This is a genomic window from Streptomyces sp. NPDC107546, from assembly GCF_055639175.1.
Map to the genome: position 1 here is coordinate 57,315 of NZ_JBVKBA010000024.1, position 54,390 is coordinate 111,704.

General features: G+C 70.4%; 44 protein-coding genes and 2 pseudogenes (1 of these 46 cut by a window edge). 19 read left to right on the top strand and 27 right to left on the bottom strand.

Going from position 1 to position 54,390, the window contains the following annotated elements; translation table 11 throughout:
* The 5 genes from ACZ7L1_RS28815 to ACZ7L1_RS28835 form a co-directional block, all read left to right on the top strand.
* Positions 1 to 588, top strand: the end of a protein-coding gene (locus ACZ7L1_RS28815) for a glycoside hydrolase family 127 protein (protein WP_471441048.1). 1,362 nt of this gene lie to the left of the window's left edge; only the last 588 of its 1,950 coding nucleotides appear in the window; its start codon lies beyond the left edge, outside the window; its stop codon occupies positions 586 to 588.
* Between the two features lie 54 nt (positions 589 to 642).
* Positions 643 to 1,896 carry a sugar ABC transporter substrate-binding protein gene (locus tag ACZ7L1_RS28820; RefSeq protein ID WP_471441050.1) on the top strand — a complete coding sequence of 418 codons (1,254 nt, stop codon included), beginning with the start codon at positions 643 to 645 and terminating at the stop codon, positions 1,894 to 1,896.
* 48 nt (positions 1,897 to 1,944) lie between these two features.
* The gene (locus ACZ7L1_RS28825; RefSeq protein WP_471441052.1) at positions 1,945 to 2,928 is read left to right on the top strand and encodes a carbohydrate ABC transporter permease; all 984 of its coding nucleotides are present in this window, start codon (positions 1,945 to 1,947) and stop codon (positions 2,926 to 2,928) included.
* A complete protein-coding gene (locus ACZ7L1_RS28830) occupies positions 2,925 to 3,758 on the top strand; it encodes a carbohydrate ABC transporter permease (RefSeq protein WP_471441054.1) in 834 nt (277 codons plus the stop codon). Before ACZ7L1_RS28825 ends, ACZ7L1_RS28830 begins: the two co-directional genes overlap by 4 nt.
* Before the next feature lie 61 nt (positions 3,759 to 3,819).
* Positions 3,820 to 5,562: an RICIN domain-containing protein gene (locus ACZ7L1_RS28835; RefSeq protein ID WP_471441056.1), complete on the top strand. Its 1,743-nt coding sequence runs from the start codon at positions 3,820 to 3,822 to the stop codon at positions 5,560 to 5,562.
* 60 nt (positions 5,563 to 5,622) lie between these two features.
* Here the strand turns inward: ACZ7L1_RS28835 and ACZ7L1_RS28840 are convergent, their stop codons facing one another.
* A complete protein-coding gene (locus tag ACZ7L1_RS28840; protein ID WP_471441058.1) occupies positions 5,623 to 7,980 on the bottom strand; it encodes a glycoside hydrolase family 65 protein in 2,358 nt (785 codons plus the stop codon).
* Positions 7,977 to 8,714, bottom strand: a complete 738-nt coding sequence (locus ACZ7L1_RS28845) for a beta-phosphoglucomutase family hydrolase (protein ID WP_471441060.1) — start codon at positions 8,712 to 8,714, stop codon at positions 7,977 to 7,979. Before ACZ7L1_RS28845 ends, ACZ7L1_RS28840 begins: the two co-directional genes overlap by 4 nt.
* 345 nt (positions 8,715 to 9,059) lie before the next feature.
* Here ACZ7L1_RS28845 and ACZ7L1_RS28850 point away from each other — a divergent pair, with 345 nt between their 5' ends.
* Positions 9,060 to 9,764, top strand: a complete 705-nt coding sequence (locus tag ACZ7L1_RS28850) for a nucleoside/nucleotide kinase family protein (RefSeq protein ID WP_471441062.1) — start codon at positions 9,060 to 9,062, stop codon at positions 9,762 to 9,764.
* A gap of 22 nt (positions 9,765 to 9,786) precedes the next feature.
* Here ACZ7L1_RS28850 and ACZ7L1_RS28855 read toward each other — a convergent pair whose 3' ends face one another.
* From ACZ7L1_RS28855 to ACZ7L1_RS28870, 4 genes are all read right to left on the bottom strand, one after another.
* A complete protein-coding gene (locus ACZ7L1_RS28855; RefSeq protein WP_471441129.1) occupies positions 9,787 to 11,541 on the bottom strand; it encodes a hypothetical protein in 1,755 nt (584 codons plus the stop codon).
* Positions 11,542 to 11,549: 8 nt separating this feature from the next.
* The gene (locus ACZ7L1_RS28860) at positions 11,550 to 12,446 is read right to left on the bottom strand and encodes a carbohydrate ABC transporter permease (RefSeq protein WP_471441064.1); all 897 of its coding nucleotides are present in this window, start codon (positions 12,444 to 12,446) and stop codon (positions 11,550 to 11,552) included.
* Positions 12,443 to 13,354, bottom strand: coding sequence for a carbohydrate ABC transporter permease (locus tag ACZ7L1_RS28865; RefSeq protein ID WP_471441066.1), 912 nt, complete (start codon positions 13,352 to 13,354; stop codon positions 12,443 to 12,445). The genes ACZ7L1_RS28860 and ACZ7L1_RS28865 overlap by 4 nt, the downstream gene beginning before the upstream one ends.
* Positions 13,355 to 13,473: 119 nt before the next feature.
* Positions 13,474 to 14,802: an extracellular solute-binding protein gene (locus ACZ7L1_RS28870; protein WP_471441068.1), complete on the bottom strand. Its 1,329-nt coding sequence runs from the start codon at positions 14,800 to 14,802 to the stop codon at positions 13,474 to 13,476.
* A 241-nt stretch (positions 14,803 to 15,043) separates the two neighbouring features.
* On the opposite strand from ACZ7L1_RS28870, the gene ACZ7L1_RS28875 reads away from it, so the two are divergent.
* The 3 genes from ACZ7L1_RS28875 to ACZ7L1_RS28885 all read left to right on the top strand — a co-directional run bounded on the left by ACZ7L1_RS28875 (position 15,044) and on the right by ACZ7L1_RS28885 (position 19,699).
* The gene (locus tag ACZ7L1_RS28875; RefSeq protein WP_471441070.1) at positions 15,044 to 16,222 is read left to right on the top strand and encodes an ROK family protein; all 1,179 of its coding nucleotides are present in this window, start codon (positions 15,044 to 15,046) and stop codon (positions 16,220 to 16,222) included.
* A gap of 247 nt (positions 16,223 to 16,469) precedes the next feature.
* Positions 16,470 to 17,579 (top strand): Gfo/Idh/MocA family protein, encoded by a 1,110-nt coding sequence (locus ACZ7L1_RS28880; RefSeq protein WP_471441072.1) that lies wholly within the window; start codon positions 16,470 to 16,472, stop codon positions 17,577 to 17,579.
* 197 nt (positions 17,580 to 17,776) lie between these two features.
* Positions 17,777 to 19,699 carry a phosphatase PAP2 family protein gene (locus tag ACZ7L1_RS28885; protein ID WP_471441074.1) on the top strand — a complete coding sequence of 641 codons (1,923 nt, stop codon included), beginning with the start codon at positions 17,777 to 17,779 and terminating at the stop codon, positions 19,697 to 19,699.
* Between the two features lie 137 nt (positions 19,700 to 19,836).
* On the opposite strand, the gene ACZ7L1_RS28890 is transcribed toward ACZ7L1_RS28885, so the two are convergent.
* Positions 19,837 to 20,502 carry a peptidoglycan-binding domain-containing protein gene (locus ACZ7L1_RS28890; RefSeq protein ID WP_471441076.1) on the bottom strand — a complete coding sequence of 222 codons (666 nt, stop codon included), beginning with the start codon at positions 20,500 to 20,502 and terminating at the stop codon, positions 19,837 to 19,839.
* Positions 20,503 to 20,702: 200 nt separating this feature from the next.
* Here ACZ7L1_RS28890 and ACZ7L1_RS28895 point away from each other — a divergent pair, with 200 nt between their 5' ends.
* Together ACZ7L1_RS28895 and ACZ7L1_RS28900 are read left to right on the top strand one after the other, a co-directional pair.
* The gene (locus tag ACZ7L1_RS28895) at positions 20,703 to 21,881 is read left to right on the top strand and encodes a permease (RefSeq protein WP_471441078.1); all 1,179 of its coding nucleotides are present in this window, start codon (positions 20,703 to 20,705) and stop codon (positions 21,879 to 21,881) included.
* Positions 21,882 to 21,914: 33 nt separating this feature from the next.
* Positions 21,915 to 22,211 (top strand): annotated as a pseudogene (locus ACZ7L1_RS28900) (AbfB domain-containing protein); the annotation flags it as partial.
* Between the two features lie 14 nt (positions 22,212 to 22,225).
* Here ACZ7L1_RS28900 and ACZ7L1_RS28905 read toward each other — a convergent pair.
* From ACZ7L1_RS28905 to ACZ7L1_RS28925, 5 genes are all read right to left on the bottom strand, one after another.
* Entirely contained in the window at positions 22,226 to 23,398 is a 1,173-nt protein-coding gene (locus ACZ7L1_RS28905) for a GDSL-type esterase/lipase family protein (RefSeq protein ID WP_471441080.1), read from the bottom strand.
* A 16-nt stretch (positions 23,399 to 23,414) separates the two neighbouring features.
* The gene (locus ACZ7L1_RS28910) at positions 23,415 to 24,002 is read right to left on the bottom strand and encodes a TetR/AcrR family transcriptional regulator (RefSeq protein ID WP_471441082.1); all 588 of its coding nucleotides are present in this window, start codon (positions 24,000 to 24,002) and stop codon (positions 23,415 to 23,417) included.
* 88 nt (positions 24,003 to 24,090) lie between these two features.
* The gene (locus ACZ7L1_RS28915) at positions 24,091 to 25,422 is read right to left on the bottom strand and encodes an enolase C-terminal domain-like protein (protein WP_471441084.1); all 1,332 of its coding nucleotides are present in this window, start codon (positions 25,420 to 25,422) and stop codon (positions 24,091 to 24,093) included.
* Positions 25,423 to 25,475: 53 nt separating this feature from the next.
* A complete protein-coding gene (locus tag ACZ7L1_RS28920; protein ID WP_471441086.1) occupies positions 25,476 to 26,813 on the bottom strand; it encodes a gluconate:H+ symporter in 1,338 nt (445 codons plus the stop codon).
* A gap of 153 nt (positions 26,814 to 26,966) precedes the next feature.
* A complete protein-coding gene (locus tag ACZ7L1_RS28925) occupies positions 26,967 to 27,737 on the bottom strand; it encodes a sulfite exporter TauE/SafE family protein (RefSeq protein WP_471441088.1) in 771 nt (256 codons plus the stop codon).
* Between the two features lie 228 nt (positions 27,738 to 27,965).
* Between ACZ7L1_RS28925 and ACZ7L1_RS28930 the strand changes: the two genes are divergently transcribed.
* Entirely contained in the window at positions 27,966 to 28,640 is a 675-nt protein-coding gene (locus ACZ7L1_RS28930) for a hypothetical protein (RefSeq protein ID WP_471441090.1), read from the top strand.
* On the opposite strand, the gene ACZ7L1_RS28935 is transcribed toward ACZ7L1_RS28930, so the two are convergent.
* Positions 28,631 to 29,017, bottom strand: a complete 387-nt coding sequence (locus ACZ7L1_RS28935; protein WP_471441092.1) for a PPOX class F420-dependent oxidoreductase — start codon at positions 29,015 to 29,017, stop codon at positions 28,631 to 28,633. The two genes, ACZ7L1_RS28930 and ACZ7L1_RS28935, sit on opposite strands and share 10 nt — an antisense overlap.
* 76 nt (positions 29,018 to 29,093) lie before the next feature.
* Entirely contained in the window at positions 29,094 to 29,735 is a 642-nt protein-coding gene (locus ACZ7L1_RS28940) for an HAD family acid phosphatase (RefSeq protein ID WP_471441094.1), read from the bottom strand.
* Positions 29,736 to 30,463: 728 nt separating this feature from the next.
* Between ACZ7L1_RS28940 and ACZ7L1_RS28945 the strand changes: the two genes are divergently transcribed.
* Positions 30,464 to 31,861: a S1 family peptidase gene (locus ACZ7L1_RS28945; protein WP_471441096.1), complete on the top strand. Its 1,398-nt coding sequence runs from the start codon at positions 30,464 to 30,466 to the stop codon at positions 31,859 to 31,861.
* Positions 31,862 to 32,003: 142 nt separating this feature from the next.
* Here ACZ7L1_RS28945 and ACZ7L1_RS28950 read toward each other — a convergent pair whose 3' ends face one another.
* Both ACZ7L1_RS28950 and ACZ7L1_RS28955 read right to left on the bottom strand, forming a co-directional pair.
* Positions 32,004 to 32,192 (bottom strand): hypothetical protein, encoded by a 189-nt coding sequence (locus tag ACZ7L1_RS28950; protein ID WP_471441098.1) that lies wholly within the window; start codon positions 32,190 to 32,192, stop codon positions 32,004 to 32,006.
* Positions 32,193 to 32,282: 90 nt separating this feature from the next.
* Positions 32,283 to 33,443 carry an ROK family transcriptional regulator gene (locus ACZ7L1_RS28955; RefSeq protein WP_471441099.1) on the bottom strand — a complete coding sequence of 387 codons (1,161 nt, stop codon included), beginning with the start codon at positions 33,441 to 33,443 and terminating at the stop codon, positions 32,283 to 32,285.
* 166 nt (positions 33,444 to 33,609) lie between these two features.
* Here ACZ7L1_RS28955 and ACZ7L1_RS28960 point away from each other — a divergent pair, with 166 nt between their 5' ends.
* The 4 genes from ACZ7L1_RS28960 to ACZ7L1_RS28975 are packed head-to-tail and all read left to right on the top strand — an operon-like array spanning position 33,610 to position 38,080.
* Positions 33,610 to 34,575 carry a carbohydrate ABC transporter permease gene (locus tag ACZ7L1_RS28960; protein WP_471441101.1) on the top strand — a complete coding sequence of 322 codons (966 nt, stop codon included), beginning with the start codon at positions 33,610 to 33,612 and terminating at the stop codon, positions 34,573 to 34,575.
* Between the two features lie 19 nt (positions 34,576 to 34,594).
* Entirely contained in the window at positions 34,595 to 35,512 is a 918-nt protein-coding gene (locus ACZ7L1_RS28965) for a carbohydrate ABC transporter permease (RefSeq protein WP_471441103.1), read from the top strand.
* A 10-nt stretch (positions 35,513 to 35,522) separates the two neighbouring features.
* Positions 35,523 to 36,863 carry an ABC transporter substrate-binding protein gene (locus tag ACZ7L1_RS28970; RefSeq protein ID WP_471441105.1) on the top strand — a complete coding sequence of 447 codons (1,341 nt, stop codon included), beginning with the start codon at positions 35,523 to 35,525 and terminating at the stop codon, positions 36,861 to 36,863.
* 14 nt (positions 36,864 to 36,877) lie between these two features.
* The gene (locus tag ACZ7L1_RS28975) at positions 36,878 to 38,080 is read left to right on the top strand and encodes a Gfo/Idh/MocA family protein (protein ID WP_471441131.1); all 1,203 of its coding nucleotides are present in this window, start codon (positions 36,878 to 36,880) and stop codon (positions 38,078 to 38,080) included.
* Positions 38,081 to 38,111: 31 nt separating this feature from the next.
* Here ACZ7L1_RS28975 and ACZ7L1_RS28980 read toward each other — a convergent pair whose 3' ends face one another.
* The 6 genes from ACZ7L1_RS28980 to ACZ7L1_RS29005 form a co-directional block, all read right to left on the bottom strand.
* On the bottom strand, positions 38,112 to 38,807 hold the full coding sequence (locus ACZ7L1_RS28980) for a L,D-transpeptidase (RefSeq protein WP_471441107.1): 696 nt from the start codon (positions 38,805 to 38,807) through the stop codon (positions 38,112 to 38,114).
* Positions 38,808 to 39,031: 224 nt separating this feature from the next.
* Positions 39,032 to 39,901, bottom strand: a complete 870-nt coding sequence (locus ACZ7L1_RS28985) for a HAMP domain-containing sensor histidine kinase (RefSeq protein ID WP_471441109.1) — start codon at positions 39,899 to 39,901, stop codon at positions 39,032 to 39,034.
* A gap of 166 nt (positions 39,902 to 40,067) precedes the next feature.
* On the bottom strand, positions 40,068 to 40,745 hold the full coding sequence (locus tag ACZ7L1_RS28990) for a response regulator transcription factor (RefSeq protein ID WP_471441111.1): 678 nt from the start codon (positions 40,743 to 40,745) through the stop codon (positions 40,068 to 40,070).
* Positions 40,746 to 40,813: 68 nt separating this feature from the next.
* A complete protein-coding gene (locus ACZ7L1_RS28995; RefSeq protein ID WP_471441113.1) occupies positions 40,814 to 41,803 on the bottom strand; it encodes a glycosyltransferase family protein in 990 nt (329 codons plus the stop codon).
* The gene (locus tag ACZ7L1_RS29000; RefSeq protein ID WP_471441115.1) at positions 41,800 to 44,688 is read right to left on the bottom strand and encodes a bifunctional glycosyltransferase/CDP-glycerol:glycerophosphate glycerophosphotransferase; all 2,889 of its coding nucleotides are present in this window, start codon (positions 44,686 to 44,688) and stop codon (positions 41,800 to 41,802) included. The genes ACZ7L1_RS28995 and ACZ7L1_RS29000 overlap by 4 nt, the downstream gene beginning before the upstream one ends.
* Positions 44,689 to 44,915: 227 nt before the next feature.
* Positions 44,916 to 46,583: an NAD-dependent malic enzyme gene (locus ACZ7L1_RS29005; protein ID WP_471441133.1), complete on the bottom strand. Its 1,668-nt coding sequence runs from the start codon at positions 46,581 to 46,583 to the stop codon at positions 44,916 to 44,918.
* 136 nt (positions 46,584 to 46,719) lie between these two features.
* Here ACZ7L1_RS29005 and ACZ7L1_RS29010 point away from each other — a divergent pair, with 136 nt between their 5' ends.
* Together ACZ7L1_RS29010 and ACZ7L1_RS29015 are read left to right on the top strand one after the other, a co-directional pair.
* Complete coding sequence (locus tag ACZ7L1_RS29010) at positions 46,720 to 47,391, top strand: maltokinase N-terminal cap-like domain-containing protein (RefSeq protein ID WP_471441116.1); 672 nt, start codon at positions 46,720 to 46,722, stop codon at positions 47,389 to 47,391.
* Between the two features lie 427 nt (positions 47,392 to 47,818).
* Positions 47,819 to 49,798 carry an ArnT family glycosyltransferase gene (locus tag ACZ7L1_RS29015; RefSeq protein ID WP_471441118.1) on the top strand — a complete coding sequence of 660 codons (1,980 nt, stop codon included), beginning with the start codon at positions 47,819 to 47,821 and terminating at the stop codon, positions 49,796 to 49,798.
* A gap of 178 nt (positions 49,799 to 49,976) precedes the next feature.
* On the opposite strand, the gene ACZ7L1_RS29020 is transcribed toward ACZ7L1_RS29015, so the two are convergent.
* The 5 genes and pseudogenes from ACZ7L1_RS29020 to ACZ7L1_RS29040 all read right to left on the bottom strand — a co-directional run bounded on the left by ACZ7L1_RS29020 (position 49,977) and on the right by ACZ7L1_RS29040 (position 53,965).
* Complete coding sequence (locus tag ACZ7L1_RS29020; protein ID WP_471441135.1) at positions 49,977 to 50,687, bottom strand: DUF4232 domain-containing protein; 711 nt, start codon at positions 50,685 to 50,687, stop codon at positions 49,977 to 49,979.
* A gap of 81 nt (positions 50,688 to 50,768) precedes the next feature.
* The gene (locus ACZ7L1_RS29025) at positions 50,769 to 51,737 is read right to left on the bottom strand and encodes an aldo/keto reductase (protein WP_471441120.1); all 969 of its coding nucleotides are present in this window, start codon (positions 51,735 to 51,737) and stop codon (positions 50,769 to 50,771) included.
* Between the two features lie 154 nt (positions 51,738 to 51,891).
* Positions 51,892 to 52,161, bottom strand: a pseudogene (locus ACZ7L1_RS29030) (short-chain dehydrogenase); the annotation flags it as partial.
* A gap of 86 nt (positions 52,162 to 52,247) precedes the next feature.
* On the bottom strand, positions 52,248 to 52,877 hold the full coding sequence (locus tag ACZ7L1_RS29035; RefSeq protein ID WP_471441122.1) for an MBL fold metallo-hydrolase: 630 nt from the start codon (positions 52,875 to 52,877) through the stop codon (positions 52,248 to 52,250).
* Positions 52,877 to 53,965: an S-(hydroxymethyl)mycothiol dehydrogenase gene (locus ACZ7L1_RS29040; protein WP_471441124.1), complete on the bottom strand. Its 1,089-nt coding sequence runs from the start codon at positions 53,963 to 53,965 to the stop codon at positions 52,877 to 52,879. Before ACZ7L1_RS29040 ends, ACZ7L1_RS29035 begins: the two co-directional genes overlap by 1 nt.
* Positions 53,966 to 54,390: the final 425 nt, after the last annotated feature.

Sequence of the window (54,390 nt, forward strand, 5' to 3'; positions counted from 1 at the left end):
GACTATCCCTGGCACGGCGCGATCGCCCTCACCGTCGAGGAGTGCCCCGAGGAGCGGCCCTGGACACTGTCCCTGCGCGTCCCGCAGTGGTGCCGCGAGTACCGGGTCCGGGTCGGGGACACGGCGTACGAACAGACCGACGCGCCCGTCCACGACGGCTGGTTGAGGCTGGAGCGCACCTGGGCACCCGGAGACCAGGTCGTCCTCGAACTCGCCCTCGAACCCCGCCTCACCGCGGCCGACCCGCGCGTGGACGCCGTACGCGGCTGTGTGGCGATCGAACGCGGACCGCTCGTGTACTGCCTGGAGCAGATCGACCACCCCGGCGGCGGTCTGGATGACGTCGTCATCGACACCACCCGCCCGCTCGCCGTGAAGCACCGCCCGGACCTGCTCGGCGGTGTCACCACCGTCGTGGCCGCCGGGCACCGCCGGCACCTCCCCGACGCCGGCTGGTGGCCGTACCGGGCCGCGGAGGGCGCCGCGGACCCCTCGGCCGGCGAGCCCCTGGAACTGACCGCGATCCCCTACTACGCCTGGGCCAACCGCCAGGACGGCAGCATGCGCGTCTGGCTGCCGACCTCCTGAGCGCGCTCCTCCTCTCCCCCAGCCCCGCCACGCCCCAAGACATCGAGGTCACCCGTGAGACACACCCGCCGCACCCTGCTCGCCGCCGTCGCCGTCATCGGCACCCTTGCCTCCGCCACCGCCTGCGGCGGCGGTTCGGGCTCCCCCTCGTCCTCGTCCGGCAAATCGGGCGCGACCTACACCTTCTGGGACCCGTACCCGCAGTTCGACGCCTCCTCGGCGTGGGGCAAGCTCGTCACCAAGTGCGGTACCGACGCCGGGGTCAAGGTCAAGCGCACCGGCATGGACACCACGGACCTCGGCAACAAGGCGCTGCTGGCCGCGCAGCAGGGCAACGCCCCCGACGTGATGCTCGTGGACAACCCGGTCGTCTCCACGCTGGTGGAGGCGGGCATCCTCAACAAGACGAGCGACCTCGGCCTGGACACCTCCGCGATCCAGAAGAACATCATCGGCGCGGGCACCATCGACGGCTCTCCCTACGGGGTCCCGATCGGTGCCAACACGCTCGCCCTCTACTACAACAAGAAGGTCCTGTCCGCCGCCCAGGTCGACCCCGCCTCCATCAAGGACTGGGCCTCCCTGTCGGCGGCCCTGAAGAAGGTCAAGGCGGCCGGCAAGAAAGGCATCACGTTCTCCGCGATCAACACGGAAGAGGGCAGCTTCCAGTTCCTGCCGTGGTTCTGGGGCGCCGGCGGTGACCTGACCAAGCTGAACTCGGCGCAGGGCGCGGCCGCCCTGACACTCTGGAAGCAGTGGGGCGACGAGGGCTACGCGCCCAAGGACGTCCTGCAGAACACCCAGACCACCAGCTGGCAGGAGTTCGCCACGGGTGACTACGCGTTCGGCGAGAACGGCACCTGGCAGCTCGACAACGCGGCGAAGGCCGGGTTCCCGTACGGGGTCATCAGCATTCCGGGGCAGAACGGCGGTTCGGCTCCTGTTCCGACCGGCGGCGAGTTCGTCACCGTCCCGGTGCAGAAGGACAGCTCCCGCTACGAGGCCAGCAAGAAGATCGTCACGTGTCTGACCAGCTCCGCCAATCTGCTGTCGACCGACAACACCCTGATGTACGTCGCCCCCACCCAGGAGGTGCAGGCCCAGCAGGTGAAGGCGCACCCGGAGCTGAAGCCGTGGGTGGCCGCGGTGGCCGCGGCGCGCGGTCGCACCAGCGGCGGTCTGGGCACCAAGTACCCGACGATCTCCCAGCCGATGTGGACCGCCGTGCAGTCCGCGCTGTCCGGCAGCAAGAGCCCGCAGGACGCGCTCGACACCGCGCAGACGGCCGCCGCCAAGGGCAAGAGCTGACACCACCGCACCCCGCCCCGGACACGCCACCCGCATCCAGGAGTTCGCATGACCATCGCCCGCGTCGACCGCCGCTCCCAGCGGTCCCCGGCCAGGTCCGGGGCGACCGGTGCCACACACGGGAAGGACTCGTCGGCACTGCGGCGCCGTCAGCGCCGCAGGAGCCGGCTCACCGCGCTGGCCTTCCTCGCTCCGCTGGTCGTCTACCTCGCCGCCTTCTACCTCTACCCGCTCTACCGCAACCTGGACCTGAGCCTGCGCAACTACACCGTCCGGTCGTTCGTGGCGGGCGACGCGCCGTTCTCCGGGCTGGACAACTTCAGAACCGTCCTCGACGATCCGACGTTCGGCCCGGCGATGCGCCACACCATGATCTTCACCTTCGTGTCGATCGCCTTCCAGTACGTGGCCGGGCTCGCCCTCGCGGTCTTCTTCAACCGGCACTTCCGGCTGGCCGGCACGCTCCGGGCCCTGTTCCTGATCCCGTGGCTGCTGCCGCTGATCGTGTCGGCGTCGACCTGGTCGTGGATGTTCAACAGCGAGTCCGGCGTCATCAACTACGCCCTGCATCTCGTCGGTGTGTCACCGGTCGACTGGCTCAACTCTCCCGACTGGGCGCTGACGTCGGTCATCATCGCCAACATCTGGATCGGCATCCCGTTCAACCTGGTCATCCTCTACAGCGGGCTGCAGAACATCCCCGCAGAGCTGTACGAGGCGGCGTCCCTGGACGGGGCGAGTGCCTGGCAGCAGTTCCGGCACGTCACCTTCCCGCTGCTGCGCCCGGTCTCGGCGATCACCCTGCTGCTCGGTCTGGTCTACACCCTCAAGGTGTTCGACCTGATCTGGATCATGACCAAGGGTGGTCCCGGTGACGCCTCGTCCACCCTGGCGACGTGGTCCTACCAGCTCGGTTTCGGCACGCTGCTGCCGAAGTTCGGCCCCGGGGCCGCGGTCGGCAACATCCTCATCCTCATCGCCCTGGTCTTCGGGCTGCTGTACATCCGCGTCCAGAGGAGGCAGGAAGCATGACCGCCCATCGCGGCTCCGCCCGGCGCTCGCGCCTCCACACCGTCATCGGCTTTCTGCTCACCGCCGTGATGCTGTTCCCGGTGTACTGGATGCTGAACGTGTCCCTCACCCCGCAGCAGGACATGCGCAAGAGCCCGCCCGACCTCCTTCCGCTGCACCCCACCTTCGAGGGCTACCGGGCCGTTCTCAACGACCAGATGCCGTATCTCGGCACCAGCCTGCTGATCGGCCTGGGCACGGTCGTCCTCACGCTGGTCCTCGCCGCCCCGGCCGGCTTCGCGCTGGCCAAGCTGCGGCCCTGGGGCGGCGGCTTTCTCGGTCTCGCCCTGCTGGTGGCCCAGATGATCCCGGGCATCGTGATGGCGATGGGCTTCTACGGGATCTTCCTCGATCTCGGGCTGCTCAACTCCTGGTGGGGGCTGATCATCGCGGACTCAACCATCGCGGTGCCCTTCGGCGTCATGATCTTCACAGCGTTCATGTCGGGCATCCCCGGTGAGCTCATCGCCGCGGCCCGCATCGACGGCGCCGGAACCTGGCGTACCTTCCGGTCCGTCGTGTTGCCGGTGAGCCGCAACGCCGTGGTCACCGTCTCGCTCTTCAGCTTCCTGTGGGCCTGGTCCGACTTCGTCTTCGCCAACACCCTCGACGGCGGCGGCGACATGCGCCCGATCACCCTCGGCATCTACCACTACATCGGCAACAACAACCAGGAATGGAACGCGATCATGGCCACCGCCGTCGTCGCGTCGATCCCCGCAGCCGTCCTGCTGGTCCTCGCACAACGCTACGTGGCCGCGGGTGTGACCGCGGGCGCGGTGAAGGACTGAGTCCGTCCAGGACGGGCCAGGACGCACATCCCCCCATCCCCTCTCCTCAGGAGAACCCTTCATGAGCCGCACTCGCAGACGCGTCGGCCTGACCGCCGCCGTCGGCACAGCCGTCCTCGCCGCCGGCCTCGCCACCGCCGCCCCCGTCCAGGCGTCCCCGACGTCCTCGACCACCCTGGTGGTGAACGCCAACCAGGTCCTCCGCCCGGTCACCCACGTCGCCACCGGCAGCCTTTACGGCCTCGCCGACGACACCACCCCAGCCGACAGCCTGGTCACCGCGTTGAAGCCGAACACCTTCGTCCAGATGGCCCCGGGCGGCTCCCAGCTTCCCAACGGCGAGCCCAAGCCCGCCGGGGACGCGCTGGTCGTGGCGCCCAAGGCCGCCCGGGCCGGCGCCAAGGTCGTCGTCCGCATGCCGGACTGGTACCCCAACTTTCCTTACAAGTGGGTCGGTTGGAGCGACTGGCTGTCCGCCGTGGACAAGCAGGTCGCGTCCGTGCAGGCGTCGGGCGCCACCGACGTCGCCGCGTACGAGCTGTGGAACGAGCCCGACTGGACGTGGGACACCACCAACGCGGGTGCGTTCGACGCCGGCTGGGCGCGCACGTACAAGGAGGTCCGCAGCAAGGACACCAAGTCCCCGATCCAGGGCCCGAGTTACTCGAATTGGAACCAGAGCTCGATGAGCCAGTTCCTCACCGACGCCAAGGCCTCCGGCACCGTGCCCGACATCATCTCCTGGCACGAGCTGGGAGGATCGGCCAACATCGCCGCGCATGTGTCGGCGTACCGCGCCCTCGAGTCCAGCCTCGGTATCAGCCCGCGCCCGATCGCCATCGAGGAGTACGGCACCACGAGCGAGGTGGGTGTGCCCGGGCCGCTGATCGGGTACGTCGCCAAGTTCGAGCGGGCCGGGGTGCACGACGCCGAGCTGGCCTTCTGGAACCACTACGGCACCCTCGGTGACACCCTCACCGACACCGGCGGCTCACCCAACGGCGCGTACTGGGCGTACAAGTGGTACGGCGACATGTCCGGGAACATGCTCGTCACCACGCCCCCGACCCAGACGGGCATCGACGGCATCGCCTCCCTCAACGGCTCCGGCAACCAGATCAGCGTCGTCGCCGGCGGCTGCACCGGCTCCTGCGCGGTGACGATCAACGGCCTGAACTCTCTGTCGGCCTTCGGCAGCACGGTGCACGTGAAGCTGGAGTACACGCCGTCGAAGGGCCGCACGACCGCGGTGTCAGGCCCGATCACCATCTCCGACACCGACTACGCGGTGTCGAACGGCTCGATCACGGTGCCGGTGACCATGAACGCCGCCGACGGCTACCACATCGTCGTCACGCCCACCGGCACCTCCACCTCGCTGGCCGGGCGCTACCAGATCACCAACAGGAACAGCGGCCTGGCTCTGGACACCCAGGGCGCGGGCACCGCGCAGGGCACGTCCGTCGTCCAGGCGACCTCCACCACCGGCACCGACCAGAACTGGACCCTGGTGTCCGTGGGCCGTGGCCTCTACAAGATCGTCCAGCAGTCCAGCGGTCTGCTGCTCGGCATCCAGAGCATGAGCACCACCAACGGCGGCACGGCCCTGATCTGGGGCGACAACGGCACGGACGACCACCTCTGGCAGCTCATCCCGTCCGGGGACGGCTACTACAAGATCGCCAACTACAACAGCGGCCTCCTGCTCGGCGTGAGCAATATGAGCACCTCCTCCGGCGCGCAGGTTCTGCAGTGGTCCGACAACGGCACCGCCGACCACTTGTGGAAGCTGACCTCGCGCTGAGGTCTGGGCAGTCGCTGCTCACCGTGCCGGACGGCATGGTGAGCAGCGGCGCGTGCGGCCTCAGCCCGCGTCGGGGTCTGGATGGTTCGGGCGCCGGTGGGGTGGCTGGTCCGGTGCCGGGCGGGGCTTGAGCGGCGGGATGTCCATGGTCTGCGGCTTGTCCGCCTCGATGGTGAGCGGCTCGCCGTGGTGGTGGATGGTCAGCGGGTCGCCGTTCTGCAGCGTGTAGGTGGCCGCGCTGCGGCCGATCTCCACCCGCAGTCGGCGGCCCCGCAGTTGCAGCGTGAAGGCGAGGCGGCCGAACCTCTCCGGCAGGCGCGGGGCGAAATCCATCCGCTGCCCGTGGTGGCGCATACCGCCGAAGCCCGCGACGAGCGCCATCCAGGTGCCCGCGAGGGACGCGATGTGCAGGCCGTCGCGCGTGTTGTGCTCCAGGTCGTGCAGGTCCATCAGCGCGGCCTCGTGCAGATAGTCGTAGGCGAGCCGCATATGGCCCGTCTCTGCGGCCATGACCGCCTGGCAGCAGGCGGACAGCGACGAGTCGCGGACGGTGAGGGGTTCGTAGTAGGCGAAGTTGCGCGCCTTGTGCTCCGCGTCGAAGAAGGAGCTGCACGTGTACATCGCCAGCACCAGGTCCGCCTGCTTGATGACCTGCTTGCGGTACAGGTCGAAGTACGGGAAGTGTAGCATCAGCGGATACTGGTCGGCGCCGGTGGAGGCGAAGTCCCAGCGCTGGTAGCGGGTGAACCCGGCGTGCTGCTCGTGGACGTCGAGCTCCTGGTTGTACGGGATGTGCATGGCCTCGGCGGCGTCCCGCCAGGCCGCGGCCTCCTCGTCGTCGACGCCCAGTTCCTCGGCGCGGCGCGGATGGCGCTCGACCACCTCGGCGGCGGCCAGCAGGTTCGCGCGGGCCATCAGGTTGGTGTACGTGTTGTCGTCGGCGATGGCGCTGTACTCGTCGGGGCCGGTGACCCCGTCGATGTGGAAGGTGCCGTGGTGGTCGTGGTGGCCCAGCGAGCGCCACAGCCGGGCCGTCTCCACCAGGAGTTCCACTCCGGTGTCGCGTTCGAAGCGTTCGTCGCCGGTGGCGGCGACGTAGCGGACGGCGGCGTCGGCGATGTCGGCGTTGACGTGGAACGCGGCGGTACCGGCCGGCCAGTACGCCGAGCCCTCCGAGCCGTCTATGGTCCGCCATGGGAACGCCGCGCCTCGCAGGCCCAGTTGGACGGCGCGCTCGCGGGCGGCGGGCAGGGTGTTCTGCCGCCAGCGCAGCGCTTCGGCGACGGCTCCGGGTGAGGTGTAGGTGAGCGGGGGCAGCACGAACATCTCGGTGTCCCAGAAGGCGTGCCCGTCGTACCCGGAGCCGGTCAGTCCCTTGGCCGGGATCGCGCGCTGCTCGGCACGGGCCCCGGCCTGCAGGACGTGGAAGAGGGCGAAGCGGACCGCTTGCTGGATCTGCTCGTCCCCGTCGATCTCGACGTCCGAGCGCGCCCAGAACTCGTCCAGGTACTCCCGCTGTTCGGCGACGAGCCCCGACCAGCCGACGCTGGTGGCGGCGGCGAGCGCCGCGTCCACCTGGTCGCTGATCGCGGGCAGGGACCGGGTGCCGGACCAGCCGTAGGAGACGAACTTCTCCACCCGCAGCGTCTGGCCCGGGGCGAGCGCGGAGGCGACGGTGAGGCGGGCGAGGTCGTCGGTCGCCTCGCTCTCGGTCGTGGTGGGGTCGGGGCCGGAGACGACGTGGTCGGCGGCGGCGCCGACCCTCAGGCCGCTGCGCCGGGTGCGGTGCACCAGCCGCAGCCTGGTGCTCTTCGCGAAGTTCTCCTCGGCCTCCAGCGGCGACTCGAGCACGATCGCGGCACGTGGGTCGCGGTCCCGGCCGGGCAGTTGTTCGTTGGCGACCAGTTCGGACTGGACGACGATCCGGGCGGGTTTGCCGACCGGTTCCACCTCGTAGGCGACGGCGGCTATGGCGCGCTGGGTGAAGGAGACGAGGCGGGTGGAGCGCACGCGGACCGTGGAGCCGGCCGGTGAGGTCCACTCGCAGGTCCGGGTGAGCAGTCCGGTGCGCAGGTCGAGGACGCGTTCGTGAGACCGTAGCCGGCCGTAGCGCAGGTCGAAGGGCTCGTCGTCCACGAGCAGCCGAATGATCTTGCCGTTGGTGACGTTGATGACGGTCTGCCCGGACTCGGGATAGCCGTATCCCGCCTCGGCGTAGGGCAGCGGGTGGGTCTCGTGGACGCCGTTGAGATAGGTGCCCGGCAGTCCGTGCGGTTCACCCTCGTCGAGATTGCCGCGCCAGCCGACATGCCCGTTGGACAGCGCGAACACCGATTCGCTCTGTGGCAGGACGTCCAGGTTCAGACCGCGTTCACGCAGGGTCCAGGGCTCGACGGTGTACGAGTTGTGCGTGATCACGACCACTCCCCCAGGTTCACCAGGTCCGGTACGACGACGTCGGCGCCGTGGGCGCGCAGCGCGTCCGCCTGGCCGACGCGGTCCAGGCCGACGACGTATCCGAAGTGGCCGGAGCGCCCGGCGTCCATGCCGGCGAGCGCGTCCTCGAAGACGGCGGCGGCCTTGGGTTCCACGCCGAGGTCGTGTGCGGCGGCGAGGAAGGTGTCCGGGCGCGGTTTGCCGGGCAGGTGCCGTTCGGCGGCGACGACCCCGTCGATGCGTACGTCGAAGAGGTGCTCGGCGTTGATCGACCGCAGCACATCACGGCAGTTGGCGCTGGAGGACACGACGGCCGTGCGCAGGCCCTCGGCCCGTGCGGCGCCGATGTAGCGGATCGTGCCGTCGTATGCCTCGACGCCGCGGGTGCGGATCAGCTCCAGCAGCAGCTCGTTCTTGCGGTTGCCCAGGCCGTGCACGCTCTGCCGGTCGGGCGGGTCGTCAGGGGCGCCCTCCGGGAGTTGGATGCCGCGGGAGGCGAGGAAGGAGCGGACGCCGTCGGCGCGGGGGCGTCCGTCGACGTACTCGTCGTAGTCGGTGTCGTCGAAGGGGCGGAAGTCCGCATCGTCCCGCGCACGCAGGAAGTCATCGAACGTCTGTTTCCACGCGGCCGCGTGGACGACGGCGGTCTTGGTGATGACCCCGTCGAGGTCGAAGAGGCAGGCCTGGATACCGTCCGGAAGACCGAGCTTCGTCATAGGAGCCACCTTCCCTCATGAACGCCGGACAGAGGGTGGCGAGTGCCACATTGCGCCCTGTCGACACTCCGTCGGCGGGCGGGCGGCGGGGCGTCGTCGCCGGACTCCGCGTCAGGACCGGGTGAACGGCCCGCCGGTGTGGGCGCGGCCGAGCACGTGCAGGTGCTCCGCCCGGCGGTGGTCCCTCTCCCCTGGCCTCGTGGGGCACGGCCCTGAGCGGGCGCGCCGTGTGCGCGCCGTCCCCGCAGTGATTCACGTGCACCGGTGACCGACGGCCGGTCGGCTCCCCGTGACCGGTACGCCGGTCTCGCGATTCTGCGCGACCTCTGGTGCAATGACGGGACGATGACCTTCGACGACCTCCTGAAGCGGGCCGCGGCCCTGACCCGCCCCGGCCACCGAGCTGTCCTCGGCATCTCCGGCAGCCCGGGGGCCGGCAAGTCGACGCTCGCCGAGCACCTGGTCCGTGAGCTGAACGGGGACGGGCCGCCGTGGGTGGCGCACGTCCCCATGGACGGCTTCCACCTGGCCGACGTGGAACTCGACCGGCTGGGCCGCCGCGACCGCAAGGGCGCGCCCGACACGTTCGACGCGGCCGGGTACGCGGCGTTGCTGCGACGCCTGCACGAGGAGCGGGAGGACGACATCGTGTACGCGCCGGGCTTCGAGCGCGTGCTGGAGCAGCCCATCGCGGGGGCGATCCCCGTGCCGCCGTCGGCGCGGCTGGTCGTGACCGAGGGCAACTACCTGCTGCTGGGTACGGGGGCGTGGGCACGCGTACGGGCGTACCTGGACGAGGTGTGGTTCTGCGAGATCGACGAGCAGGAGCGCATCCGGCGGCTGGTGGCCCGCCACGAGGAGTTCGGCAAGGAGCACGACGCGGCGGTGGCCTGGGTGTTGGGCACCGACCAGCACAACGCGGCCCTGATCGCGGCGACCCGGGACCGCGCCGACCTGATCGTGCCCGCGACGGCCCTGCCGGCACCGTACGGCCCGCCCCCGGCCGGGGCCGGGCCGGGAGCCGTCGCCCCGCCCGTGACGCAAGCGTGAGTGCCCCGGCCCTCCGGGTGGGTCAGCCGTGCGGCGCCGGCCCGCCCGTGGACCGGCTCGGAGGTTGCGCGGCAGGTGCGGGGCGGCGAGCACGCAGTGCGACGCTCAGTGTGTGCGGGCCGTGTCCACCGACGTAGACACGTTCCCCGGTCGTCGCATCGGTTCCGCCCAGCAAGGTGTAGTCCTGACCTGGGTCGTACCGCAGAACATCGGTCTGGTCCGGCTCTGCGAGCGGCTCCCCTGCGTGGACGCCGACCTCGACGCGGATCTCACCGTCGCCCGCCCGGTAGGTCATCGGCCCGGTCCCCAGACACCACTGTCCGTCGCCGATCGGTACGGCACCGCGCAGTACGCCTCCCGGTCGGAAGGTCAGTTCGAGTGCCCACGGCACCCTTGGTCCGCTCATGTCGATCCGTAGGTCGGCACCGTCGTCCCGAAGGTCCACCTCGATGCCGGTCGTCAGCGCGACCTCGTCCCGCGGCCGGTCCGGGAAAGCCATCGCGGCCGAGAAGCGTCCCTCGTCCGTCATCCGGTAGGCGCCGTCGGATCGCCGCTCGGGCGGCGGAATCGGCTGGTAGTAGGCGGCCGTCAGGATTTCGGAGAGCCGGTACCGACCGTCGGCGAGGCGTTGCATGCCCATGGCGCGGAACGGACCCATGTCGAAGAATCCCTGCGAGAGCCGGACCGCGTCGAGGATCGCCTCGCCCGCGAACAGCCGCAGGAACGTCGGGTCGTTGGCGAGGCCCGAGCGAATGCGCCGGTGCTCGGGGACGTCCGAGCCGCCGTACACAACGGTGTGCGCGGCCGCGGAGGCGCGTGAGGCAAGACGCGCGGTGGTGATGTACCGCTCGCGGGGAAGGGTTTCCGGCGTCGGCGTCGGCAGCGCGCGGCTCAGGTCCGGGGTCAGTATGGTCTCGGCGAGCAGGTTGGGGTCGTCGATGCCGCAGGCTGCTGCCAGCCGCGCCGCTCGGCTGAAGTCGCCCCGGCCGGTACGGATCGCGAGCAGCCGGTAGTGCGGCAGGTAGGGCGCCAAGGAGAACGTATGGTTCTGGTCCTGCCGCCGCGAGTGGACGGTTTCCACCGTGCCGTCCGGTCTGATGAGGTCCAGGGTCGTGCTGAGATTGCGCTCGACAGCGTCCTGCAGGTCGGTGCGGCCGAGGGTGTCGGCCAGCAGCAGCAGTGACGGGTTGGACACGTGGGCCGCGTAGTTGGCGCTCCGCTCCGAGTACAGGCCCTCCGCATCGATGTCGACGCCCTCGGCGAGCCACGCCTCGATGCGGTCGAGCAGCCGGCCGTCCGGGAACGACCGGTGCAGTCGGGCCAACGCCGCGCACAGCTCCCATCGGTGGTTCGGGGTGTGCACGCCGCCCGTACGGAGGCTCTCGGAAGCCGCGCAGGCGATCTCGGCGAGTGCGGCGGCGACCTCGCGCAGTTCCGGCCCCGCGCCCGTGGCAAGGATGTGCGCGTCGCACACGTCGTTGATGGTGAACGCGGAGTCCGGCGGTGACTGCACGTTGTCTCCGCCGGCGAAGAGGCCGGAGGGGGTCTGCACGGCCCGGAGAGCGGCGAGGTGGGTCATCGCGGCGGCGACCGCCCCCTCGCTGCCGTGCAGCGCCGAGTCCTGCGACCGGTATGCCGCGAGCAGTGTCTTCACCCTGTGCGCCAGACCGCGATGGGGCACACGGGCCGGTTCTTCGTCCGCGTGGGCCGCCAGCGGGACGGCCAGCCGGTCGGCCGCCCCGGCCACCGCGCGGACGAACTCGCGGTCGAGTGTCATCTGCACGGTCAGTCCTTCAGTCCGGCGTTGATGTCGGCGTTCATGACATAACGCTGGAACACCAGGAAGATGGCGATCAGCGGGATCATCGAGATGACCGATGCGCCGAGCAGCACCGACCAGTTGATGTTCTGTGCCCCGACGATGCTCTGGATGCCGATCTGCACGGTGAACTTGTCGGGGTCGTTGAGCATCAGCAGCGGCCAGATGTAGTCGTTCCACCGCCACTGGAAGGACAGGATGGCGAGGGTCAGCATGATGGGCCGGGAGAGCGGCACCATGATCCGTGCGAAGATCGCCAGTTCACGGGCGCCGTCGATGCGGGCGGCTTCCACGAGTTCGTCGGGCACCGTCAGGAAGAACTGGCGGAACATGAAGCATCCGGTCGCGGTGAGCACGGCCGGGAGGATGATCCCGGCGAACGAGTTGTAGAGGCCGAGGTTGCGGACCACCAGGAACTCCGGGGCGAGCATGACCTCAGACGGCAGCATCGTGGTGGCCAGGATGCAGACGAAGAAGACCTTGAGCCATTTGTTGTCGTACTTGGCCAGCGCGTACCCGGTGCAGCAGCTGACACCCACCGTGAGGATCGTCGTGATCACGCACACGATGGCCGTGTTGACGAAGTACTGGGAGAAGTTGGCACTGCGCCACGCCGTCAGGTAACCCGACAGGGTGGGGTGGTGCGGGACCAGCGTCAGCGGATAGGAGAACAGGTCACTGGCCGGCTTGAGGGAGCTGAGGATGAACCACAGCACCGGCAGCCCGTACAGGCACGCCAGGATCCACAGCAGTGTCGTCGCGGGCACCGCCCGCCGGAGCCCACCGCCGGCCGCGTTGCGGGGGCGCTTCTTGGATACGGCTTGTTCGGCGTCGAGCGGGCGTGGCGTGTCTGTGGTTGTCATCGGTTCTCCACCCGCCGGTTGACGATCAGCTGGATGATCGCGACGGCCATCAGGATGAGCATGAGCACGAATGACGCGGCGCTCGCGTAGCCGATCTGGCCCCGTTTGAAGCCGGTCTCATAAATGTACTGAACAAGCAGGTTGTTCGACGATCCGGGTCCGCCGTTGTTGAGGGCGACGAACACCGGGTATTCCTTCATCGCGTTGATCGTGTTGAGCAGGATGACGATGAACGAGGTGGGCGCGATGCTCGGCAGCGTGATGCTGATGAACTGGCGCCACGGACCGGCGCCGTCGAGCGAGGCCGCCTCGTAGTACGACACCGGTACGTTCTTGATCGCTGCGATGAACAGCAGCATCGTGAAACCCGTCCACATCCAGGATGCCGCCATCACCACCACCAGCAGCGACAGGTCCGCGTTCGACTGCCACGGAACGGCACCTCCGCCGAGCTTCTCGATGACGTAGTTGACCAGTCCGAAGTTCTCACCGAACAGCCACCGCCACAGGACGCCCACGACGATGGGCGACAGCAGCCACGGAATGAAGAAGATGACGCGGGCGACCGACGCGCCCTTGGCGTGCTTGCTCACCACCAGGTTGGCGGCGAGCAGCGAGAGCGCGAAGTTCAGCGGGACGAAGAGGACGGTGTACAGCAGCGTCCGGGTCAACGCGTCGTAGAACGTGGAGTCCCCGAACAGGTTGTGGTAGTTGTCCATTCCGACGAACTGGAACGCCCCCACACCCGTGTAGTTCGTGAAGGAGTAGACGAGCCCGATCACCGCGGGCCAGACGAAGAACAGCGCGAAGAGCACGACATTGGCCGCGACGAGGACGAGCGGCGCGACGGTGTAGCTACTGCGTCTCCTGGGCGGGCTCGCGGACACGTCCGAGGCGCGTTTTGTCATCTTCCTGACTCCGTGCTGGTGGAAGGGATTGCGGTGGGCTCACGCCATGAGCGCGGCATCACGGGGGCGTCCAGGGCCGGGCGGCGGTGTCTCACCCCCTGCCGCCCGGGCCCCGCGGCCTACGATCCGCCGCCAACCTGCTGGTTGTAGCCGGCCACGATGTTGTCCAGGGCCTTGTCGGACGGCTGCTGGCCGTTGATCGCCTTCCCGAGCTCCGTCTTGGTCGGGTCCTCGGTGAGGCTCTTGCCCTTCAGCACCCACTGCGTCTGCGCGTTGTTGAAGTAGCCGGAGATCGGGGCGTAGAGCGGGATCTCCTCGTTGTACAGCTTGAACGCCGCCTGCGCCGCCTCGGAGGTGAAGGGGTACTCCGGGTTCAGACCGTTCTCGACCGGCAGGAATCCGGAGGCCTCGCACAGCTCGCGGTAGTGGTCCGGCTCGTAGATCCAAGACAGGAACTTCTGTGCGGCGGTGGCCGCGGCACCGTTGTTGTTGAAGCCGACCATCATGCCGCCGCTGTTGACGTCGCTGGCCTGCACCGGCTGGGCGGGAGTCGGGACGCTGGCCCAGTCGAACTTCTTGATGCTCTCGGAGAAGGCGGCGACCTGCCACACGCCGGACCAGTAGGCGACCACGTCACCGCTCTGGAACATGGCGGACGGGTCGGCGCCGCTGGTCCACACCGACTTCGGCATGGTCTTGTCGTCGTTCAGTCCGACGAAGTACTTCACGGCCTTCCTGGTCGCGTCGTCCACCGAGAACTTGCCTGAGGAGTCCGCGTGGACGTACTTCCCGCCCATCTCGTACACCATGGCGCGGAGCCGGGACGGCGACTGGTCGAAGGTCAGGGAGTACTTGGCGCCGGTCTTCTCGCGGACCTTGTTCGCCGCGGCGATGAAGTCGGTCCAGGTCCAGGTCTTCCGGGGCGAGGTCGGGAAGGAGACGCCGGCCTTCTTGAACAGCGTCTTGTTGATGAACAGGCCGGACGCGGTGACGTCCGAAGGGATGGACAGCACCTTCCCGGACGAGTCCTTGGCGAGGAAGTTGGCGTTGATGTTGTAGCCCTTGTTGTCGGCAATGGACTTGAGGTCGATCAGCTTGCTCGACCAGATCGGGTCCAGCGCCGGCACGGCCGCCACGTCGGGCAGGGAGTTCGCCTGCGCGGCGTTGTGCAGCTTCGTCGTGTAGCCGTCGTAGGGGATGTTGACGAGCTTGACGTCGACGCCGGCTTCCTTCTTGTACTGCGCCACCAGCTTCTTCCAGCCCGCGTCCTGCCCCGGGACCGTGGAGATCCAGAACGTCAGCGACTTGGAGTTCCCGCCCGAGCCGGACCCGGACCCGCAGGCGGAGAGCAGTAGGGCACCCGCCGTGGCCACGGCAGCGAGGGGAATCACTCGGCGTATGCCGCCGCGGCCGAGTCTGCGGGAGCGCCGCACACCCACACTGGTCATCTTGGATCCCTTTCCGTCGTAGCGGACGGAGCACGGCGCCGGCCGCTAGTAGCAGGTCCCCGTTTCCTATCACTGTGATTGAATACCTACAAGGGTTCTCGACATCTCTTTTCCGCACCTGAGGCCCTTGTTGGCGCGCCTGAGGCCCTTGGCACGCAGCAGAGGGCTGGTACTCTCCAGGTCAGCCAGGGAAGCGAGCGGACGAGACTTATCCTCAGTCCGATGGCTATTGGGGAGGGTTGTGAACCGACGGGCGCCGCGCACCGCGACAACACGGCACGTCACCGAGATCAACCGGACCGCGATCCTAGACGTCCTGCGCGAGCACGGACCACTGTCTCGGCGTGACATCCAGGAGCGCACCGGACTCGGCTCGGCCACCATCGAACGGCTGTGTTCGGCGCTCATAGAGGAAGGTGCGGTCGAGCTCGCGGGCCAGGTGCGCCCCTCGGTCGGCCGACCCTCGACGCTGCTGCGTTTCGCGTCGTCGGCCCGCGCCATCGTCGCTGTCGATGTCACCGAGTACACGGCACGAGGACGCGTGGTGAACCTGGGCGGAACCACGCTGTACGAGGAGAGCCAGACCTTCGATCTCGACGGTGGAGACGCAGGTTCGGTCCGTTTGAACGGGTTGCTCCACCTTGTCGACCGGCTGACCTCCCCGCAGACGGGGGTGACAGCGCCGATCGTCGCCATCGGCATCACGGTTCCCGGCATCGTGCACTCAGGGGTGGTGTCGAAGGCGGTGGAACTCGACTGGCGGGAAGTGCCGCTCGCCGACATCGTCTCGGCTCGGTGCGGTCTGCCGATCCATGTCGAGAACGACGCCAACGCGACGGCCTACGGCGAGTGGACGAGCGGTGCCCTCGCGGGCGCACACAGTGCCGTCGCCCTCGTGCTCGGCGCCAGACTCAGCGCGGGGATCATCAACGAGGGACACCTCTACCGGGGGCACCGGTCGGCCGCGGGGGAGATCGGATTCCTGCTGAACTCCACCGCGTCGTTCACCCGTTACTTCCCGGATCAGGGCGATGTCGAGTCGAGTCTGGCGGCACAGGTGCTTCCGTTCGCCGCGCGGGAGGGCCTGCACGGCAAGCGCATCGGTCCCGCGTTCCGCGCGATGATGGCCTGCTGCCGGGCGGGCGACAGCGAGGCCGCACGGGCCCGCGACGAGTTCTTCGACTCGATCGCCCTCGCCCTCGTCGCTCTCTCGGTCGTGCTCTCGCCCCAGGTCATCGTTCTCGCCGGCGCGTTCGCACAGTACAGCGAGGAGTCCGCCGAGCAACTGACAAGGCGCCTCGTCGGCCGGATCCCCTGGGTACCGCGGATCGCGGTGAGCGAGCTCGGCTTCGACGCGGCGATCACCGGCGTGAGCGCACTGACGATCGAACACGCCCGTTCCGCGACCTACCTCGCATGATGCGCCGGCGTGAAGCGCCTAGGGCCTGTTGCGAAAGTCCCGTCGTCCGCCCGAAGGGCGGCCCCGGCGGCGTCCGGTGCGTGCTCCGGGGGTCCCCCTGCTCGAAGAGCTTTGGGGAGCGTGCCGGGCGTCGCCGGGCAGGCGGGACTCTCGCAACAGGCCCTGGACGCCACCGGGCAGGGGCGCCGCCGGCAGCGCGACATGCCTGCCTTCCCACCACCAGCCGAACCAGGATGGAGCGTGAGCCATGGACGAAGTGATACGAATAGCGGTCGTCGGCACCGGCGACGTCGCCATGGACCACGCGGCCACGCTCACGGCTCCGGGCCCCGTCGCCGCGAAGATCGTGGCAGCGGCGGACACCGACCGGACTCGGCTGAACGCCTTCCTGACCGAGCACGGGACATCGGCCGGCTACGACGACCTCGACGAGTTGCTGGCCCGGTCCCGGCCCGACCTGGTGTACCTGTGCACTCCACCCGGCCTCCACCGCGACCAGGCCCTGGCCTGCCTGCGGTCCGGGGCCAGCGTGCTGGTGGAGAAGCCACCCGCGCTGTCGTTGCGGGAGTTCGACGAGATCGCCGCCGCCGTGAGCGGCCCGCCGTGGTTCGCAACGGTGTTCCAGCACCGGTTCGGTCAGGGCCAGGCCAAGCTCAAGGCCCTGGCCGGCTCGGGAGTGCTGGGCCGCCCGCTGCTGGCGGTCTGCCACACCACCTGGTTTCGTGACCAGGCGTACTTCGACGTGCCCTGGCGCGGTCGGTGGGACACCGAGGGCGGCGGGCCGACGATGGGGCTCGGCATCCACCAGATGGACATGATGCTGGACCTGCTCGGCGACTGGACGGAGGTGCGTGCCGTCACCAGGACGCAGGCTCGCCGTACGGAAACCGAGGACGTCTCGCTGGCACATGCGACGTTCGCCGGCGGCGCGGTGGCCTCCGTGGTGAACAGCGCCCTCTCCCCGCGACAGGAGTCGTACCTGCGTTACGACTTCGAGTACGCCACCGTCGAGGTGTCGCACCTGTACGGATACCGGGACGAGGACTGGCGTGTGACACCGGTACCCGGGCATGACGAGGTGCTCGCCGCATGGAAGGCCGGCATGACCGGCGGCGGGCAGGACCCGGCCGCGCAGAACTCCCGTAGCGGGCACTGGGCCCAGTTCGCGCGGGTGCTGTCCAGCCTGCGCGACGGCACCCCGCCGCCCGTGCCGCTCGCCGAGTCCCGGAGAACTCTCTCGCTGGTGGCCGCCATCTACGCATCCGCCGCGACCGACCGCCCGGTGAAACCTTCGGACCTCTCTCCCGGTACGCCCTTCTACCACAGCATGGCCGGTCACCGTGGCGGCTCGGCCTGACCGACCGACCCCCTTCACGTGCAGGACACGTCCCGGTCGCCGAACTCCCACCGACGGGACACCACCCGGCCGTAGATCTTCGCTCGTACGCATCAGTTGACCTGGATGCCTCCACGAGCCGTCCACGAGTCGCACGCGATCGCACGCCACCTCCCACCACGGCCGCACGGCCGGAGAACTGAAGAGAGGCCCAACGCATGCCGTCACTCCCCGGGCACCGCAGCACCTCGACCGTCAACCGCCGAGGCTTCCTCAAGACCTCGCTGGGTGCCTCGGCGGGGCTGCTGGCCGCGCCCACCTTCGCCACGTGGCTGACCGCCGCGGACGCGAAGGCCGCGACCGGCCCCGCCGCGTTCGTCGACGACTACAGAACGAACGTCCCGACGAACCTCACCCCCGAGACCAACGCGGTCGTCCGGATCCTGGGCGGCATGGCCGAGACGTGGAAGACGGGCGGTGCCTGGAACACCGGCACGCCGCTGATGCCCGAAGTGCTGCGGGCCAACATGCGCTACTGCGCCCGCATCACCTCCACCCGCACCGACGCGCAGGCCAAGGAGGCCTTCCTCTACGACCGGCAGCACCAGAGCTACGCGATGATCGCCGGCCTGGGCCCGCTGGCCGACCTCTACAAGGCGGGCGCCAAGGCGGTCACGTCGATCACGAGCGCGCCGGACGGCACGCCGCCGACCAAGATCGACGACGCGGTGCCCGCCGACGCCCCTGCGGGCTCCGCGCTCGGCGCCGGCTCCCACGACTCCGCGCTCGGCAAGGTGGCCGAACTGGTCGACACCGTGCGTGGCCCGTACGCCTCCGGCAACCCGGCCAAGTACGCCTACCGGTACCCGCGTCCGTGGCGCATGAACGAGGACAGCGAGGTCATCGACACGGGCAGGACCGATGCGCTCGGCTACCCGGTCTACGAGTCCGACGTCGTCGTCGCCCCGCAGCTGCTGCGCCAGCGCAGCACCTCCCCGACCGACGACGGCGGGTTCCCCAGCGGCCACACCAACGCCTTCCACCTGGCCGGGCTGGCCTACGCGTACGCGGTCCCGGAGCGCTTCCAGGAACTGGTGACCCGCGCCCTGGAGCTGAGCCACACCCGGATCATGGCCGGCATGCACTCCACCGTCGACGTGATCGGCGGGCGCATCATGGCCACCGCCCTGGCCGCCGCCGCGCTCGCCGACCCCGCCAACGCCGGTCTCAAGGCCGCGGCACGCGCCCAAGCTCTCGCCTACTTCCGGGAGAAGACCGGCGCGACGGCCGACACGCTCTACGCCTACGCGCACTCGGCGGCCACGGACACCGACCCGTACGCCGACCGGAACGCCAACGCCCGAGCCGTCAGGCCCCGGTTGACCTATGTGCTGACCCGCCACGGGCGCCACACCGACCTGACCGTGCCCAAGGGTGCCGAGGTGCTGCTGGAGACGCGACTGCCGTACCTGGACGCGGCACAGCGCCGTGAGGTGCTGCGCACGACCGCGCTGCCCTCCGGCTATGTGCTGCTGGACGGCTTCGAGCAGTGGGGACGGCTCAACCTGTTCGCGGCGGCGGACGGTTACGGCTCCTTCGACTCGGACGTGCGCGTGACGATGAACGCGGCCGAGGGTGGTTTCGCCGCGCACGACGGCTGGCGCAACGACATCGACGGCTGTGGCGGCCTGACCAAGCGCGGCACCGGGACCCTGGCCCTGACCGGGAACAACCGCTACACGGGCGGCACCGTGGTCGAGGACGGCACCCTGGTCGCCGCCTCGCGGAGCGCGCTGGGTCACGGTGATGTGCGGGTGACGGGCGGAACGCTGGAGGTGGCCGGCGCCGTACGGGTGCGCGGCTCCTACGCGCAGGCGGCCGCAGCGGCCCTGGACGTCACGCTCCGGGCGGGGCACAAGGCGGCGCTGACGGTCGAGCGGCGCGCGGTGCTCGACCGCGACAGCGTGCTGACGCTGCACCTGGACGAGGACCGGCCGCCGGCGGCGGGCACCATCGTGCCGGTGCTTGAAACGCACGCGCTGCGCGGGCAGTTCGGGCTCGTCACCGTGGCGTCGGACGCCTACCGGGCGGTGCCGGTGTACACGGCGGACGGGCTGTCGGTACGGCTGCTGCAGCGGTAGCCGTTGGCCGAACGGTGACGGGCGTGTCGCGCCAGGGGAATGCGCGACACGCCCGTACCGCTGGGGCGGGCACGGGAGCGTACGGATCGAGGGTGAGCGGCCGCCGTACGCGGACCCGTGCCCGCTGCCGCACCTCGCTAGAGCGTGGTGCGGGACTCGAGGTCGCGGCGGGTGTCGTTGCCGTAGACGCCGGTCTCGTCGCCGCGGATGCCGTACCAGAGCTGGAAGCGGGCCACGGCGGCGGCGAGCGTGGCGTCGTAGCGGCCGTCGGTGGAGCCGTGCTCGTAGACGTCGGGGATGCGCAGCAGGCGTCTTTGCAGTTCGGTCACCTGCGGGCCGCTGTCGCCCTCGCGCAGGGTTCCGGGCCCGTCGGGGTCGGTGCCGATCCGCTGGGCGGGGGCGCTGGTGGCGGGTGACCGGTGCGGCGGGGCCGCCGCGTGTTGCTCGGTGCCGTCGCCCTGCGCGCCGGGTAGGAGGAGTGCGGCGCCGAAGCCGATGAGGGCGGCCGCGGTCACCCCGACCGTGATCGCCGCGCGGCGCAGGGTGAGTCCGTCGTCGACGGGCCGCTCGCGCCGGCCCCGGGCGGACGGTACGGGAGGCAGTTCCTCCGTCGCGTCCTCGGCGGCCGCCGGCGCCACGTGGACGACGATCGGCTCGTGGACGGGTTGGGGCGGGTGCCCCTCCCCCTCTTGCAGCTCTCTGACCAGTTCGGCCAGGGCCTCGGTGCGGCGGCGGCGCACGACGTAGGTGGGTTCCAGCACCCGGCGCCGCAGCGGCTGACCCTGCCCGGTCGGTGTCGACACACTGCTCTCCTTCCGTGCCCTCGGTCTCCCGCCGTCCCCGCGAAGAGATACGTGCGGGCATCCCGACCGGTTCACCGGCAACCGACAGTCACCGCGCCGACGGTGCCTCCGTCCGACGCCCGGCGACGAGCACAGCTCTCGCGCGATATACCCCCAGGGGGTACAGTCCAGTGTCGGACCTTCAGGGAGGAGGGCACCTCATGTGGGACGCGATCGTCCACGCGCTGGCCATCACCGGGTCGATGACCTGGGAGATCACCTGGGCGTTGATTCTCGGCTTCACCCTGTCCGCCGTGGTGCAGGCGGTGGTGCGCCGGTCGACCGTCGTGCGGCTGCTGGGTGACGACCGGCCGCGCACGTTGGCCCTGGCATCCGGACTCGGCGCGGCCTCCTCCTCGTGCTCGTACGCCGCCGTCGCGCTCGCCCGCTCGCTGTTCCGCAAGGGCGCGAACTTCACGGCGGCGATGGCGTTCGAGATCGCCTCGACCAACCTCGTCATCGAACTCGGGGTGATCCTCGCCCTGTTGATGGGATGGCAGTTCACCGTCGCGGAGTTCGTGGGCGGGCCGGTGATGATCGTGGTACTCGCCGTGCTGTTCCGCGTCCTGCTGCGCGAGCGGCTGCTGCGCTCGGCCCGCGCACAGGCCGAGCGGGGGCTGGCCGGGTCGATGGAGGGGCACGCGGCGATGGACATGTCGGTGGCCGGCCGGGGTGGCTTCCTGCGCCGGCTGCTGTCGCGGGCGGGTTTCACATCCGTGTCGCACATCTTCGTCATGGAGTGGGCGGCGATCCTGCGCGACCTGGTGGCCGGTCTGCTGATCGCGGGCGCGATCGCCGCATGGGTGCCGGAGGAGTTCTGGCGCACGTTCTTCCTGGCCGGCCATCCGGAGGCGGCCAGGGTCGTCGGGCCGCTGGTCGGGCCGCTGGTGGCGATCGCGACGTTCGTGTGCTCGATCGGGAACGTGCCGCTGGCGGTGGTGCTGTGGAAGGGCGGCATCAGCTTCGGCGGCGTGATCGCCTTCATCTACGCCGACCTGCTGATCCTGCCCATCCTGAACATCTACCGGAAGTACTACGGCGCGCGCACCGCCGCGTTCCTCCTCGCCACCTTCTACGCGGCGATGGTGGTCGCCGGATACGTCGTCGAGTTCCTCTTCGGCGGCCTCGGCCTGGTCCCGGACCAGGCCCGCGCACGGATGCCCGAGGAGGGCGTCAGCTGGAACCACACGACGTGGCTCAACATCGCCTTCCTGTTGCTGGCCGCGATCCTGCTCGTCCGTTTCCTGCGCACGGGCGGCCCGGCCATGCTGCGGATGATGGGCGGGGCTCCCGGGCACGAGCAGCACGCCGCGGCACACGAGGGTCACCACTCCCACTGAGCGCCGCTGTTCACCGAGTGCCCCCGGCCGGGCGTGAGACCGGGGACGGATGCCGACCACGGCACGCGGGGACGCCGCCCTGAGGGGCCATTGCCCCACAGGAATCGGCAAGCATCGTTCGTCCGCCACTCCGACTGCGTCGGCCGTATCGACGAGTACCCCTTGACCCTTCGCCCCGTACACGGACGCGCAGCGGAGGCTCGTGCTGGTCTCGCCGACAGCTCGGGAGTGTCCTTCCAGTCGGCCGGCCAGCCGACCCGCTATCCGCGGCACTACGACTACCAGCTCCGGCTGGACGTGAACGACGGTACGCCGACGTTCGCACAGGACGCCACGTTCGTCGGCTACCGGACCCGGAAGGGGCCGTCGGCCGTGAAGGCCAGCTCGGCGAATCGTTCGCCGATGCGACGGTGCGTGGCGGCGCCCGGGTGGAGTTCGTCGGGCAGCGGCAGCTCGGCGGCGTCGGTCTCGCCGTAGAGGTCACGGCCGTCGAGATGGTGCAGGTGCGGGTCGTCGGCCGCCCGCTGCCGCACGATCCGGGCCAGCTCGTCGCGGATGACGGCGAGGGTCAGCTTGCCCTGCGCCACCTCCGCCGGATCCCCGGCGGCCCGGAAGCGGAGTCGCCCTGTGGCGAGGGCGGTGAAGTCCGGGGCACTGGGGCCGGGGGTGTCCTCGTGGATGGGGCACAGCAGGGGGGAGACGACCAGCAGCGGTGTGGTGGGGTGGCCTTCGCGGATGGTGTCGAGGAAGCCGTGCACGGCGGGGGTGAAGGCGCGCAGACGCATCAGATCGGTGTTGACCAGATTGATCCCGATCTTGATGCTGATCAGGTCGGCGGGGGTGTCGCGCAGGACGCGGGCGGTGAACGGGTCGAGCAGGGCACTGCCGCCCAGACCCAGGTTGATCAGTTCGACGCCGGCGGAGGCGGCCGCGAGGGCGGGCCAGGTGGTGGTGGGGCTCGCGGCGTCGGACCCGTGACTGATCGAACTGCCGTGGTGCAGCCACACCTTGCGGCCCCGGTCCGGTACGGGCTCCACGGGCGCGTCGGTGCGCAGGGCGACCAGTTCGGTGGTCTCGTTGTGCGGCAGCCAGATCTCCACATCCTTGAGCCGGTCGGGCAGGTCGGTGAAGCGGAGGGTGCCGACCTGTCCGGGCCGGTGGTCGACGGCTCCGGTGGCCATGTCGATGGTGAGGGTGTGACCGCCCGGCACGACGGCCCGGCCCGCCAGGTGACCGTCGACGAGCAGGTCGTAGACGCCGTCCGGGCGGGGCGGGGCGCCCACGTAGACCCGTTTGGTCGGCAGCGCGTCCAGTTCGAGGGCCGTGGCCCGGGTGCGGAAGGCCAGCCGGACACCGGAGGGCTGGGACTCGGCCAGGGCGAGTTGCGGGTCGGCGCACTGGGCGCGGGCCCGGGCCGGCAGCCGGTGCGGCAGGACGCCGTGCGCGGTGCGCTCCAGGTCGAGTGCGCCGCGCAGGAGCTCCGCGGTGACGGGTGTGGTGATCCAGTGGGTGTTCATCGCTTCAACCTGTTGATCAAGACGTCTGAGTGTCCGCGTTCGCGGGCCAGTTGCGCAGCAGGGCGTCGAGGCGGTCCAGGCTCCATGTCCAGGACTCCTGCGAGTCGGGAGCGCTGTGGCTGAAGCCGCCGGCCGCCTCCAGGCTGACGTAGCCGTGGAAGGCACTGCCCAGCAGCCGGACCGCGTGCGTCTGGTCCGGTTCCGTCAGGTCGTAGCCGCGCAGGATCGCGCGCGTCATCTGTGCGTGCCTGCCCCCGGCGCTGACGGCCGCCGTCTCCGGGTCGAGACGGAACCGCGCCGCCTCGTAGCGGCCGGGGTGCTCGCGGGCGTAGTCACGGTAGACGTTCGCGAAGGCCATCAGGGCGTCCCTGCCGGCCCGCCCGGCCAGCGCCTCGGCGGCCCGGTCGGCGAGTTCCTCCAGGGCCAGCAGGGCGATCCGGGTCTTGAGGTCATGGGAGCTCTTCAGATGCGAGTACAGACTCGCGACCTTGACATCGAACCGCCTGGCGAGCGCGGAGACGGTGACCTGGTCGAAGCCGACCTCGTCGGCCAGTTCCGCCCCCGCCCGTACCAGGCGTTCGGTGGTCAGCCCTGCGCGCGCCATCGCCTTCCCTTCGTGAACCTGAAGCGATTATGCACTTTCCTAAAACTATTAGGCAAGCGCCATACGCGTAGGGGCGGTGCTCGGCGCGTCAGTCGCGCACCGTGCAGGGCCGCTTGGCGTCGAACGTCCAGTCCTCGACCAGGTACCGCATGCCGGCGGCGTCGTCGCGGTCCGCCGGGGCCTTGCTCAGGTACAGCTCGTGGGCGGCGAGGAGCCGGTCGCGGTCGAGCCGGATGCCGAGGCCGGGGGTGTCCGGTACGGCGATCTCCCCGCCGGTGATCCGCGGCGGCTCGACGGTCAGGCGCTCCAGTCCCTCCTGCCAGATCCAGTGGGTGTCGAGCGCGTTGTACTCGCCGGGGGCGGCGGCTCCGCAGTGGGCCATCATCGCCAGGGAGATGTCGAAGTGGTTGTTGGAGTGGCAACCCCAGGTCAGCCCCATGGCGTGGCACAACTGGGCGACACGGACCGACCCCTGCATGGTCCAGAAGTGCGGGTCGGCGAGCGGGATGGAGACGGACTGCAGCGCCAGCGCGTGGGTGAGCTGGCGCCAGTCGGTGGCGATCATGTTGGTGGCGGTGGGCAGCCCGGTGGCCCGGCGGAACTCGGCGAGGATCTCCCGCCCGGAGTAGCCGCCCTCGGCTCCGCAGGGGTCCTCGGCGTAGGCGAGGGTGCCGACGAGGGGCCGGCACAGTTCGACGGCTTCGCGCAGCGACCAGCAGCCGTTCGGGTCGAGCGTGATACGGGCGTCCGGGAAACGCTCCTTCAGGGCGCGCACCGCCGCGACCTCCTCGGGTCCCGGCAGCACACCGCCCTTGAGCTTGAAGTCGCGGAAGCCGTAGAGCTCGTGCGTGGCCTCGGCCTGCCGGACGATCGCCTCGGGGGTGAGGGCCTCCTCGTGGCGGATGCGGTACCAGTCGGACCTCGCGCCGGGTTCGCGGACGTAGTCCAGGTCGGTTTTGTCGGGGTCGCCGACGTAGAAGAGGTAGCCGAGGAAGCGGACGGAGTCGCGCTGTTTGCCGTCGCCCAGCAGGGCGGCGACGGGCACCTCGAGATGCTGCCCGAGCAGGTCGAGGAGCGCGGATTCGACGGCGGTGACCGCGTGCACGGTGGTGCGCAGGTCGAAGGTCTGCTCGCCGCGTCCGCCCGCGTCCCGGTCCGCGAACCGGTCGCCCATGGCGCGCAGGACGCGCTTGTAGTCGCCGACGCGGGCGCCGACCACGAGCGGCTCGGCCTCGCGCAGGGTCCGTGTGATCCGCTCCCCGCCGGGCACCTCACCGAGCCCGGTTCGCCCCTCGGAGTCCTCGATGACGACCACGTTGCGGGTGAAGCAGGGGCCGTGTGCGCCGGAGAGGTTGAGCGCCATGGAGTCCCGGCCGGCGACCGGGTACACGGAATAGGAGGTGACGGTGGGCTGGCCCATGACAGGACTCCTCGGAGAGGTGCGGAGGTGGTGGGGCGGGACGGGGACGCCGGTCACACGCCGATGGCGTCCAGGATCGACTCCATGGCCAGGGCGCCGCCGAGGCCGAGGATCGCGAGGACGGTCGTGTAGGTGGTGCGTGCCTTGATCGCGTCGAGGACGGAGAGGTTGAAGTACTCCTTGAACATCCAGAAGCCCGGGTCGTTCACATGGGAGAACGCGATCGAGCCGCAGGAGACGGCGAGGACCATGATCTCCGGGTGCACGCCGCTGCCCGCCAGCAGCGGGAGGGCCACGCCCGACGCGGTGACGACGGCGACGGTCGCCGAGCCGAGGGCCACGCGGAGGATGGCCGCGATGAGCCAGGCGAGGATGATCGGCGACAGGGACCAGCCGTCGGTGGCGTTCTTGATGTAGTCGGAGATCCCGCCGTCGACGAGGACCTGCTTGAACGCCCCGCCAGCGCCGATCACCAGCAGGATCATCGCCATCGCCTGGGCGGCCGACCGGCACGAGGCGCCGACCTCCTCCAGGCTGCGGCCGATCCGCGGGCCGAACGCCCAGATCGCGACGCACAGGGTGAGCAGCAGGGCGATGGGCGCGGAGCCGATGAAGGCCACGAAGTGCAGAACGGGGCCGGAGGTGGAGGTCGCCAGGTCGGTCACCGCCGCGCCGGCGATCAGCACCACGGGCAGGAGGGCGACCGACAGCGACCAGCCCATGCCGGGCATCTCCTCCTCGGTGAACACACGGTCGCTGACCAGGCCGGTGGGTATGGACGGGTTCATCCTCCGGACGAACGGAAGGCGCGGCCACACCAGGGCGATCAGGGCACCGACCGGGACGGCGATGAACAGGCCGTAGAACAGGGTCAGTCCGACCGAGGCGTGGAAGGTCGCGGCGACGGCGGTGGGGCCGGGGTGCGGCGGCAGGAAGCTGTGCATGGTGGACAGGGCGATCGACATCGGCAGGCCGACCCACAGCAGGTTCGCCCTCGTGACCCGTACCAGCGTGAACGCGATGGGCACGATGATGACGAACGCGACCTCGTAGAACATGGTGACACCGATCAGCATGGCGGTCAGCACCATGGCGACCTGGACCCAGCGGGGGCCACAGACGTCGAGCAGCTTTGCGGCGATCCGCTGGGCGGCGCCGGAGTCCCCCATCACCCGGCCGACCATGGCGCCGAGCCCGATGGTGAGCATGGTGTCGCCGATCTGCCCTCCGATGCCGTCCGAGAGGACGTCGGGGATCTTCTCCAGCGGGATGCCCCGGACGAGGGCGACACCCACGGCCACCAGCAACAGGGCGGCGAAGCCGTTGAGTCTGAGCTTCGTCATCAAGAAGAGCAGGATCAGCACGCTGATCGCTACGACAACAAGTGGCATGAGTCAGTTCCCCTTTGAACCGCGTGGTCGCCTACTTGAACGGCGTCCGCATACAAGGACGCCATCTACACATGAGGATGGAGGCTAGGGTTGTGGACGCCGCAGGTCAATGGGTAGGCAGAGGTGGAATCTGATGAGGCGACGGAATCCGACTCACCTTCCGCTCGCCCGGCACCAGAGGGAGAAGGCCAGGCCGAGGCCCGCCACGGCGATGGCGATCCGCAGCGGAGTCTCGGGCAGGCGCCGTACGATCACCGGGCCCATCCGGCTGCCGACGAGGCAGCCGAGGCCGAGCGCGGTCGCGGCCGTCCAGTCGACCGGGGCCAGGAAGGCGTAGGCGACGGCCGCGGTGACGTTGGCGGCGCCCGTGGCGATGTTCTTCACGGCATTGGTCACGGGCAGGGGCTCGCTCGCGGACAGCGACAGCACGGCCAGCATCAGCACACCCGCCGCGGCGCCGAAGTAGCCGCCGTAGAGCCCCACCACCAGGACCGCGCAGGCCAGCGGCAGCTCGGTGCGGGCACCGTCGCCCTTCGACGGGTGTTTCGCCACCAGCCGGCGCAACGGCTCGCGCGCCAGGATGAGTACGGACCCCAGGGCGATCAGCCACGGCACGACATGCTCGAACGCCGAGGACGGGGTGCCCAGAAGCAGGGCCGCACCGGCCGAGCCTCCCGCGGCCGCGAGCAGGGCGAGCCGCACGAGACGTCGGCGCTGGCCGCGCAGTTCCTCCCGGGAGCCGACGGCGGTGCCCACCGTGTTGGAGAACAGCGCCACGGTGTTGGTCACATTGGCGGCCACCGGCGGGAGCCCGGCGGCCAGCAGCGCGGGATAGCTGAACAGAGAGGCCAGCCCGGCGATCGAACCGGCGAGCCCGGAGGCGACCCCCGCCCCCGTGAGCAGCACAACGGCGCCGACGTCCACACGGCCTCCCTCTCGAAAGCGACGCGGCCCATACTCCCGTCACCCCGTCTCACATCCAAGACGATGTCTACATAGGGAGACGGCGTGATGTGACGGCAGACCTTGACGCTCCGTTTGTGAGGACTGAGCCGTTCACCCGGTGTATGCCGCTTGGGGCGATAGCGTGCCCAGGTCACTGTTCAGGTGAGTGTGCACCGTGTGCACAGGGGGGTCCCATCCATGCGAAGCATGCTTCGAATACCGGCGCGCCTGGCCGTCGCCCTGCTCACGGGCGCGTTACTCGTGCTGGCCGGGCCGGGTGCGGCCCATGCCACGACCACCGCGGAGATTCCCGCGTCAGCCGAGGGCGGGATCTCTGCGACCGTGACGTTCGGCGACGCCAAGGTGCCCCAGCCCTACAACCCGGACCCCACCGCGTACTTCGGGGACCGCAAGTGCCTGCTGATCTACCACAACTACGGTCCGACACCGGGCTGCGGCGGTTTCAAACTGAACGTCACCCTGCACGACGTGCGCAGCCGACCGGGGTACCAGGCGGGACTGAGCAGCAGCGACCCCTTGTTCCGGGCGTACGCCGACACGGCTCGCACCTTCGGCTGCCTGCGGGCCGACGGCACGTTCGACCACGGCACGAGTGTTGTCGTCCGCACCGAGCAGCAACAACTGTCCGGCGTCTACTACGAGGACCAGGCCGGCTGGATCCTCTCCCAGCTCCGCGCGTACCCCGACAGGGACACCGGTCCCTCCTTCTTCGTGAACTTCCCGGCGGTCCAGGTGAACTGCCCCGACGGAATGACCCCGACGCAGTACGGCCTCAAGGTCACCGACGTCACCATCAGGATCCACGACACGAACGTCTTCGGCGACACGACGTGGAGCACGCCGGGGCCGTTCTACGCCTGAGCCGGCGTCACCCGGATGCCGACCGTGCCCTTCTCGCCGCGCCGCAGCCGGCTGCCGAGAAGGGTGAGGCGGCCGACGAGGCCGTACTTGCGCGCGATCAGCTGCCGGTAGCGGGCGGTGGTGGCCGCGTCGCAGGTCTCGGCGGTGGCGGGGATCTGCTCGCCGGTCGGGTTGCCGCGCAGGTCGCAGGGGCCGACGAGGATGTCGGAGCGGGCCCGGATCCGTTTCACCTTCCAGGAGTCCGCGGTGGTCCACACACCGAGCGCATCACCGTCCCGCACCACCCATACCGGGGTGGCGACGGGGGTGCCGTTCTTGCGGTAGCTGGTGACCAACAGGTACTTGCCCGTTCCGAGCTGATCCAGGAGCGCGTGCATGAGCGCAGTGTAGGTGCCTCACACGAGAGGGCGCCGGTACGGCCGTACCGGCGCCCTCTCGCGCGGAAAAGGACCGTCAGGACAACGTGCCGTCGTAGTCGGGCAGCTTGAACGTGCGCTCGGCGTGGCCGCCGACCAGGTCGGAGGCGTTGTTGCCGACGTTGGCGATGATCGTGTAGCCCTGCGCCTCGATCTCCGCGCGCTTGCCCGTCTTGTACGCGCTCACCTCGTCGAACAGGTCCGGCAGATCCCGCACGGAGAGGCCGTCGACGGGGTAGCCCACCGTCTTGAGGTTCCACTTGGTCTCGGCCTCGAGGATGCCGGGGCGCGCGGTGACGAAGAAGACGGAGACCCCCCGGGACTTGGCGTACTTCGCGAGCTCCAGGGACGGCTGGACCGCCGGGGTGGGCAGCTGGTACCAGGGGTGGAAGTACGTCTCGAGCGTGGTGTTGTCGATGTCGAAGACGATCGCGAGCCTCTGCCCGGTCGCTGCCGCCGTGCGCTGCCGGACGTACGGCAGCGCCTGGTCGACGACCGCCTTCACATCCGCCTGCCAGGTGGCGTAGTCGACTCCGGAGGCCTGCGCCGCCGCCACGCTCACGGTGGTTGCCGCGGGAGCCGCGGAGGCGGTCCCCGCAGCGGTCACCGTGCCGCCGATGCCCAGCGCCACGACCGCCGACACCGCGCCGATGCGGTGCACCGCACCACGTCTTGTCATGCCCGTCCCTTCCCTCGCGTCCACATCGCGTCCGTGCGGCGGTGGCGTCTCGGCCCCGGCCGCGCCCGACATGTTCACGTCCAATGATGGACGCCGGACCACGCAAGAGTTACTGACGCGTAGACAGTTACTTGCGAGTAGCCAGGGGTTGGCGGGAGTTCGCCTGCGGCGTGGGGCGGTTCGCCGTGCGCCGTGTGCGGGATGATCCTCATGCGGTACGAGGGCGGGGGGCGAGACGGTGAGGCGGCATCGTGAGAGTACGGTCCGAGCAACGGGCACCCGGAGGCTCCCGTCGACTCCTTCTTCCGCGCCGTCGAGGACCTGCTCCGGGCCTGTCCGCGGGGCGACGCGGGCGAGACCCTCGCGCTGCTGGCCGGGGCGCGGGAGAGGGCACGGGCATACCGGGCGCGGATCGCCGAGGGGCCTGCGGTCGTACCGGCGCTGGCCGCTCTGCTGCGCACGTACGTGGACGGGGACTCCTTGTGGGGGGACGAGCTCAGCGGCGTCTCGCTGCGGCGCTCCTAGCGCTGTGGCCGGAAAGGTTCACCGGCCACAGCACTAGATCCCCTCGTCCACTCGCGCCTGCCCAGCGACGTCCGGCGGCGGCGTGACTTCCGCGGCGCCGCCGGTGAACGCCCGAGCACGTGCGCACGTATGGGGTGAGGGCGCGCGACGACCGGAGTGCCCCGCGGTGGTGACGCCGTGCTGTTCGGGTTCGGGAGCCATGGATGAGGCATGCACGACGACGGATCGTCCGGCGGGGGGCGCGCATCGCGGCCGCCGGCGGACTGCTCCTGGGTGGTCTGATGGTCACCCAGGCCCTGGCGAGCGAACCGTCCGGCGCGCAGACCCCCCTCGGTACGGGCACGTCCGCCATGACCGCCTCAGAGACGGGCTCTCAACTGGCGTCCCGGCTCGGCACCTCCCGGACGGCGGGCAGCTGGGTCGCCTCCGACGGGAAGCCCGTGGTCGCCGTGACGGACAGGGCCGCGGCGGACGCGGTGACGGCGGCCGGGGCCCGGGCCAAGATGGTGCGGCACAGCATGGACCAGCTGAAGTCGGCCACGAAGACGCTGAGTTCCGCCCCCAGGGTGACGGGCACAGCCTGGTCCGTGGACTACCGGACCAACCAGGTCGTGGTGCAGGCCGACCGCACGGTCTCCGCGTCCGACTGGACCCGTATGACGAAACTCGCCCGCGGCATCGGGGACTTCGTCCGGATGGAGCGCACCCATGGACGGTTCACGACCCGTGTGGCCGGCGCCCAGCCGATCTTCTCGACCAGCGGCCGCTGTTCCGCGGGTTTCAACGTGACCAACGGGCAGGGCGAGTTCATCCTCACCGCCGGGCACTGCGGCCCGGGCGGCACGCTCTGGTTCTCCGACAACACGGGCCGGACCCAACTGGGCCGGACCGTCACCTCGCAGTTCCCCGGGGACGGCGACTTCTCCCTCATCCGGTACGAGAACGGGCAGGCGACGCCCGGGGAGAACATCGTGGCCATCGGGGGCGGGCGCGGGGTGCGCATCACGGCGGCCGGGGACCCGGTGGTGGGTGAGAAGGTGTTCCGCAGCGGCAGCACCAGCGGTCTGCACGACGGCGAGGTCACCGCGCTGAACGCGACGGTGAACTACCCGGAGGGCTCGGTCACCGGTCTCATCCAGACCACGGTGTGCGCCGAACCGGGCGACAGCGGCGGCCCGTTGTTCTCCGAGGGCATCGCGCTCGGGGTGACCTCGGGCGGCAGCGGGGACTGCCAGGCGGGCGGTACGACGTTCTTCCAGCCGGTGACGAGGGCGATGGCCGCGCTCGGGGTCCAGCTGACGGGGCAGGGGCAGGCGACCGGCGGTGCGGGCGCCGGGGCCTCCGCCGCTCCCGCGCCATCCGTCTCGGCGTCCCAGGGTGCGGCGATCGCCCCCGGGTCGGCGGCACCGGGCACGGTCCAGGAAGTCGGTGCCACCGGGACGGCGGACGGATTCCTGTCGCGGCTCACCGACCCGCGGAACGTCGGGCCCGGTCTGCTGGTCATCGCGGGCAGCCTGGTCGCGCTGGTGGCCACGCGCTACATCCGGTCGGAACAGGAACGGAACGCCTATCGCCGGGCCTACTCGGGGACCTGGGGCTAAGAGCCCCGAACACAATGGACGCCCGGCTCGCGGACCCCTCGGGGGTTGCTGCGGGTGCCGGAGACAACCGGGCGTTCCGCCGGCATGCCGAGCCGGCCGCCTTCGGCGGTGGTCACAACGCGGGAGGTGGCCGGGCGGGCGGTCAGGCCGCCTTCGTCGAGCGCGGCGAGGAGGCCGCCGCCCATTCCAGGACGAGCCGCTGGTACTCCCGCCGCTCCTCGAGGCTCAGGATCCCGCCGCTGCGGAACCACAGTGCCCGGATCTCCTCGTTGACCTCGTCGGCGGAACGCTCCGCTACGGGTTCAGGAGTGGTGGACATGCCGTGAAGCATACGGGCCCCGACGTGAAGGTGATGTGAGAAATCAGGCGTCTCCCGGCATTCCGGACCGTGAAGCTGATCACGTCCGGGCGGCCGGACGCCTCATCCGCCCACGACACCCAGCACGAGCACCTGGATCGCCAGCACCGCCGCTCCGCGCGCCCAGTCGTGGAAGTCGGAGACCTTGGTCTCCAGGCCGACCGGAGCGGCCAGCGGGTGACGCTGGGCGCGGATGGCCTCCTCCACCGTCTTCCCGGCGACGTCCATCAGCCCCACCCCCTCCCCCGCCAGCAGGATCTTCTGCGGCATCGCGAAGTTGGAGATCTGGGCGACCAGCGTGCCGAGGGCCCGAGCGGCCTCGTCGACGACGCGGGAACACATCGGCTCGCCGGCGGCGGCGAGCCCGAGGATCTCCTCGTACGTCATGTCGCTGCCGGTGGCGGCCCGGATCTGGTAACGGATGCTGGGGATGGTCAGCAGCGAGACCGCGCTGCCGCGCTCGCCGGACGGGGTGAGCGGCCCGTTGGGGTTGATGATCCAGTGCCGCCCGAAGCCGCGGTCCTCCTCGGCGTAGGGCACCCGCTTGCCGCCCAGGACGAGGCCGTAACCGATGCCGGCGCCGATGGTGAGGACGGCGAAGCGCTCCAGACCGCGGCCGGCCCCGAACCAGCTCTCGGCCTCGACGAGGGCGGCCACGTCGTTCTCGACGACCACCGGAAGCCCGGTGCGCTCCTCCACCAGCCGGGCCAGCGGTACCTCGCGCCAGTGCAGGAAGGCGGACTCGCCGACCACGGCGCGGTCCTGGACAAGTCCGCCGACCCCGATGCCGATGCCCGCCGCCGTCGGGAACTCGGCGGTGAGCGCGCCGGTCATCTCCGCCAGCAGCGCGGCCACATGTACGGGGTCGTGGCTGGTGAGCGGGCGGTCCAGGCGGGCGATGATGTCGCTTCTGAGCGTGGTGACCACGCCGTAGACCATCTCTTCGGTGATCTTGAATCCGAGGAACGTCCGGGACTCGGCGACGACGTCGAGGGGCTGTGAGGGGCGCCCCTGGCGGCCCTCGGCCGGACCGCCCCCGTCGGCGACCTCGATCAGCAGACCCGACTCGATGAGCGGCTTGGTGAGCCGGGTGAGGCTGCCGGCCGAGAGGTCGAGCCGTCGCGCGAGGTCTGCGCGCGAGAGCGGCCCGTGGACGAGCACCTCGATCGCCACGGCACGCTCGCCGGGACTCAGCGGCAGCCAGCTGGCGGCGCGTGCGGTCATGCGAACCAGACTCCCACAAGATTTCTTTTGCGACGGAACTAACCGAAGGCACTCTACGCTGCAGAACGGCATCCCAAAAGAACTGCGCACAACTCTTGACGCGATGATTCTTTCACAACAAAAGTAAATGCCATCGAGGACGAGCCGCCAACGAGGAGGGTCACCAATGACCGTCGCCTCCAGCAGCCCTCCCTCGCGACTGCCGCTGCGCGGCGCCGCGGGGAGGGGGACCGCCACAGGGGTCCGTACCGCCCGAGCACGCGAGGGCAGTGGCGACGGGCCGCTCGCCGCCCTCTTCCTGGCCCCGGCCATGCTGGGGTTCCTGGTTTTCCTGCTGTGGCCCACGCTGCGGGGGATCTATCTCAGCTTCACCCGCTTCAATCTGCTCACCCCGGCCGAGTGGGTCGGCCTGGACAACTACGTCCGCATGGTGCACGACCCGATCTTCTGGGGCTCGCTGAAGGTCACCGTCGAGTACGTGGTGATCAACATCGGGGTGCAGACCGTCTCCGCGCTCGCCATCGCCGTGCTGCTGCAACGGCTGTCGCAGTCGGCGCTGCTGCGCGGGATCGTGCTGACGCCGTATCTGATGTCCAACGTCGTCGCCGGCGTCGTCTGGCTGTGGGTCCTCGACACCCAGCTCGGCATCGGCAACCAGATCATCGGGGCGCTCGGCTTCGACCACATCCCGTTCCTCGCCGACAAGTCGTGGGCCATCCCCACGATCGCGCTGATCAACGTGTGGCGGCACGTCGGCTACACGGCACTGCTGCTGTTCGCGGGCCTGCAGGCGATTCCCGGCGACATGTACGAGGCGGCCAGGGTGGACGGCGCCGGCGAGTGGCGGATGTTCTGGCGGATCACGCTGCCGCTGCTGCGACCGGTACTGGCGGTCGTCCTGATCATGACGGTGATCGGCTCGTTCCAGGTCTTCGACACGGTCGCCGTGACCACACAGGGCGGCCCGGCGAACGCCACCAACGTGCTCCAGTACTACATCTACGGCGCCGCCTTCGGCCGCTTCCAGTTCGGTTACGCGTCCGCGATGTCGGTGGCCCTGCTCGTCGTGCTGACCGCGATCACGTTCGTCCAGTACCGGCTCACCCGGGCCGGCCAGACCGACCTCGGCTGACTTCAAGGGAGTGACCGACATGGCTGCCGTGGCCACCACGACGACCGCGATACCCGCGAGGCGCCGGCTCTCCCCCGGCCGGATCGCCGCCTGGGCGGTCATGGGCGCGATCGTGCTCGTGACGCTGCTGCCGTTCTACTGGATCCTCAGGACGGCCCTGTCCACCAACACCGCACTCGCCGCGCACCCCGGCGACCCCCTGCCCACCGGCCTGACGACCGGCGGCTTCGAGCGGGCCCTGGGTCTGCAGTCGGCCAAGGAGGCCATCGCCCAGGGCGGCGCTGGCGGCGGGCTGAAGTTCTGGCGCTATCTGCTCAACTCGGTGATCCTCTCCACCCTGATCACCGTCTGCCAGGTGTTCTTCTCCGCCATGGCCGCCTACGCCTTCGCACGGCTGAGGTGGCGCGGCCGGGACAAGGTGTTCGGGTTGTTCCTGGCGGGGCTGATGGTGCCGGCCATTTTCACGCTGCTGCCGAACTTCGTGCTCATCAAGCAAATCCACCTGGTCGACACCCTGTTGGGCATCGCGCTGCCGACGATGTTCATGACGCCGTTCGCGGTGTTCTTCCTGCGGCAGTTCTTCATGAACGTCCCCCGCGAGGTGGAGGAGGCCGCCCTGCTGGACGGCGCGAGCAAGGTCAGGATCTTCTTCCGGGTGATGCTGCCGATGGCGGCCACCCCGATCCTCACCCTCGGCGTGCTGACGTACATCACCTCGTGGAACGACTACTTCTGGCCGCTGATGGTGTCCTACAGCGACAGCTCACGTGTGCTCACCGTGGCACTGGCGATCTTCCGGGCGCAGACCCCGCAGACGGGCTACGACTGGTCCGGGCTGATGGCGGCGACCCTCATCGCGGCGCTCCCGATGCTCGTGCTCTTCGGCTGCTTCGCGCGCCGCATCGTCGGCTCCATCGGCTTCACCGGGATCAAGTGAGGGAACCGACATGCGAATTCGTACGGTCGTGGCGTTGGCCGGTGCCCTGGCCCTGTCACTGGTGAGCGGATGCGCCAGGGGCGGCGTCGCCGGGGCGTCCGGGAACACGGTGACGTACTGGCTCTGGGACGCCAACCAGCTGCCCGCCTACCAGGCCTGCGCCAAGGACTTCGAGAAGGAGAACCCGGGCCTGAAGGTCAGCATCACGCAGATGGGCTGGGGCGACTACTGGACCAAGCTGACCGCGAGCTTCATCGCGGGCACCCAGCCGGACGTGTTCACCGACCACATCCAGAAGTTCGGCCAGTTCGCCGATCTGAGGGTGCTGGAACCGCTCGACGGCCTCGGCATCACCCCCTCCGGCTACCAGAAGGGGCTCGCCGACAACTGGATCGCCCAGGACGGCCACCGCTACGGCGCTCCGAAGGACTGGGACACGGTCGCCCTCTTCTACAACCAGAAGGTGGCCACGGCTGCCGGACTCACCCCCGAGCAGATCAACAACCTGAACTGGAACCCGAAGGACGGCGGCAGCTTCGAGAAGACCGTCGCCCACCTCACCATCGACCGGAACGGCAAACGCGGCGACGAGCCGGGCTTCGACAAGCACCACGTCAAGGTGTACGGGCTCGCCAGTGGAGGCGCCGGCGACGGCGACGGCCAGACGACGTGGAGCCCCTTCACCGGCTCCGCCGGCTGGCACTACACCGACAAGGAGCGGTGGAGCACCGAGTACCAGTACGACAGCAAGACCTTCCAGGCGGTCGTCAAGTGGTACTTCGGCCTGGCGAAGAAGGGCTACCTCGCGCCGCAGACGGACTACAGCGAGGGCGCCAACCCGGCCAACGCGCAACTGGCGTCCGGCAAGGCCGCGATGGCCTTCGACGGCGCCTGGATGATCTCGACGTACTACGGCTACGAGAACCTGAAGATCGCCACCGCCTTCACCCCCGTCGGCCCCACCGGCAGGCGGGCGACGATGATGAACGGCCTCGCCGACTCCGTCACCAAGAACGCCCACAACAAGCAGGGCGCCCTGAAGTGGGTGAAGTACCTGTCCTCCGACGCCTGCCAGAGGACGGTGGGCAGCTACGGCATCGTCTTCCCCGCCACACCCGACGGGACCCGGGCCGCCGTCGCGGCCTACAAGAAGAAGGGCATCGACGTCACGGCGTTCACCAAGCCGGTCGCCGACAAGAGGGACTTCACCACCTTCACCTACCCGATCACCAACTACGCGGCGGACGTGTACGCGCTCATGCACCCCGCCATGCAGGACGTCTACAACGGCGCCGCGGTGAGCGGCCTCGACAAGACCAACAGCCAGATCAACCTGATCCTCTCCCAGTGAAGGGCACGCATTTCATGACGTTCTCGCTCGGCATCGTCGGCGCCGGCCAGTTCTCCGGCCAGTTCGCCACGCTGTTCCAGGCCCACCCCGGCGTCAGCGACGTCTACGTCACCGACCTGCTGCCCGAACGGGCCGAGCAGCTCGCCGCCGCCCAGGGCCTCGCCGGTACCTTCCCCTCGTACGAGGCCATGCTGGAGTCCAAGGAGGTCGACGCGGTCGCCGTCTTCACCCAGCGGTGGACGCACGGCCCCCTGGTGGTCCAGGGGCTGAACGCCGGCAAGCACGTGTACTCCGCCGTCCCCATGGCGATCACCACTGAGGAGATCGCGGCGATCATCGACGCGGTCAAGGCGACCGGGCTGACCTACATGATGGGTGAGACCAGCCAGTACAACCCGGCGACCGTGCACGCCCGCAACCAGATCGCCGAGGGCGCCTTCGGGCGGCTCTTCTACGCCGAGGGCGACTACGTGCACGACATGGACCTCGGCTTCTACGAGGCCTACCAGTACAGCGGTGGCGAGCACTGGAAGGCGACCGCCAGCTATCCCCCGCTGCTCTACCCGACCCACTCCGTGGGGGGTGTGCTCGGCGCCTGGCAGACGCACGCGGTGAGCGTGTCCGCGATCGGTGTGCGCGACGATCGCGGCGACGGGGTCTTCGACAAGGAGATCAGCCAGTTCGACAACGACTTCTCCAACGCCACCGCGCTGTTCGAGGTGGCGGGCGGCGGCTCGTTCCGTACGAACGAGTTCCGGCGGGTCGGCTACCCGTCGCACATCCGGGAGTCGCGTTTCAGGTTCTTCGGCACCGAGGCGAGCATGGAGCAGCTCGCCACGGTGGCCCTGTGGCAGGACAAGAAGGGGGTCAAGGACATCACGGAGCTCCTTGAGCCCAAGCCGACCATGTCCCCCGACGACCCCTCGCTCCAGCACATCGCGCCGGAGCTGCGGGCCGCCTTCACCTCCGGGTCGGCACCGGTGCACGATCGCTCGCGGCTGCCGCGGGAGTTCGACAACCTGCACAACGGCCACGAGGGCAGCCACCACTTCCTGGTGGACGACTTCGTGACGGCCGTCAACTCCCGCACCCTGCCGTCCGTGAACGCCTGGGTCGCGGCCCGCTACACCCTGCCCGGGATCATCGCGCACCAGTCGGCGCTGAAGGGCGGTGTCCGCCTGGAGATCCCGGACTTCGGGGACGCGCCGGCGGTCTGACGCTCCGCTGCGGCCGAGCCGGGTGCCTGTCTCAGGTGCCCGGCTTGCGGCCGTAGACGAACACATCGTCGCCGACCTTCAGCAGCGACCAGTACTTCTTGGCGTCGGTCGTGGTCATGTTGACGCAGCCGTGGGAACCCGGCGGGTTCCACATGCTCAGGCCGACCGAGTGGAAGGCCTGCCCGCCGTCGAAGAACTGGCTGTAGGGCATGGGAACGTTGTAGACGGTCGAGACGTGGTGCAGGTCCCTCCAGTAGATCTTCTTCAGGCCGGTGCGGGTCGCATACCCCTTGCGCCCCGTGCGCACCGGCACCGGTCCGTAGACGAGGCGGCTGCCGTCCTGGATCCAGCTGAGCTGGAGCGTCAGGTTGACGCAGGCGATGCGGCCCTTGTTGACCGGGCACTTGCCGTCCTTGTTGGGGTTCTTGCCGACGGCCTTCTGCTTGTTCATCAGGTCCATCACGCCCCAGGTGACGGGCCCGGCGTAACCGATGGCGGGTGTGATGCCGTGCTTGTTCTGGAAGGTCTGGATGGCCTTGCAGTCGGCGGTCGACTGCCTGCCGTCGACCGGGCGGCCGAGGAACTTCTCCACCTGCTTCTGGTACGGACCGGTCTGCGTGGTGCAGCTCGCCGCCTCGGCGGGTGCGCTGGTGAGCGCGAGGGTGAGCGGCGCCACCAACCCCGTGATCCCGAGTGCGACGGCCCCCCGTCTGCGTATGTCCCCCATGCCGGGCCTTCCCTTCCACGTGTTCTGCGGTCTTTTGCACGCTAGACCGGCATGGAGGCCAGGCGGTTGTGGCGATGCCCACACTGTGACGAAACGGTGAAGTATCGGGTACAGGCAGCGACGGCCGCGCAGGCCGTCCCGGACGCCGGGCACGGGTGAAGGTGGCCAGGATGTCGAAGGCCTCGAAGCCACAGCGGGGCCTGAGGCCGAGAGCAGCCGACCGGTCAGAGGTCGGTCGCCGGGATGCGGACCACGATGCGGGCACCGGGGGCGTTGTCCTCGATGCCGATGCGGCCGTGGTGGGCGACGACGAGGTCGCGGACGATCGCGAGGCCGAGACCGCTTCCTCCGGTGTCCCGGGCGCGGGCCCCGTCCAGGCGGGTGAAGCCGTCGAAGACACGGCGGCGGTCGGCCGCCGGGATGCCGGGGCCGTCGTCGGCCACCACCAGGTGTGCGGCGTGGTCGCGGACGCCCAGGCTGACCTCGATCCGTCGGGCGGCGTACCGGATGGCGTTGTCGAGCAGGTTGCGGACGACCCGGGCCAGGGCGTCCCCGTCGCCGTACACCCGGGCCGCGCTGACGGCGTGCTGGTCGATGACAACGGAGGTGTGCCGCCGGGCGCGGCTGACCTCGTGGAAGACGATCTCGTCCAGGTCCACGGGGCGCATGCGCAGCCGGGGCCGGGCGTCCAGGCGGGCCAGCCGTACGAGGTCGTCGACGAGCCGGGACAGCCGCTCGCTCTCCTCGAGGAGGGCGGGTCCGCGGGCGGCCCAGTCGGCCCAGTCGGCCGAGCCGGGGTGCCGGACGGCCACCTCGAGTTGGGAGCGCGGCTCGTGCGCGGCATCCGCGATGAACTGCCGTTGCCGCCGGGTGGCGACGTCCAGCCGGGCCAGCAGGTCGTTGAGGGTCCGCGCGAGCCGGCCCAGGGCGTCATCGGCCGGTGGCGGGTCGAGGCGGCGGCCCAGGTCGCAGGCGGTGATCTCGGCCGTCTGGGCGCGCAGGGCCTCCACGGGGCGCAGCGCCCGGCCGGTGAGCAGCCGGCAGACACCGGTCAGCAGGGCGACGGCCGGCGGCACGGCGACGGCGAGGCCCACGGTGAGCTGGGCGAGGTTGTGGTTTTGAGGAGGCTCATGCGCGGCCAGACGACGAGCAGACAGGCCGCGCCGACCAGGGCCGCCGAAATCATCAGGGCGGCCGCGGCGGTCAGCCTCAGGCGCAGCGAGCGCCGGGCCCACCACGCGGGGACGGGGAGGCGCACGGTCACCTCCCGGTGGCGTGCAGCCGGTAGCCGGCCCCGCGGACCGTCTCGATGGTCCGGCGGCCGAAGGGGGCGTCGATCTTGCGCCGCAGATAGCCGATGTAGACCTCGACGATGTTGGTGTCGCCGTCGAAGTTCTCGTCCCAGACGTGCTCGAGGATGTCCGTCTTGCTGATCACTTCGTCGGGATGCCGGAGCAGGAACTCCAGCAGCGTGAACTCGCGTGCGGTCAGGGTGATCTCCCGGCCCGCACGGCGGCAGTGGCGGCGTGCGGGGTCCAGGGCGAGGTCGCCGGCCGCGAGCACGGCGGGCCGGGCGGGCGCCCCGCGCCGCAGCAGGGCCCGCAGTCGGGCGACCAACACGACGTACGAGAACGGCTTGGTCAGGTAGTCGTCGGCGCCGAGGTCGAGGGCGTCCGCCTCGTCGTACTCGCCGTCCTTCGCGCTCAGGACGAGGACGGGCGTCCACACACTCGCGGCCCGCAGCCGCTTCAGCACCTCGTATCCGGAGATGCCGGGCAGCATGAGGTCGAGCAGGATCACGTCGTACGGCTCGTGGACGGCCCGCCACAGGCCGTCGACGCCGTCGTGGACGACACGGGCGACGAAGCCCTCCTCGGCGAGCCCGTGAGCGATCGCCGCGGCGAGTCCCCGTACGTCCTCGATCACCAGCACTCGCATGGCCGACCTCCCCTCCACCCTACGAAGGCGTGGGCGTGCTCGCCCGTCGAGCTGCTCTCAGCCTCTTCTCAGGAGGTCCGTCGCAGACTGGAACAGACCAGGACAAAAGAGGGCCTCCGTGCCTGTGAGCAAGGAGTGACACGATGACGAACGTCCGACGCAGGGTCGCACTGGTCGCCGGCACGATGATGCTGGCCGGCGCGGCAAGCAGCGGAGTCGCGATGGCGAGCACGCCGCCGGTGGTTCACCCCTCCGTCCAGACGCACTACTGCGACGACGATGACTGGGGCGACTGGGGCGACTGGGGCGACCACGGCGGATACGACGGCGGCTACGGTGACCACGCCGTTCAATTCGGCCACGGCGACGGTGGTGGCGGCGGCGGTGACCACGGCGGCGGCGACCACGGCGGATACTACGGCGGCCACGGTGACAGCGCCGCTTACATCAGCCACGGCGACGGCGACGACGATGACGGGTGCTACTGAGGGCACTGACAGCACCTGACCACCGGTCGAGTGCCGGTTCGCGCCCCCGGCGCGGACCGGCACTGGCGTCCGGGTGAGGACCAGCAGCCGGTCGACGTTCCTGTAGTACGTCAGCACCCGCCCGAAGCGCGAGGACGTGCGGGAGGCCTCGAAGGACTCGTGGCTCATGCCGATCACCGGGTGGCCGGCGGTGTCCGCGCGCGCCACCCACTCCATCGCCCAGACCTGGGTCACGATGATGACGGCGCCGGGGCGGGCGGCGCGGAAGATGCGGGACAGTTGCTCGGCGGCGGCGCGCTTGTCCGCCTCCTGCCCTCTGACCGCCGGGTCGAACCGGCCCAGCAGCGGGCGCGGCCGGTGACGGGGCGGGGGACGCCGGTCGTACAGGGTGCGTGTCTCGAAGGGCGGCCTCTCGCCGAGGTTCATCGGCACCTCGGGCGGGGAGACACCGATGACCGTCACCCGGTGGCCGCGCTCCGCGAGGAGCCGGGCCGTCTGGGTCTGCCAGCGGCCCACGCCCCCCAGTTCGTTGACCTCGTTGGCGACGAAGAAGATCTGTCGGTCCGTCATCTGCTCTCTCTCGCCGGTGCGAAGAAGCGGTCCACAATGCGAGCCGCGGCGTCCCCGCGGTCGTACTCGCCGTACTTGTCCACGAACTCCTTCAGCCGCGCCTCGTACCGGGTACTCAGGGCGCGCAGGTCCGACAGCGCCGAGAACAGCGCGTCCTCGGTGCGCACGACCGGGCCCGGGGCCTGCTCGAACAGGTCGAAGTAGGTGCCCCGCACGTCCTGGGAGTACTCCTCCCAGTCGTGCGCGAGGAAGACGAGCGGCCGGTGGAGCAACGCGTAGTCGAACATCACCGATGAGTAGTCGGTGATCAGGGCGTCGGACAGAAGCAGGATCGGAGTGATGTCCGGCTCGCGCGCCACGTCGATCACCCGGCCGGCCACCGACGGCGGCAGGGTGACCCGGTTCAGATAGTGAGGGCGCACCAGGAGCGTGTACCGGTCCCCGAAGCGGTCGGCGAAGCGCTCCACGTCGAAGGACGGCCGGAAGTCGCGTACGCCTCCGTCGGGGCGGGAGCGGAACGTGGGCGCGTACAGCACCACGCGACACTCCGGGCGGATGCCGAGGCGTTCGGCGAGCCGGCGCACCGCCGGGTCGATCGCCTGCGGGTCCCGGGCCGCCCGGACAAGTGCGTCGTTGCGCGGGTAGCCCGTGCGCAGCAGTTTCCCTTCCGGGATGCGGTAAGCACGGGCGAGGGTGCGCACGTCGTGCTCGCTGCGGACCAGGAAGTGGTCGAAGCGGTCCAGTGCCTGCTGGAAGGCGCCCTGTTCGTGCTCGGACATCACCCGGTGGGTGGGCTCGTCGAAGCCCATCCGCTTCAGGGCCGAGCCGTGCCAGGTCTGGATGTAGGTGGTCTCCGGGCGTTTGCGGAGCATGAGCGGGAAGCCCTGGTTGTCGATCCAGAACTCGGCCTGGGCGAGCGCCCTGAGGTAGCTCCAGGACCAGCGCCGGACGAGTTCGGCGTCCTCGGGGAACCCCTCGGGCCGCTCGCCCGCGTAGGACCAGATGGCGGTGACGGGCACCCGGCGGCGCCGCAGTTCCTCGTGGATGGCTCGCGGGCTGTCGCTGTACTGCTTGCCGAGGTGGCTCTCGAGGACGACGGTGCCCTTGCGGACCGGCAGGAGCCGGAGCATGTGGTGGTAGGCCTGCGCCTTGCGCGAGTGCGAGGACAGGTCCCTGCGCATGGCCCTCAGGGCGCGGTAGGTACCCTTCACCGTCCGGGCCGCGGGGCCGTGCAGATTGCGGTCCACGAGCGCGCGGCCGCGCCGGGCGGCCGGTCCGTGCTGGGTGAGCCGGAAGGCCAGGTGGCCCTTGGCGGAGACCTGCGGTTCGAGCCGGTCGGCGACGAACCGGCCGAGCCGGGGGCGTACGGGCACGGACGCGGAGTTCTCCAGGTCGATGTCGCCGGCGGTGATCCGGGTCGTGGTGCGTCTGCCGTCCGCGGTCAGGTACAGCCGGACGTCCCACACCTCGTCGACGACGCCGACCGGCCGGAAGCGACCGGTCAGCGGTACGGCGGCGCGCCAGGTGAGGCGGTCGCCTGCATGCCGCACGGTCGCCACCGGGAACCGGAAGGTCCGCAGACTGCGACGGCGGGCCCGGAACTCCAGCTCGGCGGTGAGGCGGGCGTCCGGGGAGACGGTGTGCAGCGGATTGACCACGGCACCCTCGAGCACCACCAGGTCACCGCGCACGGCGTATCCGGTGAGCACGTTGCGCAGGAACATCCCGTCCAGCTCTCTGCCGTGGTGGCCGAGGGCGGTGACGTCCATGACGTCGCGTGCCTCGGGGTCATCGAGGTACCGGTCGCACCAGTAGATGCGGCCGTCCCGCTCGACGAGCGGCGTGGCGATCTTGGAACGGTTGATCAGCGTGTCGACGGCCGGCATCAGGTTCTCCCAGTCCTCCCGCAACAGCAGGTAGGCGCAGATGGCGTGCACCCGGTCCAGCTCGGCGTACGCCGCCTCGGGGAAACCCTGGATGTAACCGCGGGCCAGTCCGGCGAACCGATGGCGGTAGCCGTCGTCGAGGAACGGCAGGTCACTGAGGTAGAGCGCGAGGTCGTGCTTGAGGAACTTGGTGTCCTTGCGCAGTTTGAGCCCGTCCAGGCCGCGTCGCTCCAGCACCTCGTCGATGCGGCGGTGGATCTCCAGCCGGTCGGCGAAGTTGTTGATCTCGTGGCGCCGGTTGCTGATCGACTTGGCCGTGGTCTTCTGGACGACGTGCCAGAAGTAGACGGTGTGCGGGATCAGGGTGATGCGTCCGGCGGCGAGATAGGCCTGAGCGGAGAAGAGCAGGTCCTCGTAGTGGATGCCGCGCGGGAAGGCGAAACCGTTCTCCAGGAGGAATGCGCGCCGGTAGCACTTGTTCGTCGACAGGGTGTCGAAGACGAAGAGGTCCGGCACTTCGGCGATGGACTCGACCGTGCGCGTGGACCGGTACAGCCAGGGGTACCAGGGGGTGCGCTTGTCGTGTCTGCTGTCGGTGTACACCCGGACGCACTGTCCGGAGACCAGGTCGGCGCCGGTGCGGTCGGCCGCTTCCAGCAGGTTGCGGCATGCGTTGGCCTCGAGGGTGTCGTCGCTGTCCAGGAACATCACATAGCGGCCGCGGGCCACGGCCATGCCCCGGTTACGCGGCTCGCCGCAGCCGCCGCTGTTCTCGGCCAGCCGGATCGCGCGCACACGGCCGGGGTGGGCGGCGGCGAGGGAGCACGCGACGTCGTACGACCCGTCGGTGGAACAGTCGTCCACGATGACGACTTCCAGGTTGCGCAGCGTCTGGTCGAGCGCGGAGCGTACGGCTGTCATCAGGCGCGGGGCGTCGTTGTAGACGATGACGACGACGCTGATGTCCGGTTCCGCCCCGCCTGACCCAGGCGTATCCATCGGCACGGCACCTCTCGTCTCGGATCGACGGCTCTCCGGACGGCGGCCCCGTCACCGCACCGGTTCGGCGGTGTCCGCGAAGGCGTCCCGCGGATGGGGGTGCCCGGGGTTGAGCCCCGCCGCAGTAGCCCAAGCACCTGTAGTGCTGCTGCGGCCGGGGCGGCACCCTGCCGCTCCTCCCCACCGCGGGAGGGCCGACAGGGCTCTGGTCCCTGATCTGTCCCGCATCAGCGGGCCGGATAGTCGGGTATCCACTGGGTCTTCTCGACCGCCTGGCGCACCTCCGCCTCGGTCGCCTTGGGGGCCACCCCGTCCTCGACGGCGGCGAGCGCGGCGGCCACCGCGATCTCCCGGGCGGCCTCCCGCATGCCGCCGAGCGGCGGCAGCAGCGGGGCGGGGCCCGGGATTCCGGCGGCCGCGTCGGCCGCCCGCCGGGCGACGGCGCCTGCGGCGGCGACCAGCATCCGGTCGGTGACCCGGGTGGCCCCGCCGGCCGCCACAGCGAGCCCCATCGCGGGGAAGATGTACACGTTGTTGGCCTGCGCCACCGGAATCCGGTGGCCGTCCACCTCCAGCGGCGGGAACGGCGAACCGGCGGCGATCAGCGCCCTGCCGTCCGTCCAGCGGGCGAGGTCCGCGGGATCGGCCTCGGCGTGCGAGGTCGGGTTGGACAGCGGGAAGATCACCGGCCGTTCGCAGGTGGACGCCATCTGCCGCACGATCTCCTCGGTGAACGCGCCCTGCGCCGTCGACAGCCCGATCAACGCGGTCGGCTCGATCCGGCGCACCACCTCGGCGAGCCCGGTGTCACCCCAGTCGGCGACCTCGTCGTCAGCGCGCGCGTACACCCGCTGTTCGTCGGTCAGATCGCCGCGCGAGTCCACCAGCAGTCCGTCGACGTCGACGAACCAGAAGCGGCCCGCCGCCTCCTTCTCGGAGAGTCCCTCGTCCACGAGGGCGGCGCGGATCATGTCGGCGACGCCCACGGCGGCGGAGCCCGCTCCCAGCACGACCAGCCGCTGGTCGGTCAGCGGAGCGCCGGCCACCTGGCACGCCGTGGACAGGGCGCCGAGCACCACCGCCGCGGTGCCCTGGATGTCGTCGTTGAAGGTGAGCAGCCGGTCGCGGTAGCGGGTGAGGATCGGCCGGGCGTGGACGGTGGCGAAGTCCTCCCACTGCAGCAGCGTGCCCGGCAGCTCCGCCTCCACCGCCGAGACGAACGCCTCGATCATCTCGTCGTACCGTGCCCCGGTGAGCCGGTGCTCGCGCCGGCCCAGATAGCGCGGATCGGACAGCAGCTGCTCGTTGTCGGTGCCGACGTCGAGCAGGATCGGCAGGGTGCGCGCCGGGTGGATGCCGCCGATGGCGGTGTAGAGGCTCAGCTTGCCGATCGGGATGCCCATGCCCCCGACGCCCTGGTCGCCGAGGCCGAGAATGCGCTGGCCGTCGGTGACGACGATGACGTCGACGGCGCCCTTGTGCGGTCGGTTGCGCAGGATCTCCCGGAACCGACCGCGGTCCTCCCAGGACAGGAACAGGCCACGGGGCCGCCGGTAGATCTCGCTGAAGCGGCGGCACGCCTCCCCGACGGTCGGGGTGTAGACGATCGGCAGCAGTTCCTCGAGGTGTTCGGTGATCAGGCGGTAGAACACCACCTCGTTGGTGTCCTGAAGCTGCCGCAGGTAGATGTGCCGGTTGAGCGGCTTGTCGTAGCCGAGGAACGCCTGGTGGGCGCGGGCGACCTGCTCGTCGAGTGTCTCCACGGCGGGCGGCAGCAGTCCGTCCAGGCCGAGTTCCGCGCGTTCCTCGCGGGTGAAGGCCGTGCCCTTGTTGAGCAACGGGTCGGCGAGCAGGGCGGTGCCGCGGGCGGTCGTCTGCCCGGTGAGGTGTGTCATCGTGCGGTCCAACCTGAAGGGATCGAACATTCTCTTCCCCATGCCCCGCTCCCCTACCGTCCACCCGGCCGACAGGACGTATTCCTTCACTCCTTCACCGCAGCACCGGCGACAGGGGTTGGATAGGTTCGCAGGCATGGCGATCATCCACAACACCACGATGACCCCCACCAAGCTGGAACTCCTCACCGTCTGGCTCCCCACCCGGCCCTGGTACGTCGGCACGGGCCGCGCGCCGGAGCTGTCCAGGACCGGCGGGTTCCGGCTGGACGACCCGCAGGGCGAGGTCGGGATCGAGTTCCTGGTGGCCACCGACGAATCCGGTCCGGCGCCGGTCTGTTACCACGTACCGCTGAGTTATCGCGGCGCGCCCCTCGAAGGAGCCGAACACGCGCTCATCGGCACCTCCGAGCACGGTGTGCTGGGACGGCGATGGATCTACGACGGTACGCACGACCCGGTGCTCGTCGCTCAGTTGCTGGCGCTGCTCCAGGGCAGCGCCGAACCCCAGGCGCAGGGCCGGTCCGACACTCCCGACCCGTCCGTCGCCGTCCGGTTCACGGGAACGCCGGTGGCGACCGGGGGCGTCACGACGGCCGTGACCGACGGTTCCCACGACACGCGTGTCACTGTGCAGGCGAACGGCTCCGCGTCCCCCTCGTCGCTGAACCTCCGCGTGACACGCGTCCTGGAACCCGGGGCAACGGCACCGGCCGACGCGACGGGTCACGTCACCGCGGGCTGGCGCTCGCCGGACGGCGGTGAGCACCGCGGGGTGTTCGCCGCCCTTCACCGCACCGGGTCCTGACCCGCTGCGCCGACTCGCGTTCGGCCCGCGACGTCCGGCCCGTCCGCAGCCGTCGGACGGGCCGGACGCCCGTCACCCCTTCCGCAATGCTCCGTTCACCCGCGCGCCACCTACGCGCCGGGTGCCCGTCCGATAGGAGCGGGCTCTTACCGACGTCCTGTACGTCTCATGCAACACGGCCACGGAATGCCTACTTCTTCATAGTCGGATCATCCGGTCGCACGTGCCGCGCAACGGGCCGACGCGACGGTGAGAAGACAGCGGCAGTCCGGGAAGGCCACCTATGCTCAGCGCTCATTCGGAGCAGACCGCAACGCGCGACGCGACGCCGACGAGGGGTACGGCGGCCGCGTCCTCCGCCGGCACGCACGGCGGAGGACTGCCTCCCCGGAGCCCACGGCCGCCACGGCCGTGCTACGAACTCCCGGTGCTGGGGGCCGTTGCGGCGCTCGCGGCGCTTCTCTGCACGTGGGGCATCGACCACAGCGTCTACCACACGTTCTACGCCGCCGCCGTGCGCAGCATGACCGACAACCCGGTGGCGTTCTTCTTCGGTTCGTTCGACCCGGGCAACTCCATCACCCTCGACAAGGAGCCCGGCTTCCTGTGGCCGCAGGCGCTGTCGGCCATGGTCTTCGGCTTCCACCCCTGGGCACTGGTGCTGCCCCAGGCGATCGAGGGCGTGGCCTGCGTCCTCCTCCTGCACCTGATGGTGCGCCGCTGGGCCGGGGTCCCGGCCGGGCTGCTGGCCGCGGCGTTCCTGACGCTCACCCCGGTGACCGTGGGTCTGGGCCGGTCGATCGTGGAGGACGCGCCGTTCGTCCTGCTGCTGCTCCTGGCCGCCGAGGCCACCTGGCGGGCCGCCGCGCGGGCCCGGCTGCGCACCCTGCTGGCGGCCGGCGTCTGGGTCGGGGTGGCGTTCCAGTGCAAGATGCTGGAGGCGTGGGCGGTGCTGCCGGCCCTGGCCGTCATCTATCTGGTGGCCGCCCCCACCACCCTGCGGCGCAGGATCGGCCATGTCGCGGTGACCGGGGCGGTCGCTGTGGCGGTGTCGGCCTCCTGGGTGGCCGTGGCGACCGCCGTCCCCGCCCAGTCGCGTCCCTACATAGACGGCACCACGAACAACTCGGCCGTGGGCATGGTCGTGGGCTACAACTTCCTGACCCGGTTCACCTCGCTGGGCGTGGACGCGGCGGACACGGGCAGCGTCGTCACCGGTGAGACCGGCGCCGGCCACGCGGCCACGGACAGCGGCTCGGGCGACGGCGGTTCAGCGAGGGAGGCCGGTGGCGCCGGCCGCACCGCGGGGCGAACCCACCACAGGGGCCCGGGCATGGGCGACAGCGTCCTGAAGATGTTCGGCCCAGGCCTCGCCACCCAGACGGGCTGGCTGTACCCGCTGGCCGGGTGCGGCCTTGTGTGGGGTCTCGCCGCCGCGCGGCGCCACCGTGTCCCCCGCACCGATCCGGCGCTCGCCGGGTATCTGCTGTGGGGGGTGTGGCTGACCACCTTCTTCGCCGCGTTCAGCTTCGGCAGCGTCACCGGCCACACGTACTACATGGGCGTCGTCGCCGTGGCCCTCGCGGCGCTGAGCGGTGCCGGGCTGGTGCGGGCCTGGGGGACTTACCGGGCCGGCGGCCGCCATGCCTGTGTCCTTCCGGCGGTGACCGTCGCGAACGTCCTGTGGGCCGCGGCCCTGACGCTGTGCTACCGCCACTTCCTGGGGTGGCTGGCGCCCGCCGCCGTCGGCCTGTGCGTCCTGTCCCTGGTCCTCACCGGCGTAGGCCGCGCTCTGGTGGCCCGCCCGCCGCGAACAGCCGTGGCGGGCCTGGCGGCCGGCCTCGCCGCGGTGCTCCTGATACCCGCCGCGTGGTCGGCCTCGGCGCTGTCCCCGCGCTACAACCAGCCCGGCGGCATGGGCAGGGTCGGGCCCGCCAGCCGCTCGGGGGGCGGCGGACCGAACCGGCTCACGCCGCAGCGCGCACGGCTCCTGGCCTACCTGACGGCACACCGCGATGGGGCTAAGTACCTCGCGGCCATGCCGGACTGGGCGGATGCCGCGCCCTACATCATCGCGGCCAACGCGTCCGTGCTGCCCGTGGGCGGCTTCACCGGACAGGTCCCCTACCCCTCCCCCGACGGGCTGGGCAGGCTCGTCGACTCCGGCGAACTGCACTACGTCGCCCTCCGGGCCACACGCGCGGCAGGGCGGCAGCGGAAGGCCGATGAGCACGGGGAGGGCGCCCGGCACGAAGCGACGGCGCAGCACACCGGCACCGCCGCGTCGCCCGCCACGACCGCGATCACGCGCTGGGTCACCACGCACTGCACGGCGGTGCCGCCGACGGCGTACGGCGGCACGGGCTCCGCCCAGCTCCGGCTCTACCGGTGCGAACAACGCCGGTGAGGGACTGGTCGGTTGGCCGCGGAGCCGGGGGTGGTCTTCGCCGCCGACGGGGTGCTGCGGCGGACAGTTCGATGGGCTGGAGCGGCGGAAAGGACTGGGGTACAGGGGAGCAACGGCGGCGGTTCCATGACGAACCCCGCTGCCTCGGAGGGGACAGCGGGGTCGGAGGCAGGGCGGTTCAGGCGCCGGTGCCGGGCTGGAAGGTCATCAGGAAGACCGAGGAGGAGTTGCCCGACACGGGCACCGCGCCTTTCGACCACGTCACCTTCAGGGACGCCTTCTCGTCGGGCGGGGTGATCAGGAGGGCCGCGGGTGTGGCCGTGCGGGCGCCGCTGACCTCGGGGTTGGAGAAGGTCAGTCCGGCCCAGGCGCTCCTGCCCGGCGCCAACGTGACCTTCGTGGGGCTGCCCGAGCTGCGCTTGGGGTCCGGGCCCAGTTGCCTGCCGGAGGCATCCACGAAGGCGGCGCCCGGGTAGCCGTCGATGGTGCAGGTGCGTCCGGAGCGGTTGGTCAGGACCAGAGGGAAGTTCTCCTGCCCGGCTCCCGGGTTGTTCGCCCCGACGGATGCGCGCAGTTCGGACGTGTGACAACGGGTGCCGCTCGTGGGGCCGCCCCCGGTGGCCGCCGGGGAGGACGCGGTGCGGGTGCCTCCGGAGGTGCCGCCCGAGCTCGTCGCGGTGCCGTCGCCGGTCGACTGGTCGCCGGAGGCGGGTTGGGCCGTGCCGGGCGGCTGCTGCGGAGCACCGGCGGTGCCGTGGCCGTTTCCGCAGGCGGTGAGCAGGGTCAGGGCGGCGACCGCGCCCAGCGCGGACACCACGCGTCGTGTCCTCGGGAAGGGGGCCGTGCCGCCGAGGTCGGGGCCCGCTGTGCCGCGCAGGAAGGTGACCATGTCCATTGCTCCTTGAAATTCGTGCCGCCCGCGCCGGGCGTGCGCGGGCACCGCGCACCGGCCCCTTCTGCATGGCGGACGTCAGTGGCCGCTGATCGCGTGTGGCGTGTACGGCTCCTGGAGTGCCTGGATCTCCTTGTCGGTGAGCTCGACGTCGACCGCCGCGACCGCGTCGTCGATGTGTTGGGGCTTGGTGACGCCGACGATGGGTGCGGCGACGGCGTCCTGGTGCAGCAGCCAGGCGAGGGCGACCTGGGCGCGCGGGATGCCTCGTCCGGAGGCGACCGAGGCCACCGCCTCGACGATCTCCCGGTCGCCCTCCTGGTAGAGCTTCTTGCCGAACTCGTCCGTGCGGCTGCGCTCGCTGGTCTCGTCCCAGTCACGGGCGAGGCGCCCGCGGGCCAGCGGGCTCCAGGGCAGGGTGCCGACGCCCTGGTCCGCGCACAGCGGCAGCATCTCGCGCTCCTCCTCGCGATAGAGGAGGTTGTAGTGGTTCTGCATGGAGACGAAGCGTGTCCAGCCGTTCAGCCGGGCCGTGTACTGCGCCTTGGAGAACTGCCAGGCGTACATCGAACTGGCGCCGATGTAGCGGGTCTTGCCCGCCTTGACCACGTCGTGCAGGGCCTCCATCGTCTCCTCGACGGGGGTCGTGGGGTCGAAGCGGTGGATCTGGTAGAGGTCGACGTAGTCGGTGCCGAGGCGGCGCAGGCTGTGGTCGATCTCCGTCATGATCGCCTTGCGGGACAGGCCGCCGCCGTTGGGTCCGGGCCGCATCCGGCCGTGCACCTTGGTCGCCAGGACGATCTCGTCACGCCGGGCGTACTCGGCGAGCGCCCGGCCGACGATCTCCTCGCTGGTGCCGTGCGAGTAGACGTTGGCGGTGTCGAAGAAGGTGATGCCGGCGTCGAGTGCCCGGCGGATCAACGGCCGGGAGGCCTCCTCGTCGAGGGTCCAGGTATGGGTGCCGCGGTCGGGCAGGCCGAAGCTCATACAGCCCAGGCAGATCCGGGACACCTCGAGACCCGTCGAACCGAGCTTCACGTACTGCATGCGACTCCTGCTTTCGTCGGAGCGGTGCGGGGCCGGGCGCCGTGGACCGATCGGAGCCGACCGTCGTCGCCTCCGGGGGCGCCGTCGCCCAGGACGACGTGTTCCCTGCCCATCCTGGGCGCCGTTCAGCCCCGCCGCACGGTGGTTGCCGGGCTCAGCGGTATCCCGTCGCGTCCGCCGGCCTGCCCGCGTCCTGCACCTCCACGAGGTAGCGCCAGGCGTCGGGACGGCTGCCGTCCCGGTCGGTGAAGCCGTAGACCTGGGCGAGCCGCCCGGTGGAGAGCGACGCGCCGTTCCAGCGGGAGACGTCCGGGTCGGCGGCCAGCGCGGCGACGGCGCGGCCGACGTAGTACGGGCTCTCGGAGATGCAGAAGTGGGGTTCGCGCGCGAGGGCGTCGCGCCAGCTGTCCTCGGTCACCCCGTACAGACCGTTGCGCGTCGACGGTCTCGCGGAAGCCGGACATCTCCTGTCGCCTTTTCGCGTGCGGTTGGTGCCGGGGTGTCGTCGGCTCAGTGGCCGCGGGCGATCCACTCCTGGAGGTGGGGCGCCTCGTCGCCGATGGTCGTCGTCTCGCCGTGTCCCGTGCGGACCACGGTGTCCGGCGGGAGGGTCAGCAGCCGGTCGCGGATCGAGTCGATGATCGTCGGGAAGTGGGAGTAGGAGCGTCCGGTCGCCCCGGGGCCGCCCTGGAAGAGGGTGTCGCCGGTGAAGACGGTACCGAGGCCCGCGTCGTGGAGGCAGACCGCGCCGGGCGCGTGACCGGGGGTGTGCAGGACGGTCAGGTCGGTGCCGGCCGTCTCGATGACCTGGCCGTCGGCCAGCCAGTGGTCGGGCAGGCGGTCGGGGTGGGTGAGCTTCCAGAGCGGCAGGTCGTCGGGGTGGAGCCAGATCTCCGCGCCGGTCAGCTCGGCGAGGGCGGGGGCGGCGTCGATGTGGTCGTTGTGGGCGTGGGTGCACACGATGGCGGTGAGCCGCCGGTCGCCGACGGCCTCGGCGATCGCGTCGGCGTCGTGGGCGGCGTCGATGACGACCGCCTCGTGGTCGTCGCCGACGATCCACACGTTGTTGTCGACGTCCCAGGTGCCGCCGTCCAGGGAGAAGGTGCCGGAGGTGACGAGGCGGTCGATGCGCGCGGTCATCACAGCATCACCACCGAGCGCAGCACGTCGCCGTGGTGCATCCGTTCGAAGGCCTTCTCGATCTCGTCGAGGGCGATGGTCTCGGTCACGAACTTCTCCAGCGGCAGCCGCCCCTGCAGGTGCAGGTCGATCAGCATCGGGAAGTCACGGCTGGGCAGGCAGTCGCCGTACCAGGAGGACTTCAGGGCGCCGCCGCGTCCGAAGACGTCGAGGAGCGGCAGGTCGAGCTTCATCTCGGGGGTGGGAACGCCGACGAGGACGACGGTGCCGGCCAGGTCGCGGGCGTAGAAGGCCTGCTGGTACGTCTCCGGGCGGCCGACCGCCTCGATGACGACATCGGCGCCGAAGCCGCCGGTGAGCTCGCGGACCGCCTCGACGGGGTCGGTCTCCCTGGAGTTGACGGTGTGGGTCGCCCCCAACTCCCTGGCGGTGGTGAGCTTGCGGTCGTCGATGTCCACGGCGATGATCTTCGCGGCGCCCGCCAGGTACGATCCGGCGATCGCCGCGTCACCGACACCGCCACAGCCGATGACCGCCACCGAGTCCCCCCGGCCGACGCCTCCGGTGTTGATGGCGGCGCCGATGCCGGCCATCACCCCGCAGCCGAGGAGGCCGGCCACGGCCGGGGAGACGGACGGGTCGACCTTGGTGCACTGTCCGGCCGCGACCAGCGTCTTCTCCGCGAAGGCGCCGATACCGAGGGCCGGGGAGAGCTCCTGTCCGGTGGAGGCGAGCGTCATCTTCTGCTCGGCGTTGTGGGTGTCGAAGCAGTACCAGGGGCGGCCGCGCAGACAGGCGCGGCACTTCCCGCACACCGCCCGCCAGTTGAGGACGACGAAGTCGCCGGGGGCGACCTCGGTGACGCCGTCGCCGACCGACTCGACGATCCCGGCGGCCTCGTGGCCGAGCAGGAACGGGAAGTCGTCGCTGATGCCGCCCTGCTTGTAGTGCAGGTCGGTGTGGCACACCCCGCACGCCTGGACCTTCACCACCGCCTCACCAGGACCCGGGTCCGGTACGACGATCGTCTCGACCCGCACCGACTCGTCCTTGCCAGGGGCGATCACGCCGCGTGCTTCCTGCGCCATGGTGGTGCTGCCTTCCGTCGGTGGTGCGGGCGTCGTGCGCGCCCGGTGCGGGCCACTGCGGCCCACACACATGATCCTTGCGCGGAGAGCACGTCTTCCGCACGTGTTCCGCGCGGCGGAAGTCAGATCGACCGGGCGGCGGACCCGGGGAACGGGGGGGGCGCCCAGGGGAGACGGCCCCCGTAGGCCGAACCCCCGTACGCCACATGGAAAAGCCGTGAGCATCGCTGAGACGGAAGCTCCTGCCGAGCCGGTGCCTCCCGCGTGGCGGCTGCTCCTCGGATATGTACGACCGCACCGGTGGGCGCTGCTCGCGGGCGCGCTCCCGCTCTAGTAGGACTCCGTTACGTCTGTCTGCGTGCCGTGTTCAGGGGCATGAGGACTGTGTGGACGCACATGAAGTCAATCGTGTTCGGGCGACGTTG

Coding starts and splice junctions, on each gene's coding strand:
- ACZ7L1_RS28990 (WP_471441111.1), bottom strand. CDS start 40,745: ATGCGAGTGCTGGTGATCGAGGACGTACGGGGACTCGCCGCGGCGATC.
- ACZ7L1_RS28855 (WP_471441129.1), bottom strand. CDS start 11,541: ATGACACTCGACCGCGAGTTCGTCCGCGCGGTGGCCGGGGCGGCCGAC.
- ACZ7L1_RS28880 (WP_471441072.1), top strand. CDS start 16,470: ATGGACGAAGTGATACGAATAGCGGTCGTCGGCACCGGCGACGTCGCC.
- ACZ7L1_RS28930 (WP_471441090.1), top strand. CDS start 27,966: ATGCTTCGAATACCGGCGCGCCTGGCCGTCGCCCTGCTCACGGGCGCG.
- ACZ7L1_RS29040 (WP_471441124.1), bottom strand. CDS start 53,965: ATGGCGCAGGAAGCACGCGGCGTGATCGCCCCTGGCAAGGACGAGTCG.
- ACZ7L1_RS28870 (WP_471441068.1), bottom strand. CDS start 14,802: ATGACCAGTGTGGGTGTGCGGCGCTCCCGCAGACTCGGCCGCGGCGGC.
- ACZ7L1_RS29005 (WP_471441133.1), bottom strand. CDS start 46,583: ATGACACACCTCACCGGGCAGACGACCGCCCGCGGCACCGCCCTGCTC.
- ACZ7L1_RS28865 (WP_471441066.1), bottom strand. CDS start 13,354: ATGACAAAACGCGCCTCGGACGTGTCCGCGAGCCCGCCCAGGAGACGC.
- ACZ7L1_RS28940 (WP_471441094.1), bottom strand. CDS start 29,735: ATGACAAGACGTGGTGCGGTGCACCGCATCGGCGCGGTGTCGGCGGTC.
- ACZ7L1_RS28825 (WP_471441052.1), top strand. CDS start 1,945: ATGACCATCGCCCGCGTCGACCGCCGCTCCCAGCGGTCCCCGGCCAGG.
- ACZ7L1_RS29020 (WP_471441135.1), bottom strand. CDS start 50,687: ATGGTCACCTTCCTGCGCGGCACAGCGGGCCCCGACCTCGGCGGCACG.
- ACZ7L1_RS28965 (WP_471441103.1), top strand. CDS start 34,595: ATGGCTGCCGTGGCCACCACGACGACCGCGATACCCGCGAGGCGCCGG.
- ACZ7L1_RS29000 (WP_471441115.1), bottom strand. CDS start 44,688: ATGGATACGCCTGGGTCAGGCGGGGCGGAACCGGACATCAGCGTCGTC.
- ACZ7L1_RS29010 (WP_471441116.1), top strand. CDS start 46,720: ATGGCGATCATCCACAACACCACGATGACCCCCACCAAGCTGGAACTC.
- ACZ7L1_RS28910 (WP_471441082.1), bottom strand. CDS start 24,002: ATGGCGCGCGCAGGGCTGACCACCGAACGCCTGGTACGGGCGGGGGCG.
- ACZ7L1_RS28935 (WP_471441092.1), bottom strand. CDS start 29,017: ATGCACGCGCTCCTGGATCAGCTCGGAACGGGCAAGTACCTGTTGGTC.
- ACZ7L1_RS28955 (WP_471441099.1), bottom strand. CDS start 33,443: ATGACCGCACGCGCCGCCAGCTGGCTGCCGCTGAGTCCCGGCGAGCGT.
- ACZ7L1_RS28905 (WP_471441080.1), bottom strand. CDS start 23,398: ATGAACACCCACTGGATCACCACACCCGTCACCGCGGAGCTCCTGCGC.
- ACZ7L1_RS28895 (WP_471441078.1), top strand. CDS start 20,703: ATGTGGGACGCGATCGTCCACGCGCTGGCCATCACCGGGTCGATGACC.
- ACZ7L1_RS28835 (WP_471441056.1), top strand. CDS start 3,820: ATGAGCCGCACTCGCAGACGCGTCGGCCTGACCGCCGCCGTCGGCACA.
- ACZ7L1_RS29035 (WP_471441122.1), bottom strand. CDS start 52,877: ATGACCGCGCGCATCGACCGCCTCGTCACCTCCGGCACCTTCTCCCTG.
- ACZ7L1_RS28920 (WP_471441086.1), bottom strand. CDS start 26,813: ATGCCACTTGTTGTCGTAGCGATCAGCGTGCTGATCCTGCTCTTCTTG.
- ACZ7L1_RS28995 (WP_471441113.1), bottom strand. CDS start 41,803: ATGACGGACCGACAGATCTTCTTCGTCGCCAACGAGGTCAACGAACTG.
- ACZ7L1_RS28850 (WP_471441062.1), top strand. CDS start 9,060: ATGACCTTCGACGACCTCCTGAAGCGGGCCGCGGCCCTGACCCGCCCC.
- ACZ7L1_RS28945 (WP_471441096.1), top strand. CDS start 30,464: ATGAGGCATGCACGACGACGGATCGTCCGGCGGGGGGCGCGCATCGCG.
- ACZ7L1_RS28960 (WP_471441101.1), top strand. CDS start 33,610: ATGACCGTCGCCTCCAGCAGCCCTCCCTCGCGACTGCCGCTGCGCGGC.
- ACZ7L1_RS28975 (WP_471441131.1), top strand. CDS start 36,878: ATGACGTTCTCGCTCGGCATCGTCGGCGCCGGCCAGTTCTCCGGCCAG.
- ACZ7L1_RS28980 (WP_471441107.1), bottom strand. CDS start 38,807: ATGGGGGACATACGCAGACGGGGGGCCGTCGCACTCGGGATCACGGGG.
- ACZ7L1_RS28845 (WP_471441060.1), bottom strand. CDS start 8,714: ATGACGAAGCTCGGTCTTCCGGACGGTATCCAGGCCTGCCTCTTCGAC.
- ACZ7L1_RS28915 (WP_471441084.1), bottom strand. CDS start 25,422: ATGGGCCAGCCCACCGTCACCTCCTATTCCGTGTACCCGGTCGCCGGC.
- ACZ7L1_RS28885 (WP_471441074.1), top strand. CDS start 17,777: ATGCCGTCACTCCCCGGGCACCGCAGCACCTCGACCGTCAACCGCCGA.
- ACZ7L1_RS28860 (WP_471441064.1), bottom strand. CDS start 12,446: ATGACAACCACAGACACGCCACGCCCGCTCGACGCCGAACAAGCCGTA.
- ACZ7L1_RS28970 (WP_471441105.1), top strand. CDS start 35,523: ATGCGAATTCGTACGGTCGTGGCGTTGGCCGGTGCCCTGGCCCTGTCA.
- ACZ7L1_RS28830 (WP_471441054.1), top strand. CDS start 2,925: ATGACCGCCCATCGCGGCTCCGCCCGGCGCTCGCGCCTCCACACCGTC.
- ACZ7L1_RS29025 (WP_471441120.1), bottom strand. CDS start 51,737: ATGCAGTACGTGAAGCTCGGTTCGACGGGTCTCGAGGTGTCCCGGATC.
- ACZ7L1_RS28950 (WP_471441098.1), bottom strand. CDS start 32,192: ATGCTTCACGGCATGTCCACCACTCCTGAACCCGTAGCGGAGCGTTCC.